This window comes from Mesorhizobium sp. SP-1A (assembly GCF_032460275.1).
GTDB lineage: Bacteria > Pseudomonadota > Alphaproteobacteria > Rhizobiales > Rhizobiaceae > Mesorhizobium.
This window is the reverse complement of record NZ_JAVXZD010000001.1, coordinates 1,519,183-1,572,936: the sequence shown is the minus strand read 5'-3', so window position 1 is coordinate 1,572,936 and position 53,754 is coordinate 1,519,183. Positions and strand designations below refer to the sequence as shown.

The 53,754-nt window shown below is 64.0% G+C and carries 60 protein-coding genes, 1 tRNA gene and 1 pseudogene (2 of these 62 cut by a window edge); 27 read left to right on the top strand and 35 right to left on the bottom strand.

What is annotated here, in order from left to right; all coding sequences use genetic code 11:
• Positions 1 to 166: the 5' portion of a helix-turn-helix transcriptional regulator gene (locus tag QU595_RS07710; protein WP_315920384.1), read on the bottom strand. The gene continues 35 nt to the left of window position 1, outside the view; only the first 166 of its 201 coding nucleotides appear in the window; the start codon lies at positions 164 to 166; its stop codon lies beyond the left edge, outside the window.
• A gap of 72 nt (positions 167 to 238) precedes the next feature.
• Here QU595_RS07710 and QU595_RS07705 point away from each other — a divergent pair, with 72 nt between their 5' ends.
• From QU595_RS07705 to QU595_RS07650, 13 genes and pseudogenes are all read left to right on the top strand, one after another.
• Entirely contained in the window at positions 239 to 922 is a 684-nt protein-coding gene (locus QU595_RS07705) for an XRE family transcriptional regulator (protein ID WP_315920382.1), read from the top strand.
• A gap of 84 nt (positions 923 to 1,006) precedes the next feature.
• Positions 1,007 to 1,267: a hypothetical protein gene (locus QU595_RS07700; RefSeq protein ID WP_315920380.1), complete on the top strand. Its 261-nt coding sequence runs from the start codon at positions 1,007 to 1,009 to the stop codon at positions 1,265 to 1,267.
• A 91-nt stretch (positions 1,268 to 1,358) separates the two neighbouring features.
• A complete protein-coding gene (locus tag QU595_RS07695; RefSeq protein WP_315920378.1) occupies positions 1,359 to 1,592 on the top strand; it encodes a hypothetical protein in 234 nt (77 codons plus the stop codon).
• A 43-nt stretch (positions 1,593 to 1,635) separates the two neighbouring features.
• Complete coding sequence (locus tag QU595_RS07690) at positions 1,636 to 2,034, top strand: hypothetical protein (protein ID WP_315920376.1); 399 nt, start codon at positions 1,636 to 1,638, stop codon at positions 2,032 to 2,034.
• A complete protein-coding gene (locus tag QU595_RS07685; protein ID WP_315920374.1) occupies positions 2,031 to 2,462 on the top strand; it encodes a hypothetical protein in 432 nt (143 codons plus the stop codon). The genes QU595_RS07690 and QU595_RS07685 overlap by 4 nt, the downstream gene beginning before the upstream one ends.
• Positions 2,459 to 2,749 carry a hypothetical protein gene (locus QU595_RS07680; RefSeq protein WP_315920372.1) on the top strand — a complete coding sequence of 97 codons (291 nt, stop codon included), beginning with the start codon at positions 2,459 to 2,461 and terminating at the stop codon, positions 2,747 to 2,749. Before QU595_RS07685 ends, QU595_RS07680 begins: the two co-directional genes overlap by 4 nt.
• A complete protein-coding gene (locus tag QU595_RS07675) occupies positions 2,750 to 3,655 on the top strand; it encodes a hypothetical protein (protein ID WP_315920370.1) in 906 nt (301 codons plus the stop codon). It abuts the gene before it with no gap.
• 52 nt (positions 3,656 to 3,707) lie between these two features.
• Positions 3,708 to 4,595 carry a hypothetical protein gene (locus tag QU595_RS07670; RefSeq protein WP_315920368.1) on the top strand — a complete coding sequence of 296 codons (888 nt, stop codon included), beginning with the start codon at positions 3,708 to 3,710 and terminating at the stop codon, positions 4,593 to 4,595.
• 38 nt (positions 4,596 to 4,633) lie between these two features.
• Complete coding sequence (gene avd / locus QU595_RS07665; protein ID WP_315920365.1) at positions 4,634 to 4,996, top strand: diversity-generating retroelement protein Avd; 363 nt, start codon at positions 4,634 to 4,636, stop codon at positions 4,994 to 4,996.
• 309 nt (positions 4,997 to 5,305) lie between these two features.
• Positions 5,306 to 6,292: a reverse transcriptase/maturase family protein gene (locus QU595_RS07660; protein WP_315920363.1), complete on the top strand. Its 987-nt coding sequence runs from the start codon at positions 5,306 to 5,308 to the stop codon at positions 6,290 to 6,292.
• A pseudogene (locus tag QU595_RS30190) lies at positions 6,234 to 6,455 on the top strand (helix-turn-helix domain-containing protein); the annotation flags it as partial. The gene QU595_RS07660 and the pseudogene QU595_RS30190, both read left to right, overlap by 59 nt.
• 14 nt (positions 6,456 to 6,469) lie before the next feature.
• Positions 6,470 to 7,552 (top strand): site-specific integrase, encoded by a 1,083-nt coding sequence (locus QU595_RS07655; RefSeq protein WP_315920361.1) that lies wholly within the window; start codon positions 6,470 to 6,472, stop codon positions 7,550 to 7,552.
• A gap of 130 nt (positions 7,553 to 7,682) precedes the next feature.
• Positions 7,683 to 7,759, top strand: a tRNA-Pro gene (locus tag QU595_RS07650).
• Between the two features lie 6 nt (positions 7,760 to 7,765).
• Here QU595_RS07650 and hdaA read toward each other — a convergent pair.
• The 3 genes from hdaA to QU595_RS07635 are packed head-to-tail and all read right to left on the bottom strand — an operon-like array spanning position 7,766 to position 10,162.
• Positions 7,766 to 8,467: a DnaA regulatory inactivator HdaA gene (hdaA, locus tag QU595_RS07645; protein WP_315920359.1), complete on the bottom strand. Its 702-nt coding sequence runs from the start codon at positions 8,465 to 8,467 to the stop codon at positions 7,766 to 7,768.
• On the bottom strand, positions 8,464 to 9,630 hold the full coding sequence (locus QU595_RS07640; RefSeq protein WP_315920357.1) for an AI-2E family transporter: 1,167 nt from the start codon (positions 9,628 to 9,630) through the stop codon (positions 8,464 to 8,466). The genes hdaA and QU595_RS07640 overlap by 4 nt, the downstream gene beginning before the upstream one ends.
• Complete coding sequence (locus QU595_RS07635) at positions 9,611 to 10,162, bottom strand: CDP-alcohol phosphatidyltransferase family protein (protein ID WP_315920354.1); 552 nt, start codon at positions 10,160 to 10,162, stop codon at positions 9,611 to 9,613. The genes QU595_RS07640 and QU595_RS07635 overlap by 20 nt, the downstream gene beginning before the upstream one ends.
• Before the next feature lie 182 nt (positions 10,163 to 10,344).
• Between QU595_RS07635 and purM the strand changes: the two genes are divergently transcribed.
• Both purM and purN read left to right on the top strand, forming a co-directional pair.
• On the top strand, positions 10,345 to 11,409 hold the full coding sequence (gene purM / locus QU595_RS07630; RefSeq protein WP_315920352.1) for a phosphoribosylformylglycinamidine cyclo-ligase: 1,065 nt from the start codon (positions 10,345 to 10,347) through the stop codon (positions 11,407 to 11,409).
• Entirely contained in the window at positions 11,406 to 12,122 is a 717-nt protein-coding gene (purN, locus tag QU595_RS07625) for a phosphoribosylglycinamide formyltransferase (RefSeq protein WP_315920350.1), read from the top strand. Before purM ends, purN begins: the two co-directional genes overlap by 4 nt.
• 2 nt (positions 12,123 to 12,124) lie before the next feature.
• On the opposite strand, the gene QU595_RS07620 is transcribed toward purN, so the two are convergent.
• The 4 genes from QU595_RS07620 to QU595_RS07605 all read right to left on the bottom strand — a co-directional run bounded on the left by QU595_RS07620 (position 12,125) and on the right by QU595_RS07605 (position 17,851).
• The gene (locus QU595_RS07620) at positions 12,125 to 14,230 is read right to left on the bottom strand and encodes a molybdopterin oxidoreductase family protein (protein WP_315920348.1); all 2,106 of its coding nucleotides are present in this window, start codon (positions 14,228 to 14,230) and stop codon (positions 12,125 to 12,127) included.
• Positions 14,231 to 14,290: 60 nt separating this feature from the next.
• Entirely contained in the window at positions 14,291 to 16,168 is a 1,878-nt protein-coding gene (locus QU595_RS07615) for an ABC-F family ATP-binding cassette domain-containing protein (RefSeq protein ID WP_315920346.1), read from the bottom strand.
• 116 nt (positions 16,169 to 16,284) lie between these two features.
• A complete protein-coding gene (locus tag QU595_RS07610) occupies positions 16,285 to 17,163 on the bottom strand; it encodes a hypothetical protein (RefSeq protein WP_315920344.1) in 879 nt (292 codons plus the stop codon).
• 175 nt (positions 17,164 to 17,338) lie between these two features.
• The gene (locus tag QU595_RS07605) at positions 17,339 to 17,851 is read right to left on the bottom strand and encodes a DinB family protein (RefSeq protein WP_315920342.1); all 513 of its coding nucleotides are present in this window, start codon (positions 17,849 to 17,851) and stop codon (positions 17,339 to 17,341) included.
• A gap of 58 nt (positions 17,852 to 17,909) precedes the next feature.
• Here QU595_RS07605 and QU595_RS07600 point away from each other — a divergent pair, with 58 nt between their 5' ends.
• On the top strand, positions 17,910 to 18,605 hold the full coding sequence (locus QU595_RS07600) for a glutathione S-transferase family protein (protein WP_315920340.1): 696 nt from the start codon (positions 17,910 to 17,912) through the stop codon (positions 18,603 to 18,605).
• A 76-nt stretch (positions 18,606 to 18,681) separates the two neighbouring features.
• On the top strand, positions 18,682 to 19,104 hold the full coding sequence (gene ndk, locus QU595_RS07595) for a nucleoside-diphosphate kinase (protein ID WP_315920338.1): 423 nt from the start codon (positions 18,682 to 18,684) through the stop codon (positions 19,102 to 19,104).
• Positions 19,105 to 19,162: 58 nt separating this feature from the next.
• Here the strand turns inward: ndk and QU595_RS07590 are convergent, their stop codons facing one another.
• The 6 genes from QU595_RS07590 to QU595_RS07565 form a co-directional block, all read right to left on the bottom strand.
• On the bottom strand, positions 19,163 to 19,582 hold the full coding sequence (locus QU595_RS07590) for a YbaY family lipoprotein (RefSeq protein WP_315920336.1): 420 nt from the start codon (positions 19,580 to 19,582) through the stop codon (positions 19,163 to 19,165).
• A gap of 93 nt (positions 19,583 to 19,675) precedes the next feature.
• Positions 19,676 to 20,146: a molybdenum cofactor biosynthesis protein MoaE gene (locus tag QU595_RS07585; protein WP_315920334.1), complete on the bottom strand. Its 471-nt coding sequence runs from the start codon at positions 20,144 to 20,146 to the stop codon at positions 19,676 to 19,678.
• A 1-nt stretch (position 20,147) separates the two neighbouring features.
• Positions 20,148 to 20,399 (bottom strand): molybdopterin converting factor subunit 1, encoded by a 252-nt coding sequence (moaD, locus tag QU595_RS07580; protein ID WP_315920332.1) that lies wholly within the window; start codon positions 20,397 to 20,399, stop codon positions 20,148 to 20,150.
• Between the two features lie 4 nt (positions 20,400 to 20,403).
• Complete coding sequence (gene pgsA / locus QU595_RS07575; protein ID WP_315920330.1) at positions 20,404 to 21,000, bottom strand: CDP-diacylglycerol--glycerol-3-phosphate 3-phosphatidyltransferase; 597 nt, start codon at positions 20,998 to 21,000, stop codon at positions 20,404 to 20,406.
• A 96-nt stretch (positions 21,001 to 21,096) separates the two neighbouring features.
• A complete protein-coding gene (uvrC, locus tag QU595_RS07570) occupies positions 21,097 to 23,142 on the bottom strand; it encodes an excinuclease ABC subunit UvrC (protein ID WP_315920329.1) in 2,046 nt (681 codons plus the stop codon).
• Positions 23,139 to 23,903: an SDR family oxidoreductase gene (locus tag QU595_RS07565; RefSeq protein WP_315920327.1), complete on the bottom strand. Its 765-nt coding sequence runs from the start codon at positions 23,901 to 23,903 to the stop codon at positions 23,139 to 23,141. The genes uvrC and QU595_RS07565 overlap by 4 nt, the downstream gene beginning before the upstream one ends.
• 388 nt (positions 23,904 to 24,291) lie before the next feature.
• Here QU595_RS07565 and QU595_RS07560 point away from each other — a divergent pair, with 388 nt between their 5' ends.
• Positions 24,292 to 24,960, top strand: coding sequence for a porin family protein (locus tag QU595_RS07560; protein WP_315920325.1), 669 nt, complete (start codon positions 24,292 to 24,294; stop codon positions 24,958 to 24,960).
• Between the two features lie 96 nt (positions 24,961 to 25,056).
• Here the strand turns inward: QU595_RS07560 and QU595_RS07555 are convergent, their stop codons facing one another.
• From QU595_RS07555 to QU595_RS07535, 5 genes are all read right to left on the bottom strand, one after another.
• A complete protein-coding gene (locus QU595_RS07555) occupies positions 25,057 to 25,653 on the bottom strand; it encodes a glutathione S-transferase (RefSeq protein WP_315920323.1) in 597 nt (198 codons plus the stop codon).
• A 72-nt stretch (positions 25,654 to 25,725) separates the two neighbouring features.
• Positions 25,726 to 26,427 (bottom strand): ribonuclease T2, encoded by a 702-nt coding sequence (locus tag QU595_RS07550; RefSeq protein WP_315920321.1) that lies wholly within the window; start codon positions 26,425 to 26,427, stop codon positions 25,726 to 25,728.
• 20 nt (positions 26,428 to 26,447) lie between these two features.
• Positions 26,448 to 26,885: a hypothetical protein gene (locus tag QU595_RS07545; protein ID WP_315920319.1), complete on the bottom strand. Its 438-nt coding sequence runs from the start codon at positions 26,883 to 26,885 to the stop codon at positions 26,448 to 26,450.
• A gap of 74 nt (positions 26,886 to 26,959) precedes the next feature.
• Complete coding sequence (locus QU595_RS07540; protein WP_315920317.1) at positions 26,960 to 27,811, bottom strand: 23S rRNA (adenine(2030)-N(6))-methyltransferase RlmJ; 852 nt, start codon at positions 27,809 to 27,811, stop codon at positions 26,960 to 26,962.
• A 26-nt stretch (positions 27,812 to 27,837) separates the two neighbouring features.
• On the bottom strand, positions 27,838 to 28,491 hold the full coding sequence (locus QU595_RS07535; RefSeq protein ID WP_315920315.1) for a TetR/AcrR family transcriptional regulator: 654 nt from the start codon (positions 28,489 to 28,491) through the stop codon (positions 27,838 to 27,840).
• Between the two features lie 95 nt (positions 28,492 to 28,586).
• Here QU595_RS07535 and QU595_RS07530 point away from each other — a divergent pair, with 95 nt between their 5' ends.
• Positions 28,587 to 29,057, top strand: coding sequence for a carboxymuconolactone decarboxylase family protein (locus QU595_RS07530; protein ID WP_315920313.1), 471 nt, complete (start codon positions 28,587 to 28,589; stop codon positions 29,055 to 29,057).
• A gap of 39 nt (positions 29,058 to 29,096) precedes the next feature.
• Here the strand turns inward: QU595_RS07530 and QU595_RS07525 are convergent, their stop codons facing one another.
• The gene (locus QU595_RS07525; RefSeq protein WP_315920311.1) at positions 29,097 to 29,546 is read right to left on the bottom strand and encodes a DNA polymerase III subunit chi; all 450 of its coding nucleotides are present in this window, start codon (positions 29,544 to 29,546) and stop codon (positions 29,097 to 29,099) included.
• A 20-nt stretch (positions 29,547 to 29,566) separates the two neighbouring features.
• Positions 29,567 to 31,060, bottom strand: a complete 1,494-nt coding sequence (locus tag QU595_RS07520; RefSeq protein ID WP_315920309.1) for a leucyl aminopeptidase — start codon at positions 31,058 to 31,060, stop codon at positions 29,567 to 29,569.
• Positions 31,061 to 31,371: 311 nt separating this feature from the next.
• Here QU595_RS07520 and lptF point away from each other — a divergent pair, with 311 nt between their 5' ends.
• The 6 genes from lptF (at position 31,372) to rsmA (ending at position 38,935) form a co-directional block, all read left to right on the top strand.
• A complete protein-coding gene (lptF, locus tag QU595_RS07515) occupies positions 31,372 to 32,571 on the top strand; it encodes an LPS export ABC transporter permease LptF (protein ID WP_315920307.1) in 1,200 nt (399 codons plus the stop codon).
• Complete coding sequence (gene lptG, locus QU595_RS07510) at positions 32,568 to 33,656, top strand: LPS export ABC transporter permease LptG (protein WP_315920763.1); 1,089 nt, start codon at positions 32,568 to 32,570, stop codon at positions 33,654 to 33,656. The genes lptF and lptG overlap by 4 nt, the downstream gene beginning before the upstream one ends.
• Positions 33,657 to 33,688: 32 nt before the next feature.
• A complete protein-coding gene (locus QU595_RS07505) occupies positions 33,689 to 36,043 on the top strand; it encodes an LPS-assembly protein LptD (RefSeq protein ID WP_315920760.1) in 2,355 nt (784 codons plus the stop codon).
• Between the two features lie 101 nt (positions 36,044 to 36,144).
• Entirely contained in the window at positions 36,145 to 37,083 is a 939-nt protein-coding gene (locus tag QU595_RS07500) for a peptidylprolyl isomerase (RefSeq protein ID WP_315920305.1), read from the top strand.
• Between the two features lie 2 nt (positions 37,084 to 37,085).
• Positions 37,086 to 38,114, top strand: a complete 1,029-nt coding sequence (pdxA, locus tag QU595_RS07495) for a 4-hydroxythreonine-4-phosphate dehydrogenase PdxA (RefSeq protein ID WP_315920303.1) — start codon at positions 37,086 to 37,088, stop codon at positions 38,112 to 38,114.
• A complete protein-coding gene (gene rsmA, locus QU595_RS07490) occupies positions 38,111 to 38,935 on the top strand; it encodes a 16S rRNA (adenine(1518)-N(6)/adenine(1519)-N(6))-dimethyltransferase RsmA (RefSeq protein ID WP_315920301.1) in 825 nt (274 codons plus the stop codon). Before pdxA ends, rsmA begins: the two co-directional genes overlap by 4 nt.
• Before the next feature lie 15 nt (positions 38,936 to 38,950).
• On the opposite strand, the gene gmk is transcribed toward rsmA, so the two are convergent.
• The 7 genes from gmk to fabD form a co-directional block, all read right to left on the bottom strand.
• The gene (gmk, locus tag QU595_RS07485; RefSeq protein WP_315920299.1) at positions 38,951 to 39,607 is read right to left on the bottom strand and encodes a guanylate kinase; all 657 of its coding nucleotides are present in this window, start codon (positions 39,605 to 39,607) and stop codon (positions 38,951 to 38,953) included.
• A gap of 3 nt (positions 39,608 to 39,610) precedes the next feature.
• Positions 39,611 to 40,501, bottom strand: a complete 891-nt coding sequence (locus QU595_RS07480) for a YicC/YloC family endoribonuclease (RefSeq protein WP_315920297.1) — start codon at positions 40,499 to 40,501, stop codon at positions 39,611 to 39,613.
• 27 nt (positions 40,502 to 40,528) lie between these two features.
• The gene (gene mltG / locus QU595_RS07475) at positions 40,529 to 41,737 is read right to left on the bottom strand and encodes an endolytic transglycosylase MltG (RefSeq protein WP_315920295.1); all 1,209 of its coding nucleotides are present in this window, start codon (positions 41,735 to 41,737) and stop codon (positions 40,529 to 40,531) included.
• Positions 41,738 to 41,829: 92 nt separating this feature from the next.
• On the bottom strand, positions 41,830 to 43,092 hold the full coding sequence (fabF, locus tag QU595_RS07470; RefSeq protein ID WP_315920293.1) for a beta-ketoacyl-ACP synthase II: 1,263 nt from the start codon (positions 43,090 to 43,092) through the stop codon (positions 41,830 to 41,832).
• Between the two features lie 28 nt (positions 43,093 to 43,120).
• Positions 43,121 to 43,357 carry an acyl carrier protein gene (locus QU595_RS07465; RefSeq protein ID WP_006203723.1) on the bottom strand — a complete coding sequence of 79 codons (237 nt, stop codon included), beginning with the start codon at positions 43,355 to 43,357 and terminating at the stop codon, positions 43,121 to 43,123.
• A 203-nt stretch (positions 43,358 to 43,560) separates the two neighbouring features.
• Positions 43,561 to 44,298 carry a 3-oxoacyl-[acyl-carrier-protein] reductase gene (gene fabG, locus QU595_RS07460; protein WP_315920231.1) on the bottom strand — a complete coding sequence of 246 codons (738 nt, stop codon included), beginning with the start codon at positions 44,296 to 44,298 and terminating at the stop codon, positions 43,561 to 43,563.
• Between the two features lie 53 nt (positions 44,299 to 44,351).
• Positions 44,352 to 45,293 (bottom strand): ACP S-malonyltransferase, encoded by a 942-nt coding sequence (gene fabD / locus QU595_RS07455; protein ID WP_315920230.1) that lies wholly within the window; start codon positions 45,291 to 45,293, stop codon positions 44,352 to 44,354.
• 270 nt (positions 45,294 to 45,563) lie between these two features.
• Between fabD and QU595_RS07450 the strand changes: the two genes are divergently transcribed.
• A complete protein-coding gene (locus QU595_RS07450; protein WP_410000481.1) occupies positions 45,564 to 47,462 on the top strand; it encodes an LTA synthase family protein in 1,899 nt (632 codons plus the stop codon).
• Between the two features lie 137 nt (positions 47,463 to 47,599).
• Positions 47,600 to 47,767 (top strand): 50S ribosomal protein L33, encoded by a 168-nt coding sequence (gene rpmG / locus QU595_RS07445; RefSeq protein ID WP_019173400.1) that lies wholly within the window; start codon positions 47,600 to 47,602, stop codon positions 47,765 to 47,767.
• 99 nt (positions 47,768 to 47,866) lie between these two features.
• On the opposite strand, the gene QU595_RS07440 is transcribed toward rpmG, so the two are convergent.
• The 7 genes from QU595_RS07440 to QU595_RS07410 form a co-directional block, all read right to left on the bottom strand.
• Positions 47,867 to 48,304, bottom strand: coding sequence for a DUF1489 family protein (locus QU595_RS07440; RefSeq protein WP_315920222.1), 438 nt, complete (start codon positions 48,302 to 48,304; stop codon positions 47,867 to 47,869).
• A 154-nt stretch (positions 48,305 to 48,458) separates the two neighbouring features.
• The gene (locus QU595_RS07435) at positions 48,459 to 49,862 is read right to left on the bottom strand and encodes an L-serine ammonia-lyase (protein WP_315920221.1); all 1,404 of its coding nucleotides are present in this window, start codon (positions 49,860 to 49,862) and stop codon (positions 48,459 to 48,461) included.
• A 128-nt stretch (positions 49,863 to 49,990) separates the two neighbouring features.
• Positions 49,991 to 50,788 (bottom strand): YdcF family protein, encoded by a 798-nt coding sequence (locus QU595_RS07430; protein ID WP_315920220.1) that lies wholly within the window; start codon positions 50,786 to 50,788, stop codon positions 49,991 to 49,993.
• Between the two features lie 32 nt (positions 50,789 to 50,820).
• A complete protein-coding gene (gatA, locus tag QU595_RS07425; protein WP_315920219.1) occupies positions 50,821 to 52,302 on the bottom strand; it encodes an Asp-tRNA(Asn)/Glu-tRNA(Gln) amidotransferase subunit GatA in 1,482 nt (493 codons plus the stop codon).
• Positions 52,303 to 52,304: 2 nt separating this feature from the next.
• Positions 52,305 to 52,769, bottom strand: coding sequence for a GNAT family N-acetyltransferase (locus tag QU595_RS07420; RefSeq protein ID WP_315920218.1), 465 nt, complete (start codon positions 52,767 to 52,769; stop codon positions 52,305 to 52,307).
• A 7-nt stretch (positions 52,770 to 52,776) separates the two neighbouring features.
• On the bottom strand, positions 52,777 to 53,064 hold the full coding sequence (gene gatC, locus QU595_RS07415) for an Asp-tRNA(Asn)/Glu-tRNA(Gln) amidotransferase subunit GatC (RefSeq protein ID WP_315920217.1): 288 nt from the start codon (positions 53,062 to 53,064) through the stop codon (positions 52,777 to 52,779).
• A 105-nt stretch (positions 53,065 to 53,169) separates the two neighbouring features.
• Positions 53,170 to 53,754, bottom strand: the 3' portion of a protein-coding gene (locus QU595_RS07410) for a metal-dependent hydrolase (protein ID WP_315920216.1). Its footprint extends 123 nt past the window's final position; 585 of the gene's 708 nt are visible here — the last part of the coding sequence; its start codon lies beyond the right edge, outside the window; it ends in the stop codon at positions 53,170 to 53,172.

Genomic DNA, 53,754 nt, shown 5'->3' with positions numbered 1-53,754 from the left:
GCTGCTGCAATTGGCGCAAAAGAACCCTTGCCGGCCCTTTCGACGGCGGGTCTTTCTCCCACTTCGACACAGTCGATCGATCCGTGCCGCAGAAGTCAGCGAGTTGCTGTTGGGTCCAGCCCAACCGTTCGCGCAAGGCGGCTATGTCGATCAAATCGTCGCTCATGCATTAAGTGTGAGAAACTCACATCAATCTGTCAAGCAGAAACTCACACCGAAAATGTGAATAACTCACGCTATGGATATTGAACGAATAGACGAACAAGCTGCCCGCTTACGCAAGGTGAGGGAGCTTCGCGGTTTCAAGACCGCAAAGGACGCGGCTGCGCGCTTCCATTTCAATTACACGACGTATTCCCAGCATGAGCGAGGCCAGACAGCGATAACGCGCGCAGCCAAGAACTACGCCCGCGCTTTCAAGGTTAGCGAAGCTTGGTTGATCACAGGCGAAGGACCGGGGCCAAATGATCCTGGCGGACGCGATGTGCCCATAATGGGATATGTGGGCGCAGGGGCGGAGGTCCAACCTGACTTCGAACAGGTCCCGCCGGAAGGGTTAGCGCACGTAGAAGTCCCGTTCGAGTTGCCAGACGACATGATCGCCTTCCTTGTGCGAGGCGATTCGATGCTTCCCGTATTCAAGGACGGCGCGATCATCGTCGTCTACCGCGAGCAAAAGCGTCCGCTCGAAGCGTTCTACGGTGAGGAAGCCGCAGTGCGAACACGTGACGGACGCCGTTTCATCAAAACGATTATGAGAGGGCCGGACGGCGTTAACCTATTCTCGTGGAATGCCCCTCCCATCGAGAACGTCTCACTCGAGTGGATCGGAGAGATTTTTGCAATCATTCCACCTCTTGCGATGAAAAAGGTGCACAAGCAAGGCGGTCTCCAAGGCCATCTGCGCCTTAAAACGGCATAATGTGAGTTTTTCACATTTTCCATTGACAGATTTGTGTGAGTAAATCACACTGCCTCCATCGCAATCCCGCGATGGAGAATGACCATGCTGCAATTCGTCGCCCGCCCCGAGACGGTCGCCGCCGCTCACGCCGCCATCCGCGCAGAGCGTGACAAGAAGCTCTCCCGTCGCCGCCCGCTTTCCGAACGGCTGGCCGACGCCATGCTGGAAATCACCGGCGCCGGCCAGATCGTCGATCGCAACGCACTTGCCCTTCGCGGCTTCCTGCGCTCCGAACTGACCGACGACAAACTGGCCGAGGCGCGTGACCTGGCCAACGCCCGCGCCATCCGCAACGTGGCCTGACTGCCATGGGCGATTTCCTGCGCGATCTGATTTCAGGGATTGCCATGGCGGCATTCTTCGCCGCCGCGGTGATCTGGCTGCCGGTGCTGGCATGAGCACCGACCTCCCGACCTTCCACTGTCCGCTCTGGCCGCGATGCGAGTGCCCGGACGGCTCCATGCGGGTCGATTGCCCCGGCTTGAGCGCCATGGCGGCGCCGGCCGACACGGCAAAGAAGATCGGCTGCCCGAACGCGCCGAATGCCAGTGCGACGACGATTGCACATGGGGCATGGCCGGTGCCCGTCCGCTCGGCGAATACCTCGCATACACGGCCTTTCTGGTGATCGGCGTTGCTGCCTGCGTTGGCGTCTGGCTGGGGGCTTGGTGATGGCTGATCGACCTCAAAAACCCCGTTCCCTCTCGTCCCTGCTCCAGCCGGGCTTTGCCTCAGGCTACGACCAGTTCGCGGAATTCGTCGAGTTTACCGGCAAGTTGGACGATGTGCCGGCCGACCAGCGCGCATTCGCCCGGATATTCGAGCTCGCATCGGTCGCGGCCATCGAGGGCCTGAACGAGGTCGAAGATAGGTTCGACATCGAGCCGGGCATGGGCACCCTGCTTGCGTGGAAGGCCGCCGGTTGCGTCATGGCGACGATCAACGCGCAGGCGTTCTCGGCCGAGGGTCGCCTGCAGGTCCGCCGCGAAATGCTCTACCAGTTCAAGGAAGGCTACGACGAGACGCTGAAATTGCTGCTGGACGCACCTTCGGAGGAGCCATTCCGATGAGCGAGGCCAATCCGACCGTCAACCGCTACCTCGCAGACAAGGCCATGGATCGGATCGACCATGCCCTGGGTCGCCCGATCTGGCCGCTGCGCGAGACTTATCGCAACCACTATGCGACCGATGCGACCGGCACTCTGGCGATTGATTTCGCTTCTTCCCCTCTCTGGGAGCGCGTCGGCCGGTCCGGCGACATGGCCTTCTTCGCAGTTACGAATGCCGGCAGGACGGCGCTGGCGCGATATCTCGAAAGTCTCGATGTGGGCGAGCGCCACCGAGCCTACATCGTCACCTATGAAGGTCATGATAGGATCGTACCGGCCAAGAGCGCCGGCAACGCCCGCTACTCCGAATTTCTCACCATCAGAGACTGCTTCTCCGAACTGACGTTTGCAGAATTCGTCCGTGCATCGCGCGTGAGGGTCGCATGATCGAGCGCCTCGACAGCCTCAACCAGGTGTGCTGCGACACCTGCCCGGCATCATATCCCAATACCTACGCCGACGAAGACTTCGCCGTGATGATTTCCGACGCGAAGACGGCCGGCTGGCTTGTGCGCCCTGGCCGGCCCGATCCGTTCGTAAAGGACACCTCCGGCCTATTCGGCGCAGCGCCGCGCGTTGCCGGCGGCGCCAAGCCCCAGCGCTTCACCCACACCTGCCCGTCCTGCGCCAGACCGGCGCAGGACGGCGAAACCCTTTTCAACAGGAGCCACTAGATGTCCATTTCCGACACGAAACCAGCATCCATCACGATCCGCCGTAACTACCCGGACAGGTCGATCTTCAGTGTCCGGGGCACCGACAGCATCATCATCCGCGACGGAACTTCGGTTTCCGGCGGCAACTTGGCGGCGGAATTCAAGCAGGACACCGCCGTCGCAGTTCCGGAACTAACTGCGGGAACCGACTATTACATCCGGCTTAACGCGATGAACGAGCCGGTTGCGACTCCCGCGACGGAGCTTCCTGGCGACGATGTGATCGGCGGTTTCCACTTTGCGCCGGGCGGCAATGCTCCAGCGCGTGCCGGCGGTGACACGACGCCGGCGATCAATCCCTACTCCTGCTGGGACGCCGGCTTCCGCCCCGCATGTCCGGACCCGCGCGGCATGGCGCTGGTCGAGCGCGACGGTCTGCGCTTCTGGTGCGACATCTATTTTCTTGGCGTCGACCACATCGCCAAGGGGACATCGCGTTTCGGCGAGGAGATCGCGGACGGCCGCGCATTGCCGGCAGCCATCGCCGGCAACGGCAAGTTCAATGCCTGCGATTTCCCGACCGTGCAGGCGATATATGCGCATCACGGCAAGGGCTTGCTCACCTACGACGAGTTTCGCGCCGCCGCTTATGGCGTGACCGAGCGCAGCTCGGCCGACAAGGATCCGAAATCGACTGGCATCGACGCGCAGCGCTCCAGCCGTTTCGGCATCATGCAGGCCACCGGCAACATGTGGGCGTGGGGAACGGACGGCGATCCGGACGATCCTCGTCCCTCCCTCTTCGGCGGGTCGTGGATCCTCGGCGGCGACTCGGGCTCGCGCTGCGCGGACCTCGGCCCCTGGCCGGGCGTCTCCGCCGGCAGCATCTCCGCGCGGGGCCGCAGTGACCACCTTGCATCCTGAATAGCCGGCGCGGAAGCGCCGGCTGCCAACCTCTCCAACTAGGAAAGCAGCCATGAATGTTACCACACCGGTCAAGCCGGTCAGCATCACGCGACCCATCGCAACAGCTTCGATCTTCGTGGCCACCGGCCGGGAGACGATATCCATTCGCGGCGGCACCGAAATCGGCACCGTCAAGTTTCTTGAGGATACGCCGATCCTGCCGCCGCTGCTTGAGCCTGGCACCGACTATGCCGTCCGCATCGAGGACGGCAATCCCATGGTCTATGCCTGCGGCGGCGGTCTTCCGGACGGCGCCATCGGCGGGTTCCACTTCGCACCAGGCGGCAATGCGGACGAGGGCAAGGGCGGCGACGCCCAGCCCGCGATCAACCCGGCCTCATGCTGGGATGTCGGCTTCCGGCCGGCCTGCCCGGATCCTCGCGGCATGGCGCTGGTGGAGCGCGACGGCCTGCGCTTCTGGTGCGACATCTACTTGCTGGGCGTCGATCACGTTTCGAAAGGCACGTCGCGTTTCGGTGACGAAATCGCCGATGGTCGCTCGCTGCCGGCCTCACAAGACGGCAAGGGCAAGGTGAAAAAACTCGACTATGCCACGGCCGTGGCCATCTACGTCCATCACGGCAAGCAACTGCTGGGCGCGGAGGAATTCTTCGCCGCGGCCTATGGAGTTCGCGAGCGCAGCTCGGCGAAGGATGACCCTGAGCGCACCAATCTTGACGCGGAGCGCACCAGTTGCGCCGGGATCATGCAGGCGACCGGCAACATGTGGATCTGGGGCACGGACGGACATCCAGTTGATCCTCGTCCCTCCCTCTTCGGCGGGTCGTGGCTCCACGGCGGCCACTCGGGCTCGCGCTACGCGCTCCTCGTCTACTGGCCGGACTACTCCGGCGGCAGCGTCTCCGCGCGGGGCCGCAGTGACCACCTTGCAGCCTGACTAGCCGGCGCGGAAGCGCCGGCACGGAAACGGCCGATATGATCACCGACAATCCATCCAGCAGAACCGGGCTTGCCATCGTTGAGCGTTACGAGGCGGCGGTTGCGTATATCTACCCGATCGTGCAGCGCTGTCCGCGCCGGCACGGCAAGCTTCGGGATGCCCTGCTGGATGTGATGGTCGATCAGGTCGGCTTGTTCTACCAGGCCGCGAAATCCCGTCAGGCCTCGCGGCTCCACGCAGCGGACGCAAATCTTGCGACGTTGCGTTTCTGGCTTCGCTTTGCCGCCGATCCGTCCGTCAAAATCATCACGCCCAACCAGCATCGGACAGCCTTGAAGCTGCTCGCCGAGGTCGGAGCGATGCTCGGCGCATGGATCGCAGGCTTGCGCAACGGGTGAACGGGGAAACGATGTCAGGTCCCTCCATCTTCGGCGGGTCGTGGATCAACGGCGACAACTCGGGCTCGCGCTACGCGAACCTCGACAACTGGCCGGACAACTCCGACGACAACATCTCCGCGCGGGGCCGCAGTGACCACGCATTACCGGCTCGGCGGCGGCTACGGCCACGCCGGCTCACTTCCCGCGAGCGTGCGCGCTCGCATGGGTGGTCAGCCCGGACATCCGGCTTCGGCGAACACATTGCAGGGTCCGGCATAGCGGGGAGTAGCGGCGTCGCCGTCGAAACCCGCGGCCGGCAACGCCGCCATGGCTAGGAAGCACCGCAACCTCATTGGCCGCATCACGGCCGACACGAACATGCTGGCGGCCTACCGGCGCACTGCGCGCGGCCGGCGCCTAGCCGCCGGGCATCTGGAGTTCAAGGAATTCTCCGCGCTCAATCTGGAGCGCCTGGCGCGCCAGATGCGCGATGGAAGCTATCGACAGGGCGAACCGCGCAAGTTCGAGATCTTCGACCCGAAGCGCAGGCAGATCTCGGCACTGCCGTTCCGCGACCGAGTGGCGCAGCATGCGCTTTGCGTAGTGATCGAACCAATCTTCGACGCCACCTTGCTGCCGCGCTCCTACGCGTGCCGCAAAGGCAAGGGAACGCATTCCGGCGCCGTAGCGGTGCAGGCCGAACTGCGGCGGCTCACGCGCCACGGCGCCCAGGTTTACGTGCTGAAGACGGATTTCAGTCGCTACTTCGCCTCGATCGAGCGCGGCACGCTCTGGCGCATGATCGAGGCCAAGATCAGTTGCCGCGCCACCCTGCGGCTGATCGAGGAGATGATCCCGGTGACAGGCATCGGCCTGCCGATCGGCAGTCTCGTCTCGCAGATATTTGCCAATGTCTATGCCGGCGCGCTTGACCGCCACCTTCAGCAGGATCTCGGCGAGCGGCATTGGCATCGCTACATGGACGATCTGGTCGTGCTCGGGCCTTCGATCGAGCATCTGCGGCTCGTGCGCGACGACATCGAGGCGTTCTCGGCCGAACATCTCGGCTTGCGGTTTTCGAAATGGTCGGTCCAGCCGGTCAGCCGCGGCGTGAACTTCCTCGGCTATCGAATCTGGCCGCGCCACAAGTTGCTGCGCCAGGACAGCGTAAAGCGGGCGCGCCGCAAGATCGCACGGTTCCGGGCCGCCGGCGACATGGACCGATTGGACAAGTTTCTTGCTTCGTGGACCGGCCATGCGAGCTGGGCCGATACGCGAAATCTCCTCACTGCGCTTGGAGTGCAAAATGGCTGAGCACGCTCCCCTTCTCTCCCCCGCGCAGGCGGCCGAGCAGCTTTCCATTTCAGAGCGGCAATTGCGGGCCCTGACAATGTCGGGACAGATCCGCTACATCAACATCGGTCTGGGTTCCAAACGCGAAACGCGCCGCTATGATCCTGCCGATCTCGCAGCGTTTCGGGAGGCACGCAAATGTCAGTCTATCGGCGCCCAGGTCAGGCGGAATATTCCTATGACTTCCGTTATCGACGCCAGCGATTTTCAGGCTCGACTGGATGCACGTCGAAGCGTGAGGCTGAAAAGTTCGAGGAAGCCGAGCGCAACCGTGTAAAGGCCCTTCAGTTCGATGCGCGCAAGCCGCTGACCTTCAAGGCCGCAGCAGCCGAATACTGGAATCAGGTCGGGAAGCATCATCGCCGCAGCGAAGAAACGCTGCGCGATCTCGGCTGGCTCCAGGAAAAGATCGGCCCTTCGACAATGATCGCCGACATTTCCGATGCGACCGTAGCGCGCCTCATTGCCAAGCGGCGTGGTGAGGATGTTTCCAATGCCACCGTCAACCGCACCGTCACGCAGCCGCTGCGCGCGTTGCTGCGACGCGCGCGGCGCACCTGGAAGCAATCGGTGCAGGATATCGAGTGGAAGGATCACTTCCTGAAGGAGCCGCAGGAGCGCATCCGCGAAGCCTCGGCCGAGGAGGAAGCGAAACTCATGGCCTCGATTCGCGGTGACTATGCTCCGGCGCTGCGCTTCGCGCTTCTGACAGGCTGTCGCCGCGCCGAGATCGTCGGTCTGCAATGGAAGGACGTGGATTTCTTCAATCGCGAATTCCGGGTTCGCGGCAAGGGCGAGCGCGATCGAACCATACCCATGACAGAGGCCATCTTCGCGCTGCTGTGGGCGCTGAAGGACCATCACAAGACCGCGGTGTTCACCTATTTGGTGAAGCGCCCCCGGCCAGGGGCGAAGCGGGGCACGCGCGAGCCGATTACGACGCAGGGTTTCAAGACCGAATGGCGGCGGACCCGCAACCGCGCCAAGATCGAGAACTATCGCTTTCATGACACGCGCCACACAGCCGCGACGCGCCTGGTGCGCGCCACGGGCAACCTGAAGCTGGCACAAAAGCTCCTCGGCCACTCTGAGATCGCCACCACGTCGCGCTATGCCCATGTGACGAAGGATGATCTGCGGGCGGGCATGGAGGCGAGTGGCGCGCAGGCTACAAGTCCTTCCGGCACCGCGCCGGACAAGACAGCAAGCGGAGCGGAATGAATGCGGAACAGCCGTGGCACTTTCCGTGGGACTTTTGGTGCCGCAAAGCGCCACGCGGTGCCTTTTGTTCCGTTTTTCTTCTGGAGGGGGTTGTGCCGGAAAGCCTTGAACACTATACGCCGCAAGGCCTCGGAGTGTAGCGCAGCCTGGTAGCGCACCTGATTTGGGATCAGGGGGTCGCAGGTTCGAATCCTGCCACTCCGACCATCTTTCCTAAAGATCGAATTCCGCCTGCCCCCGGTCCATGGCGCTGACCGCGTCGGCCGCCAGCGCGCGGGTTATGCGGCTTTTCTGCTCCAGGGCGGTCCTGTCCAGCCTCTCCACCACGCGCATGGCCGTCGCCAGCGAGCGCTCCATGCGCCGCACCAGGTAATGCACGACATGCGGTTCGACCTCCACCTGGCGGTCGGCGAACAGCTTGGTGATGACGCCCGACAGCAGGAGGTCGTCCGGCTCGTGGATCTCGACCGTCGCGGCAGCCTTGAGGCGCGACGCAAGGTCCGGCAGGGTCACGCCCCATGCGGAAGGAAAGCGCCGCGCGGTCAGCAAAAGCTGCGAATTGGCGCTGCGTACGGCATTGACGAGGTGAAACAGTCCGTTTTGATCGATGCTGGCCGCATCCACGTCATCGATCAGGATCGGCCGGCTCGCCGCCTCGGCGACGGCGTCGGCGAGACGGTCGGGCATGATCGCCAGCGCATTCGCCGCTTCCCGCCAGATCGAAGCCAGATGCGTCTTGCCGGATCCGGCGGGGCCGGCCAGCACGACCACGGGCGCGGGCCAGTTCGGCCAGCGGTCGACGAGCGCCACGGCCTCGGCATTGGCAGCCGAAACGATGAGCTCGTCACGGGAATAGCCCGTGCCGTGTCCAAGATCGAGCGGAAGCTGCCGCGGCCGTTCGGTGCGGGCGTTCATTTGCCCGCCCGTTCAGCCTTGGTCCTGCGCGCCGGCGAGGGCTTGGACTCTGCGGCGGCCCGTCCCTTGTAGAGCGGCGATTCGAGATAGCGCGCGATGGCGAAGCGCACGAGCACCGCTATGGCCGCCGCCGCCGGCACTGCGATCAGCAGCCCGACGAAGCCGAACAGCGCGCCGAAGGCGAAGAGCGCGAACATCAGCCACACAGGGTGCAGGCCGACGCTTTTTCCCACCAGCTTGGGCGAGAGGATGTTGCCTTCGATGAACTGGCCGACGAAGAACACGCAGGCCACGGCCACGACCATGATCCAGTCCGGCCAGAACTGCACGAAGGCGACGCCGACCGCCAGCACAAGGCCCGTCAGCGAGCCGACATAGGGGATGAAGCTGATGAGGCCGGCAAACAGGCCGATGAGCACGCCGAAATTCAGTCCCGTCAGCGTCAGGCCGATGGCATACATGCACCCCAGGACGAGGCAGAGCGTGCCCTGGCCCCGCACGAAACCGGCCGCCGCCGTGTTGATGTCGGTGGCGATCTGGCGGACCGTCTGCACATGGTCGCGCGGCACCCAGCCATCCACCGTCGCCACCATGCGGTCCCAGTCGAGCAGCATGTAGAAAGCCACAACCGGGGTCACCACGAACAGGCTGACCACGGAAACCAGCGCCATGCCGGAACTCCAGATGGACTTGAACACCGTGGTCAACAGGCCGAAACCGGATGTGAGCACCGAGTTCAGCCCCTCCTTGAGACCGGCCGCGTTCACCCCGAAGCGCTGTTCGAGCCACTGAGGATCGAAATTGGTCACAAGGCCCTGAAGCCTGGTCAGATATTCGGGCAGCTTGCCGGCAAATTCCCGCATCTGCGAAGCGAGAACCGGAACGAGCACGACGAATGCGAGCACCAGCACGACGATGAAGGCGAACAATATCACCACCGTCGCCATGGTGCGCGACAGGCCGAAACGCTCCAGCCGGTCCGCGACCGGATCGAGGAAATAGGCCAGCACCATCCCGGCCACGAAAGGCAGCAGGATATCGCTGAAAACATAGAGAAAAACCGCGAGCAGAACCGCGGCGCCCAGCCAGAAGGCCAACTGACGCCGGAACGCGATGGACGTGGTGTCCCCATAAGGGGCTTCGTCAGGTGCTGCCTTCGCCATAACGGTTCATGTGTCTTAGCCAGGCCACGAGATAGGCTGCGGTCGAAGCCACGGTCAAGAGGCCGGATATCATTATCAAGGCGGGCCGCACCGGCCCGAGCGACAGGCCGTAGCCCAATTCCGCGAGCGCCACGGCAGCCAATACGATCTGCATGACGGTGTTCGCCTTCGATACCATCAGCGGCTGCATTTCCACCGGCTGGCCCATGACGGAGGACAGGATGACGGCGCACACGATGAGGACGTCGCGGGAGACGGCGACGACGACGAGCCATAGCGGCAATTCCCCGACGAAGCCCAGCACCACGAAGACGGAAACCAGCAGGATCTTGTCCGCCATCGGATCGAGATAAGCGCCGAGCCGGGAGCGCTGGTCGAACCTGCGGGCTATGAAGCCGTCCACGCCGTCGGAAATGCCGGCGACGACGAAGCCGGTGAAGGCCCATCCCCAGCGCGCCTCCAGCATCGCGAAAACAATGGCGGGCACCAGCAGGAAGCGCAGGATCGTGATCAGGTTGGGGATAGTCGCCAAAAAGGATTTGCCCTCGCCCGGCAGATGGTTCGCTCCACGATAGTTGGGCAAGATCGCGGCCGGCGGCAAGGGCAAAGCCGGAATTCGACGCTTTTGCCGTGACTGCATGCGCGCATCGGCGCATGCTCCTTGCGGGTCGGCGCCGTTCATGGCAAGAGCGCCCGACAAGCAGGGAAATGGCGATGAGCGAGCGGAAGAACGGGCTCACCTATGCCGATGCGGGCGTCGATATCGATGCCGGCAATCTGATGGTGGAAAAGATCAAGCCGCTCGTGCGCTCGACGCGCCGGCCGGGAGCCGATGGCGAGATCGGCGGCTTCGGCGGATTGTTCGACCTCAAGGCCGCCGGCTTTTCCGATCCCGTGCTGGTAGCCGCCAACGACGGTGTCGGCACCAAGCTGAAGATCGCCATAGAGGCCGGCAAGCACGACACGATCGGCGTCGACCTTGTGGCGATGTGCGTCAACGATCTCGTCGTGCAGGGCGCCGAGCCGCTGTTCTTCCTGGATTATTTCGCCACCGGCAAGCTCGATCCGGAACAGGGCGTGGCGATCGTCGGCGGTATCGCGGAGGGGTGCCGGCAGGCCGGCTGCGCGCTGATCGGCGGCGAGACGGCCGAGATGCCGGGCATGTACAGCGAGAAGGACTACGATCTCGCCGGCTTCGCCGTCGGCGCGGCCGAACGCGGCCAGCTCCTGCCGACCGACGATATCGTCGAGGGCGACGTGTTGCTCGGGCTCGCGTCGTCGGGCGTGCATTCCAACGGCTTTTCGCTGGTGCGGCGCATCGTTTCGGCCAGCGGGCTGGATTGGGATGCGCCCGCGCCCTTCGCCGCCGACGCCACGCTTGCCGAGGCGCTGCTGGAGCCGACTCGCATCTATGTGAAATCGGTGCTCAAGGCGATCCGCAACACGCACGGCATCAAGGCCTTGGCCCATATCACCGGCGGCGGCTTCCCCGACAACATTCCGCGCGTGCTGCCGAAGGATTTCTCCGCCGAGCTCGATCTCGACGCCATAGACGTGCCGCCGGTGTTCTCATGGCTGGCCAAGACGGGCGGCGTGGCGCCGGAAGAGATGATGCGCACGTTCAATTGCGGCATCGGCATGATCGTCGTGGTTGCCTCCGGGCAGGCCGCGCAGGTCGCCGCAGTGCTTCAGGAAGCCGGCGAGACTGTCGCGTCCATCGGCCGGATCGTGCCTCGCCGTGACGCCGGCGTGATTTACCGGGGAACGATCGGCCTATGAGCACAGTGTCCAAAAAGCGCGTCGCGATCCTGATTTCGGGACGCGGATCGAATATGGGCGCGCTCCTCGATGCGGCGGTCGATCCAGCCTACCCCATCGAGATCGCAGGCGTGATTTCCGATACGCCGGGCGCCGCAGGACTGGGCATCGCGGCCGCACGCGGCGTGCCGGTACAGGTGATCGCGCGCGCGGACCACGCCAGCAAGGACGCGCATGACGGCGCGATCGATGCCGCGATCGCGGAACTGAACGCCGAGATCGTGGCGCTTGCCGGCTATATGCGCCTTTTGACCACGCCTTTCGTGGAAAAATGGCAGGGCCGCATGATCAACATCCACCCTGCCCTGCTGCCGTCCTTCAAGGGACTGGATACCCACCGCCGCGCGCTGGAAGCCGGAACGCGCCTTCATGGCTGCACGGTTCATTTCGTCACGCCGCAAATGGACGATGGGCCCATCATCGCGCAGGCGGCCGTGCCGGTGATGATCGGCGACGATGCCGACACGCTCGCCGCGCGCGTGCTGAAGGCGGAACACGGGCTCTACCCGATGGCGCTGAAGCTGGTGGCCGAAGGCAAGGCGCGCATGCAGGGCGGCCGCACCGTCTTCTCCGGCCTTGCGGAAGATACGGCGAATGGCGATGCGTCGCTCTCCGCTCCCGGCCCTCTGCGCGAGGAAATCGACCTGGAGCAACTGGCGCGCATCACGCCGTAAGGTCAGGCCGGCCGCACCCACACCTTGTTGTCGTGGACGGGGGCGCCGCCATAGGGCGCGGGCGCATCAGAACCCGTCAGCACGTTGATGCCCTCGCCGCGTTCGTGGGCGCTGTTCGGCCAGATGCCTTCCGCGATGACGATACCACGCTGAATGCCGGCGAAAAGCGTTGCATGGAGCACGACCTCGCCGCGCTGGTTGCCGATCTCGACACGGTCGCCGTCGCTAAGGCCGAGCGAGGCGGCGTCCTCGGGATGGATCAGCAGTTGCGGCCGCCCCTCCCTGGCCTGCGAAACAGGCGTTTCCGCAAAGCTTGAATTGAGGAAGTTGCGCGCCGGCGAGGTTGCCAGCCTGAAGGGATGCGCATCGTCGGCCACCTCGATCAGATCGACGTGGTCCGGGAATTCCGGAAGCCGGTCGAAAGGTCCGAATATGCCCATGCTTTTCGGCGGCCGGTTGGGCGCGGCCTGTCCGGTCCAGTCGGGCCGGAAGCGGAACTTGCCGTCGCGGTGACCGAAACCATTGAGGAAATGCGCATCCTCGAAGGCGGGCTGGAGATCGGCCCAGCGCTCTTCCCGGAACGTATCGAAGGTGCCGAGCCCCTTCTTGGAAAGCATGATGTCGATATGCTCGCGCTCGGTCAGGCCGAAACCCGGCCTGTCCGCCACGCCAAGCCTTTGCGCCAGTTCCTCGATGACGAAGTGGTTGGTGCGCGGCCCCTGCGGAGGATCGATCAGTTTCGGGCCGAGTATGACGTGCTGGTTGCCGCCGGCCTTGTAGATGTCGTCATGCTCCAGGAACATGGTGGCCGGCAGCACGACGTCGGCCAGCCTTGCCGTGTCGGTCATGAACTGCTCGTGCACGCAGGTGAACAGGTCGTCGCGCAGGAAACCCTGCTTCACCAGCCGCTGCTCGGGCGCGACATTGGCCGGATTGGTGTTCTGGATCAGCAGCGCCGTGACGGGCGGGCCGCCATAGAGCGCGTCCTGGCGGCCGACCAGCACCGGCCCGATGCGCGAATGGTCGAGATAACGGATGTTCGGATCGCGCAGGCGCGTGCCTTCCAGCGTCTCGGTGTTGAACTTGAGAACGCCGGAATTGGAGTGGAAGGCGCCGCCGCCTTCATACTGCCAGCAGCCGGTCACGGCTGCGACGCTGAGCGCCGCATGCATGTTCACCGAGCCGTTACGCTGGCGCGAGAACCCGTAGCCGAGCCGGAAGAAGGTGCGCTTGGTCGTGCCCACCAGCCGTGCGAAGGCCTCGATCTCCCCGACCGAAAGCCCGGTGATCGCGGCCGCCCATTCCGGCGTGCGGGTGGCGAGATGCGCCTCCAGCCCCTTCGGGTCGTCGGTGTATTTTTCGAGATAGGCCCGGTCGGCCATGCCTTCGCGGAACAGCACGTGCATGACCGCGCAGGCCAGCGCGCCGTCCGTGCCGGGCCTCAGCACCAGCCCCATGTCGGCCTGCTTGACGGTGGCGTTCTCGTAGATGTCGATGACGACGATCTTGGCGCCGCGCTCCTTGCGCGCACGGATGGCGTGCGTCATCACATTGACCTGGGTGACCACGGCGTTGGTGCCCCAGATGACGACGCAGTCGGATTTCGCCATCTCGCGAGGGTCCGCGCCGCGCAGCGCGCCCGTGCCCATCACCCAGCCGGTCCAGGCGAGATTGGTGCAGATCGAGCCGAAAAAGCCGGAATATTTCTTGGCGTGGCGCAGCCGTTCGATGCCGTCGCGCTGCACCAGACCCATGGTACCGGCGTAGAAATAGGGCCAGACCGTCTCCGAACCGTATTTCGCTTCGGCTGCCTCGAACTTTTCGGCCACGAGGTCTAGCGCCGCTTCCCAACTCGCCGCTTTCCACCTGCCGTCGCCCTTGGCGCCGGCCCGCACCAGCGGCTTCAGCAGCCGGTCGGGATGATGCACGCGGTCGGCATAGCGGGCGACCTTGGCGCAGACGACGCCGGCCGTGTAGCTGTTGGCCTTGGCGCCATGGATGCGGCCGATACGATCCGGCGCCAGCAGTTCCACGTCCAGCGCACAGGTCGACGGGCAATCATGCGGGCAGGCGGAATGCCCGATCTTGAGCTTGGCGAGCTGGTTCATGCCACTTTCTAGCGGTTTGCGGGGCCGCCGGATAGGGCCAAGCCGAGCCCCTCGCCCGGCCTATTCGGCGATGCCTTCCTCATATTCGGTCGACATTTCCAGCCATTTTTCCTCGTTTCGGGTCAATTGCCCCGACAGTTCGGAACGCTCCTTGGCCAGCCGTGTCGCCTTGATCGGGTCCTTCTCGTAGAGCGCGGGATTGGCAAGCTCGTCCTCGATCGTGTCGATGCGTTTGCGCAGGCGCTCCATCAGCCCTTCCGTAGCGCGGATCTCCTTGGCCAGCGGCTCGAGCGCCGCGCGCCGCGCCGCGGCCTCGCGGCGCCGGTCGGCCTTGGACGCCTTGTCCGCCTCACGCTTTTCGCGGCGGTCCATGGAAACGCCGGTCACCAGCGTCTTGTAGTCGTCCAGATCGCCGTCATAGGGCTTGACCGTTCCGTCCTTGACCAGCCAGAGGCGGTCGGCCGTCGCCTCCAGGAGATGGCGGTCGTGCGAAATCAGGATCACCGCGCCCGGGAAATCGTTGAGCGCATAGACCAGCGCCTCGCGCGAATCGATGTCGAGATGGTTGGTCGGCTCGTCGAGGATGAACAGGTTCGGCCCGTCGAAGGCTGCCAGCCCCATCAACAGCCGCGCCTTCTCGCCACCGGACAGGTCCTTGGCCGGCGTGTTCATCTTCTCCGTCGAAAGGCCGAACTGCGCGACGCGGGCCCGCACCTTGGATTCAGGCGCGTCGGGCATCATCCGCCGCACATGTTCGTAGGCATTTTCCTCGGGACGGAGATCGTCCATCTGGTGCTGCGCGAAGATCGCCACCTTCAGACCGGGCGCAACCGTCATCGTCCCGGTTTCGCCCTTCAGCCGGCCGGCGAGCAGCTTGGCGAAGGTGGACTTGCCGTTGCCGTTGGCGCCGAGCAGCGCGATGCGGTCGTCATTGTCGATACGCAGGTCGAGCTTCTTCAGGATCGGCTTTTCCGCTTCGTAGCCGACATTGATCCCGTTCAGGGCCACGATCGGCGAGGCCACCGTCTTGACCGGCTCGGGGAAGGAGAACGGCCTGACCGTGTCGTCCACCAGCGCGGCGATGGGCTTCATCTTCTCCAGCGCCTTGATGCGCGACTGCGCCTGCCTGGCCTTGGAAGCCTTGGCGCGGAAGCGGTCCACGAAGGATTGCAGGTGCTTGCGCTGCGCCTCCTGCTTGACGCGGCTCTTTTCCTGCAATTCCTTCTGCTCGGCCAACTGCCGCTCGAACTGGTCGTAGCCGCCGCGCCAGAAGGTCATCTTCTTCTGGTCGAGATGCACGATGGAGTTGACCGCGCGGTTGAGCAGGTCGCGATCGTGGCTGATGAGCAGAACCGTGTGCGGATATTTCGCGACGTAGTTCTCCAGCCAGAGCGTGCCTTCGAGGTCGAGATAGTTGGTCGGCTCGTCCAAAAGCAGCAGGTCGGGTTCGGAAAACAGCACCGCTGCGAGCGCGACGCGCATGCGCCAGCCGCCGGAGAAGGACGAGGCCGGCCGCTTCTGCGCCTCCTCGTCGAAGCCCAGGCCGGACAGGATGGTGGCCGCCCGCGATTCGGCGGAATGGGCGTCGATGTCGGCAAGCCGGATGTGGATTTCGGCGATGCGGTGCGGATCGGTCGCCGTCTTTTCCTCTTCCAGCAGCGCTGCCCGCTCCTTGTCGGCCTTGAGCACGATATCGATCAGCGGCTCTTCGGTGCCCGGAGCTTCCTGCGCGACCTGGCCGATGCGCGTGTTCTTCGGCAGGGAGATCGAGCCGGTTTCCGCCGGAAAATCGCCGGTGATGGCGCGGAAAAGCGTGGTCTTGCCGGTGCCGTTGCGGCCGACGAGCCCCGCCTTGGTGCCGGCCGGCAAGGTCAGCGAGGCATGGTCGAGAAGCAGGCGCCCGGCGATGCGAAGCGAAAGATCGTTGATGATAAGCATGGCCGCCTTTTGCACGGCAAAGGCCCGGCCGACAAGTGCGGGACATGAAACGGAGTTCGGCCGATGCAAAAGGCCCGCCGGTCGAGGCGGGCCTTCCGATCAAATTGCGGCGCCGTTCAGCGGAGCTTGGCCAGGATCATGCAGAGTTCGCGCAGGTCGCGGTCATACTGGCCGGAATTGCCCAGCACATCGGCGCAGCGCTTCTTCAGCTTGATCATCTGGTAGCCCGACATGCTGCCGATCACACCCGACAGGCCCGGGTTCTTGCCCGGCGCAACCGAGCCGCCACCATCGCCGCCGTTGCCCGGCCCGGTTGATCCGCCGGAATTGCCGCCGCCGCCCGGAGCCGTCGAACCGCCGCCGATGCCGATCCCCACGCCGACGCTTGCCAGACTCCCTCCGCCGATCTTGGCACCGACGCCGGCCTTCAGGCCGCTGTTTCCGCCCAGGGAGGCGGCGGTGTTGGAATTCAGAACGCCGGTCCTGCCCAGAACGGACGTGCGGCTCTTGGCGTTCAGGCCATTCTTGCCGCCGACAGAGGCGTCCAGGCCGACATTGGCTAGCCCCTTGCTCGTGCCGAGCCCGGCTCCGACATCGGCATTGACGCCCCTGCTGCCGCCGAGGCCGACGCTGACACCGAGCGGACCGTTGCTGCTGCCGCCCAGGCTCACGCCGCGGGCGCCTCCGATACTCACGCCGCCCGCACCGTTGCGCCCGGCCCCGGCCGCACCGACTCCCGCGCTGGCGGAGCCGCCGCTGCTGCCACCGGCCTGTCCGCCGCTCTTGGAGTTGGTGCCGGCTGCTCCGCCAAGCGCTCCAGCCACACCGCCGACGGCATTGCCCACTCCACCGACAACGCCACCGACGGCCCCGCCGAGACCGCCAATCGCACCGCCCAGTCCGCTGCGGCCCGTACCTTCCGCCAATCCGGGCGAGCACATCGCCAAAACAAGAACGCTACTTAGAAAAGTCTTGGTAAAACGAGATGTTGCCATGACAAATTCCTCCTATCAGATGTCATGCAATGAGCTGAAATCCCAGCTACATCAGCAATGATAGGAGTAAGAATATGCGCAACAATGGAACTAATTACCCCGCCACGACTCGTTAATTCCGAGGCGGACAATTTACTATAATTGAAAATATCCGGTTGTTATTCAGCCACGACGCTTACGCAAACTGGCGCCCTTCCTCGGTGCGCTGAAAATAGACCAGGTCGAGCGTCAGCGAGGGGCGCCCAAGCACCGTCAGGATCATGTGCGCCTGGCCCCGATGATGGGTCTGGTGGTTGAAAAAATGATCCAGCGCCGGCGACAGCCGCTGCGAGACGGTGCGCACGTCGGTCACGGTTATGTAGGTGAACCGGCCGGCCAGTTCTTCGGGGCTGAGGTTCCCCACCCAGTCCACGATGCGCCTGTCTTCGGCCTCACGGGCAGCGCGAAGCGCGGGCAACGTCTTGTGGATGAGGGTGTCCAGCGCCGCCGGCGCATCCCCTTCCCCAGTGAAGCGTTTCATCCAGATGCGGTCCGCCGCAAGCAGATGGTTCAGCGTGCCCGACATGGACCCGAAGAAGGCGCCGACGTTGCGGCCGAACTCCTCGTCGGACAGATCCCCGGCGGCATCGTATATGCGCGCGTTGGCCCATTGATTGTAGGCCGCAAACATCATGAAATGACGCTTCATTCATTTTCTCCCGCCGCTTCGACGGCCCCGGTCTAACGCCGGCACGCAGGAAAAGCCAATGACCATTCTGCTCTACGATCTTGTCGGCGTCGACGAATCCCGGCCCTACAGCCCGCATTGCTGGAAAGTGCGGATGGCGCTCGCGCACAAGGGGCTCGATTTCTGCACCATACCGACGCGTTTCATCGAGGTTCCCGCCGTCGAAAACGGAGTGTCGAAGACGATACCGGTCATACGCGACGGAGATCGCGTCATAGCCGATTCCTTCGACATCGCGCTTTATCTGGAGGAAGCCTATCCGGACCGTCCGAGCCTGTTCGGCGGCGAAGGCGGCAAAGCCGTCGCGCGCTTCGTCGAGCGCTGGTTGCAAACCCGGTTGCACCCGTTCCTGGGCTCCGCAGCGCTGATGGAACTGCTCCGGGCGCAGGACGCCGAAAACAGGATCTATTTCCGCCAAAGCCGTGAAGCGCGCTACGGCAAGACGCTGGAGGGGGCCACGGCCGAGCGCGACGCGCATCTGCCCGCGTTCCGCAAGAGACTGGAGCCGCTGCGCAGCATGCTGGAGTTCCAGCCGTTCATCGGCGGGCAATCGCCGCTGTTTGCCGATTATATCGTGTTCGGCGCGATGCAGTGGGTGCGCGTGATATCGTCCTACGCCTTCCTGGATCGTGACGACACGCTTGTCAGGAACTGGTTCGAGCGCTGCCTCGACCTGCATGGCGGGGTCGGCCGGGCGGTGCCGGCCGCCGCCTGACCTGCCCCTTGGCAATGCGCCGGGCGGCCTGTATAGAGCCCGCCACACAGCAATCCCCGTACCAGAAGGACGACCCATGGCGCTCGAACGCACCTTTTCCATGATCAAGCCGGATGCCACCCGCCGCAACCTGACCGGCGCCATCACCAAGATGCTGGAAGACGCCGGCCTGCGCGTCGTGGCTTCCAAGCGCGTGTGGATGAGCCGCCGAGAGGCCGAGGGCTTCTACGCCGTCCACAAGGGCCGCCCCTTCTTCGAAGAACTGGTCGAGTTCATGTCGTCGGGCCCGACCATCGTCCAGGTGCTCGAGGGCGAGAACGCCATCGCCAAGAACCGCGAAGTGATGGGCGCGACCAATCCGGCGAACGCCGACGAAGGCACCATCCGCAAGGTGCATGCCCTGTCGATCGGCGAGAATTCGGTGCACGGCTCGGATGCTCCCGAAACCGCCGCGCAGGAAATCCGCTACTGGTTCTCCGACACCGAGATCGTCGGCTGAGCCGCCGCGATCTTTCCACTGGAAGAAGCCGAGAAAGCCGGGCCCCTGCCCGGCTTTTTCATTTCGCGGATGTTTTCGCGAGCAGCACGATCCGCTCGGAATCGGTCAAGGGGTCGACCTCACGCAGGAACTGGTCGACCAGCAGCATCTCGTTGCCGGCGCTCACATGCGCCCGTAAGCCGTAGCCGATCCTGGGCTTGATGGCCGACTGCCGGAACCTGAGCGCGAATCGGATCGGCGGCTCCCCGTCTATACCGATCTGCTGTTCGGCGATGACCGCATCCGGCCGATCGCCTGACGACAGGTCCCTCAACTGCACGGTCAGGATCGCGTTCGCGGGCAGCTTGACATGATCCGGGTACCAGACCTTGCCCTTCAGCACGTGCTCGGAAGCCGGGTGGACCTCGGGCGCCGTCAGTATGCCCGCCATGAGCGGCGCGAAGCCGAAAATGAAGAATTCAGCGATCCGGTCCAGCATGTCGCGCCCTCCTGCGGAGGGAAAAATGGCGTCCGGATTGCGGACAAAGCGTGGCGGCCGAAAGGTATTATTCGGATAAATTATTAAGCAAAATTAAGACTTCCAGCGCTCCGCGGCGCGATCGTCGGCTTCCTTGGCCTCCACCCAGTCGCCTTCGGTGCCGTCGGCATGATGCTCCTTCTTCCAGAAGGGCGCGCGCGATTTCAGATAGTCCATCAGGAAATTCGCGGCTTCGAACGCAGCCTGCCGGTGGCTGGACGCGGCGACCACCAGGACGATGTTGCGGCCCGGCGCGATGCGTCCGAAGCGGTGAATGACGGTCAGCCCCTGCAACGGCCAGCGCTGGGCGGCTTCGGCAGCGATGCGCCCGATCTCGGCTTCGGCCATACCGGGATAATGCTCGAGTTCCAGCGCCGCCAGGCGTCCGTCTTCGTCACGGCACAGACCGGTGAAGGTGACCACGGCGCCAACATCGGCACGGCCCCCGCTCAACGCTGCGATTTCGGCCGCCACGTCGAAATCCCCGGCCTGTATGCGCACGACGGGAACTATGGCGCCGGGCATCTCAACCGCCGGTCATGGGTGGGAACAGCGCGATTTCCCGCGCACCGGCCAGGCGCTCGCCATGCGCGACATGCTCGTGGTCTATGGCGACACGGATGACCTGCGGGTGCTGCAGGGCCTGTTCGTAGCCGTCGCCGCGGGCCTTCAGCCAGTGCAGCAAATCGGCAACCGTCTCGATGCCGACCGGCAGTTCGACGTCTTCCTCCGACTTGCCGATCCGCTCGCGCACCCAGGCGAAATAAATCAGTTTCATCGCTTCACTCGTCGACGATATGCTTCAGGCCGGCGCGGAAATAATCATAGCCCGTATATAGCGTGACGACCGCCGCAACCCACAGCAGCACCATTCCCAGTTGCGTGGTCAGCGGGAAGATCTTGTCGCCCGCCGGCCCCGCAAGCAGGAAGGCTATGGCGACCATCTGGATCGTCGTCTTCCATTTTGCGAGCTTGGTAACCGGCACCGACACTTTCAGCGCCGCCAGGTATTCGCGCAAGCCGGAGACCAGAATCTCGCGACACAGGATAATGATGGCCGCCCACAGCGACCAGCCGGCGATGCCCGCATGCCGGTCCGTGTCGGCGGCCAGAAGCAGCAGGCAGGTGGCGACGAGCAACTTGTCGGCGATCGGGTCAAGCATCTTGCCGATGTTCGACGTCTGTTGCCAGGCGCGCGCGAAATAGCCGTCGAAATAGTCGGTGATGCTGGCAAGAAGGAAAATGGCCAGCGCCGACCAGCGCGCGAAGTCGCTCGACTTCAAATGCCCTTCCAGAAAAAAGCACAGCACGACCAGCGGCACCGCAAGGATACGGGCGTAAGTCAGGATGTTGGGCAGGTTGAACGCGCGCTTCGCCATGATCTACCGACTCTGGATGGACATATCTCAAACCAGATGCGGGTGCATGGTTCAACACAAGAAAATCGAATGGCCGGTCAAAAGTCCGGCAAAGCCTCATTTCTCATGGAAATGATTGTAGACCAGCCGCGCGACGGACTCTGAAATACCGTCCACATTCATCAGATCCTCCATGGCGGCGCGGCTGACGGCCTTTGCGGTGCCGAAATGCAGCAGAAGAGCGCGCTTGCGCGTCGGGCCGATACCCGCGATCTCGTCGAGCGGGCTCTTGACCATCTCCTTGCGGCGGCGGGCGCGGTGCGAGCCGATGGCGAAACGATGCGCCTCGTCGCGCAGCCGCTGCACGAAATAGAGCACGGGATCGCGAACCGGCAGCGAAAAGGAGTCCCGCCCCCGCACGAAGAAGCGCTCGCGGCCGGCGTCGCGATCCTGCCCCTTGGCGACGCCGATCGCGGCGACACGGTCCTCGATGCCGAGATCGGTCAGCATCTGCCGCACGACCGACATCTGGCCCTGCCCGCCGTCGATCAGGATGACGTCGGGCCAAGCCGGGAAGCCGTTGGCCTCCTCGTCGGCCGCGTCGGCGGCGTCAGCCTCGCCGTGCTCCTTCAGAAGCCGGGAAAACCGCCGTCCCATCACCTCCCGCATCATGCCGAAATCGTCGCCGGGGGTGATATCGGTGGAGCGGATGTTGAACTTGCGGTACTGGTTTTTGACGAACCCCTCGGGACCGGCGACGATCATCGCGCCGACCGCATTGGTGCCCATGATGTGGGAGTTGTCGTAGACCTCGATGCGGGTCGGCACCTTTTCCAGACCGAACGTCTCGGCCAGACCCGCCAACAGCCGTGCCTGCGTGGAGGTTTCGGCCAGCCTGCGGCCGAGCGCCTCACGCGCATTCTGCAGGGCATGATCCGTCAGGTCCTTCTTCTCGCCGCGCTGCGGCACGGTGATTGACACCTTGCGGCCGGCGCGGGTGGACAGCGCCTCGGTCAGCAGTTCCTGCTCCTCGACCGCATGCGACAGCAGGATCGTGCGCGGCACCGGCTTGTCGTCATAGAACTGCGCCAGGAAGGAACCCAGCACCTCGGACGCCTCCAGGGCCGGGTCGGCCTTCGGAAAATAGGCGCGATTGCCCCAGTTCTGGCCGGTGCGGAAAAAGAACACCTGGATGCAGACCTGCCCGCCTTCCTGATGAATGGCGAAGACATCCGCCTCGTCCACCGATTGCGGATTGATGCCCTGGTGGCTTTGCACATGGGACAGTGCCGCGAGCCTGTCGCGAAAGATCGCCGCGCGCTCGAAATCGAGCGCCTCGGCAGCCTCCTGCATGGCGGCCGAAATTTCCGTCTTCACCTTCTGGCTGCGCCCGGAGAGAAAGTCCTTGGCCTCATGCACGAGCTCGGCGTAACCCGCATGCGATATCTCGCCGGTACAAGGCGCGGCGCAGCGCTTGATCTGGAACAGCAGGCAGGGACGCGTGCGGTTTTCATAGAACGAATCCGTGCAACTGCGCAGCAGAAAGGCGCGCTGCAGCGAATTGATGGTGCGGCCGACCGCTTGCGCCGAGGCGAAGGGGCCGAAATAGTCGCCTTTGCGCGAGCGCGCGCCGCGGTGCTTGTAGATGCCTGGCGACGGGTGGTCCGCGGTCAGGAGAATATAGGGAAAGGACTTGTCGTCCCGTAGAAGGACATTAAACCGGGGACGCAACCTCTTGATAAGGTTAGCCTCCAGAAGCAGAGCTTCGATCTCGGTACGGGTAACGACGAATTCCATCGTCGCCGTCTCGCGTACCATCCGGCCGATGCGGTTGGTATGGAACCGCCCCTGCGCATATTGCGTGACGCGCTTCTTCAGGCTGCGCGCCTTGCCGACATAGAGCACGTCGCCGGCGGCGTTCATCATGCGATAGACGCCGGGCTGGTTGGGCAGGCGCTTGACCAGCGCCTGGATCACCTCGGCACCGACCTTGCCGCTTTCCTCGTCGCGCTGTGCGGTCCAGTCGACGGCGGTGAACGCGACGTCCGGGCCGGCAGGCGCGTCACCCTGCCCGACGTCCTCGTCGTCGAGTTCGACGTCCGGCGGAACATCGCCGTCCGCGGCGATGCCGCGCGCCTTGCGCTTGGAATCCATGGAAGTCATTCCGCAATGCCTGTCACATCCGGGGTCTGCCACGCAAGATGCTGCCCCCCGTCGAGCGCTATCATCTGGCCGGTGACTGACTCCGCCTGCCAAAGATAGCGTATCGTCGCGCCGAATTCCGTCAGTTGCGGTCCATGTCCCAACACGAGTCCGTCGAGCTGCGCCTGGAAGTCGGCGTCGCTCTGGCGCGCGCTCTTCAATGTCGGCCCGGGACCGATGCCATTGACCCGGATGCGCGGCGCCAACGCCAGCGCCATGGACTGCGTGGCGGCCCAAAGCGCCGATTTCGACAACGCATAGGAGAAATAGCGCGGCGTCGGCCGCCACACACGCTGGTCGATGATGTTGACGATCAGCCCCTTCATGTCCTGCGGCAGCGCCTCGGCGAAAGCGCGCGCCAGCACCGCGGGCGCCTTGACGTGGACAGCGAAATGCCTGTCCCAGCCGCGCTCGGTGAAATCCAGCACCGAATCTTCCTCGAACACCGAGGCGTTGTTGACAAGCAACGAGACGGGACCCAGCGCCTTTTCCGCCTCGGGAACAAGGCGGCTGGCGGCTGCCATGTCGGTAAGGTCCGCTTCCACGACGGCGGCGCGCCCGCCCGAAGCGACGATCGAGCGGGCCAGACTGTCCGCTTCAGCGCGGGATCCGTTGGTGTGGATGGCGACGCCGAAGCGGTGGGCTGCGAGGTCTTCCACGATCGCCCGGCCGATTCGCCTGGCGCCGCCGGTCACCAGCACCGTTCCTGCAACTTCATTCATGGCTCGCCCCCGGGAGGCGATCCGGGAAATGTGGAGCGGCTTCGTAAAATTCCATTTGTTCCTGCGGCGAGATTGTGGCGAAAGCGCTTGCTTCGCGCCCGGTTTTGCGCTTTTTGTCGACGGTGCGTTTCCGATATAGGATTCGCAATCCCTTGAGCCAAGGGCGCTACAGCGCAGGCAGGCGTTCTTCCCGGATTTCGTTGTTGCACAGATGCAACGACATATTTCTGCCTCATTTCTGCCTGCTAAACTCCTCAATTCAGGTTCGCTTCGGCCGCATTTCATCACCAGATTCCGGAACCGATGAGCGACGAACTCGTTTCCTCCCCACGGCGGGCTCGGTCGTTCATGCGAGAAAGCCAGTTTCTGTGGCTCAAGGAGTAGAACAATGCAGACCACTTTCAAATTCGCTCGGCCGGCCGCAGCGGCGCTCGGGCTCCTCGCCCTGGTGGGCACCATCCCCGCCTATGCCGCCGACGTTGTCCAGGAAGAGCCGCCGGCACCCGCTCCGGTTGCTGAGCTTCCCGTCGCTTCCTGGGCCGGTCCCTATGCCGGTCTGAGCGTCGGCTACGGCTTCGCCGGCCGCACCAAGCTGCCGGATGTGGGCACCAACATCCACACCGATGGCTTCATCGGCGGCGCCTTTGCCGGCTACAACTGGCAGCAGGACAACTTCGTGTACGGTGTCGAAGGCGATCTGGGCTACAACGGCAGCAAGGGCTCGGCTGACGACTGGAAGTCGAAGTCCGGCTTCGAGGGCTCGATCCGTGCCCGTCTCGGCTACTCCGTCAGCCCGGACATCCTGCTCTACGGTACGGCCGGTGGCGCTGGCGAGAGCCTGAAGATCACCGACCAGCTCAGCGGCGACAGCCAGAGCAAGGGCATGTTCGGCTGGACGGCCGGCGCCGGCGCCGACATCAAGTTCACCGACAACGTCTTCGGTCGCGTCGAGTATCGCTACACCGATTACGGCTCCAAGACCTTTGACGTCGGCAACGTCGGCAAGGTCAAGGACCACGACAACCGCATCACCTTCGGCGTCGGTATGAAGTTCTAATCTCGGCTTCAAGCCAAGATGGAAAAGCCGGGCGAAAGCCCGGCTTTTTTCTTTGCGCAATGCATTTGCGGCAAACTGCCGCCCGTTCCGCGGCCGTCAGGAAGGTACGGCAGCCTTGAGCTCGGGAAACTTCTCGTCGAAGCGGGCGGCCCAGCGCACCAGCCTGCCGCGCCCCTTCTCCCATTTTCCGGCGAATCGCAGCGCCAGATAGCCCAGCGCGGCGCGCAACGCGATCTGGCCGACGGTGATCTTCTTCGGCAGCTTGGGCGGGTTGGCGTTGAGCAGGTCCAGGGCGCGTGTCACCTTCCCCCATTGCCCGTCGATCCAGGCCTGCGAGACCTTGTCCTCGTCGCGGTAGCGGCGCTCATAGACGATCAGCAGCGCGCTGTCGCAAATGCCGTCTGCCAGCGCCTCCAGAACCTCGGCTTCGGTGCGCTTGTCCGGATTGCGCGGAAAAAGCGCGTTCTTCGAAAGGCGGTTCAGATATTGCGTGATGACGCGGCTGTCGAAGACCGAACCGCCGTCATCCAGCACCAGCGCGGGAATCTTGCCCAACGGATTTGCCGCAAGGAGCGGCGCGGGCGCCTCATCGGTCTTGGTCGGAACCAGTTCGATGGCGATCCCAGCATAGGCAGCGGCCATGCGCACCTTGGCGCTGTACGGCGAGGCTGAGGCATAAAGCAGCTTTGGCATGTTTCATTCCCGGTTGAAGTCGCGGCACTCTAGCGAGCGCCCCATGCGAGGCAACTGCCAGCGCTTCAAAAACTATCCGCCACGGACCGGCGGCATCACCGCTTTCGGCAACCGGCACGATTGCCTGGCCACCGCCGGGCATGAGCGGAATTTCAGGTCCTTGCTCATGCAGATGCGAATTTCGCGCAAATAGCGCCTGTCGCAGGTGACAGCCATGTCGTCGGCCGACAGGCCCGGATTGGCGCGAAGGAAGGCGTTCTCCACGTCGTCGGGCGCCACCATGCGATAGCCATCCAGCCGGTCGTATTCGGCGGGGATCGCCACCTTCATCCATGCCGTGCGCACGAGACCGAAATAATCATCCTGCAACAGGCCGCTGCATGTGCCGTGCTGCTGCCATTCGTGTCGGATCAGCCCGGGCGACGGCATGATGTCGAGCACGGATTGCAGCGTCCGCCCCGAGACTTTCGGCCGGTCGGTCGCGCATCGGCTCGGATAGCCGCGCTCGAACTGGGGCCACAGCCCGTGGACGACGAAGGCGTAAGGCCGCCCGCCATCGCATTGCTGCCGGTTTGCGCCGGAACCTTCGGCCTCGCAATAGCTCGGCGACCAGGACAGCGACAGCACATAGAATTCGAAGCTGTCCTGGACCTGGCCGGACTCTTGTTGACGGAAGCCTTTCCTGTCGCGGGCAAAGGACGGGCTGACGACCGAAATCGCCAGGACCGCAGCCGTCAGCGCGACAGCAGCCGATTTCCATCTTGCGGCCGCCATGGGTCCGGCGCTTGGTCAGGTCAGCGCAGGATACGGCACTTGCCGTCATAGACCATCCAGCGGTCGAAGCCGGCGACGCAGAATTCCACGTTGTCGCCGATCGAGGCGAAGCCCTGCCCTTCCTCGATCAGATACCAGACGGGGCGCTCCTCCCCACTCGAAAGCGCGGCCGTGGCACGGCAATAGTGGCGGCCGATGGGCCAACGCTCGCTGGCCGGCTCATAGCGGCGCTCCTGGATGCGCCGAAAATCGACGATGTCGACAAGCGGCAGGTTCGGCACATGCGTCACCTGATGGCGAAAGCGGTGGGTGATCTTGCTCAGCACCCATGGCTGGCTGCACACGCCGTTGTCTTCGTAATAGGTGCCTTGCAGGTCCGCCGCGCGCACTGCCGGCGCGGCCAAGGAAACATTGAGCCCCGTCAGGGCGGCAAGCAGGAACTTGGCAAAGCGAGTCATGTAGGGCCTCTCCGGATATCGGGGCATACTGTGAGGTTTCACCGTGTTCCGGTCAAGAAGGACCATGTCCGATCCTATTCCTCGCCGGCCAGCCAATCGAGCGACCATCGGGCACTCTTGTCCAACGCAAGCCGCTCGAGCAAGGCCGGCAGCACGGTGCGCAGTTCCTCTTCCAGCGTGTAGGGCGGGTTCGCCACCACCATGCCGCTGCCGTCCAACCGGGGCTCGCGGCCGGGGCCTCTTATCTCGAAGGCGATGTCGAGCAGTTTCGGGATGCCCGATCCTGCGAGCTCGCTGCGGAATGCCCTCACCGCCTCGCGGTCCTTGATCGGATACCACAAGGCGTAGATGCCGCCCGGCCAGCGCCTGTAAGCCTTGCACAATCCGTCGGCCAGCCGGCCGAATTCTCCCTCGCGCTCGAAGGGCGGATCGACCAGAACCAGTCCCCGCTTTTCCTTCGGCGGCAGATGCGCACCGAGCGCCAGCCAGCCGTCCAGCTCCGTCACACGCGTCTGGAAATCGCCTTCGAAAACGGATTTCAGGCGCGCGGCGTCCTCGGGATGGAGCTCCATTGCCGAAAGGCGGTCCTGCCGCCGCAGCAGGTGACGCACGATCATGGGCGAGCCCGGATAGGCCTTCACCGCGCCGTCCGGATTGACCGCCCGCACGGCTGCGAGATAAGGCGCGACAAGATCTGCCGCTTTCGGATCGAGCCCAGCGTCCAGCAGCCGGCCGATGCCGTCGCGCCATTCGCCGGTCCGCACGGCCTGCTCCGACGACAGGTCGTAGAGCCCGATTCCGGCGTGGGTGTCGACAACGCGGAACGGCTTGTCCTTGCGTTTCAGATATTCGACCAGCCGTGCAAGCACCACGTGCTTGACCACATCGGCGAAATTCCCGGCATGATAGGCGTGACGGTAGTTCATGGGACAAATCGCTCTGCTGGTGGGGATTATGGAGCGGCCTGGCGTAGCCGCTCCATATCGTCCAGTATCATTTCCATGCCGAGATTGAAGGTGGTGTCGAATTCGGCGGGACCGAAAAAGCGGCCTGCGAGATGGACATTCGGAAAGTCCCGCGCCAACTGGTCGTCGCTCGCGGTCGTTACCGCCGAAGGGCCGCTGGCATAGCCGGCCGTCTCGTCGAGTATCGCGCCCATGAGATAATAGCCGGTTGTCCGGAACAGCCGCGCCGCGGTCTCGCGGTCGAACCCGGCATCGAGGAAAAGCCCGATGACGCCGTTCAGCCAGGCCAGGCAGACGGGCGAGTTCATCCTGTAGGTGACGAGGAAAGGCGCAAAGGCCGGATGATCGCGGCCGATGCGGCGGAAGTCGAGCATGGCCCTGCGCATCCGTTCCCGCCACGGCAGATCGGATGGCGGTATCTCCAGCGATCCGACCAGCCGGTCCACGAGCGCTTCGAAGAGATGCGCCACGGAGGGGAAATGGTGGTAGATGCTCATCGCCTCGCAACCCAGGGCGGCCGCGAGCTTGCGCGTCGAAAATCCCTGGAGCCCTTCCCGCTCGATCACCTCGAAAGCCACGTCGATGATGATGTCGGGCGAAAGACGCCCACGCGCTCCCTTTTTCTTGATCGGTTGCTCCATTGCCGTCTCCAGCTTCCGCTTGACAACTTACGCCGTAAGGTTCAGCTTCTTCTTACCTTACATAGTAAGGTTATCAGAAGCCAGAGGAGAGTACCATGTCGCATTTCATGCTCCGCATTCATGCCGTGTCCTCAGCCGTTCTCGCTTCCCTGCCGGCGGCCGCCTGCGCCTCGCTGCTGGTCGCAACCTGCGCAGCTCGTGCCGACGACTACGATGCCGCGGTCAAGGACATCCAGGCCACGATGGGCGGCGTGCCTTCCTTCGTGAAGCAGTTTCCCAAGGCAGGCCTGCCCGGTGCCTGGGCCGAGATCAAGGCAATCCAGTTCAACGACAAAACGGCTTTGTCGCCAAAAACGAAATCGCTGATTTCGCTGGCGGTCGCGGCACAGATTCCCTGCAGCTACTGCATCTGGTCCGACACGCAGGACGCCAAGCGCTATGGCGCGACGGACGAAGAAATCCAGGAGGCGGTGGCCGTTTCCGCGCTGACCCGGCACTGGAGCACCGTGTTCAACGGCATGCAGGTCGATTTCGACAGCTTCAAGAAGGAAATGGCCGGCCAGTGACCCTCGACCGGCCCGGACAAGAGGCTGAAAGCTTCCGGCCTATGCCTTGCGTTCCCAGCGTCGATCCGGCGTCTGCTGCCAGTAGGTGACCGCGTGCCCCGCGGCCTTCATCGTTTTCCAATGGCCGCGCGCCGCTTCGACCTGGGGGGCATCATGGCCGTCGAACAGGAAAACGGCACGGTCGTAACCGCCGAGGTCCGGCGGAACCGCCCCGTCGACCAGGAACCGGATCCTCGCCCCGTTCGGATTTTCGGCCCCCGTCGTCAAAAGAACCGGATGCTCGGTCGGGTGCGGCTCGCGGTCGGTGGCGTGGGCGAGGAAGGAATCGTCGCGGAAAGTCCACAGATGCTGGTCCAGCGCGTCCCGCCGCTCCTCCGTTCCCGTCTGCACCACCGCCCGCCAGCCGCGGTCGAGGCTGCGCTCCAGCAATCCCGGCAGCGCGTCCTCCAGGGTCGATTCGGTCAGGTGGTAGAACAAGATCTCGGCCACGTTTCGAGCTTTCCCGGGCTTCACCCCTCGTAATGGTTGCGGACCAGCCGGTCGAGCAGCCTGACGCCGAAGCCGGAGGCCCACGACTGGTTGATCTCGTTGCCGGGCGCTCCCATCGCGGTGCCGGCGATATCCAGATGCGCCCAGGGCGTATCCTTGACGAAACGCTGGAGGAACTGCGCCGCGGTGATGGCGCCGCCGTAACGCCCGCCGATGTTCTTCATGTCGGCATTCTTGGAATCGAGCAGCTTGTCGTAGTCCGGCCCGAGCGGCATTCGCCACACCCGCTCCTGCGTCTGCCGGCCGGCTTCGGAGAGCCGCTCGGCAAGCTCGTCATTGTTGGAGAAGAGCCCCGCGTGCAGTTGCCCCAGCGCCACCATGATGGCGCCGGTGAGCGTCGCGAGATCGATCATGAATTTCGGCTGGAAGCGGTCGTTGCAATACCAGAGCGCATCCGCCAGCACGAGGCGGCCTTCGGCATCGGTGTTCAGCACCTCGATGGTCTGGCCGGACATCGACGTGACGATGTCGCCGGGCCGCTGGGCGTTGGCATCGACGGCATTCTCCACGAGGCCGATGATGCCGACCACATTGGCCTTGGCCTTGCGCGCGGCCAGGGCGTGCATAAGCCCGACCACGGCGGCGGCTCCGCCCATGTCGCCCTTCATGTCCTCCATGCCCGAGGCGGGCTTCATCGAATTGCCGCCCGTGTCGAAGGTGACGCCCTTGCCCACGAACGCAATCGGCTTGTCCTTCGCCTTGCCCCCGTTCCACTGCATCACCGCCAGCCGCGCGCCGCGCGACGACCCTTGCGCCACGCCGAGCAGCGAGCCCATGCCGAGCTTCTTCATCTCCTTTTCGGTGAGGATTTCGACCTTGACGCCGAGCGCGGCCAACTCGCCTGCACGGGCGGCGAACTCCACCGGTCCCAGCACATTGGCGGGCTCGTTGACCAGATCGCGCGCCAGGAGCGCGCCATCCACCACGGCCTGCATGTCGGCAAACGCCTTTTTCGCTCCGGCCGGATCAGCGGTCTGGACCGTGATCTTCGCCGGCTTTTTCGCTTCGGCCTTGCCGTTGTCGTCCTTCCTGGTCTTGTATTTGTCGAAGACGTAGCTGCGCAGCAGGATGCCGCAAGCGAGTTCGGCCGCCTCCCGGCCGCGCGTGGCCGCACCGGGCACATCGAGCAGCACTGTCACCTCGCCGGCATTGCGCAATGTCGTGGCGATCACGCCGCCCAGCTTCACCCATGCATGCTCATCGAGCGCGGAAACCTTGCCGACGCCGATCGCAACCAGCCGGTCCAGATTGGTTTCCTGCGGCGCGAGCAATTCGACGGTAGAGCCGAACTTGCCCTTGAACTCTGCCACGGCCGTTGCCCGCTCCAGCACTTTCGCGGGGTCGAGAGCCGCCGCGGTCTCCGCCAGTTCCGCCCCCTCGGCCGACAACAGGAGCACGGTGCCCTTTTTCGGAACAGCGAATCTGACGAAGGAGATGGAGGGAAGTTGGGACATGAAATCTCTGCTTTTTCGGAAAGTGCTGGAGGGAAGCCGACATTTCGCGGTTTTGCACCGTTTGGCAAGACATGCGCCCAAATGACCCTGTGGGTTGCCTATGGATCGGCAGCACCGCCCTTGAACCGCCGCAACGGACGATTAACCATGCCTTTTCGTCGTTTCTTATCCATTCGGCCACAGACTGGCGGCGACCGGAAGCACCGTTGCCAGACAAGGAGCCAGATCGAGCCGGTTGTGCCTGTGTTGCCGGATATATATTGTCCGGCGACTTGAACTCGCTTGAACGCAATCGGGAAGAACCTGCCTGAATGAAGATCGTTGAACGCTATATCATGCGTCGCGCTCTCCTGCTCTTCCTGGGAGCCCTCGCATGGACGCTGACGATCGTCTGGACGACGCAGGTGCTCGCCCGGATCGATCTGGTTACCGACAGCGGTCAGTCGGCGCTGACCTTCTTCGAGGTCGCCTCGCTCATCATTCCCTCGATCATCCCCATCGTCGTGCCTTTCGCGCTGGTGGTCGGGATCGCCCAGACGCTGAGCGTGATGAACACCGATTCCGAACTGGTGGTCGTGGCCGCTTCCGGCGCCTCCCGCATGACCGTGATCCGGCCGATCCTGATCCTGGCCCTGTGCGCCGGCCTGTTCTCGCTGATCGTCGACAATGGCGTCGACCCTTACGCACGCCAGCGGAACCGGGATCTGGTGGCGACCGCCCGGGCCGACTTCCTCTCGCTGATCATCCAGGAAGGCACGTTCCGCAAGGTCGAGAACGGTTTGTTCGTGCAGATCGGCGAGCGGTCTCCGGACAACCGGCTCGGCCAGATCTTCGTCGTGGATTCACGCCAGGAGGGTCTCGACCTCGTCTACTACGCAAAGACCGGCGCAGTCATCGACAAGGGGCCCGTGAAGGTTCTGCTGATGAACGACGGCGTGGTGAACCGCAAGACGCCGGACGGCGAGGTTTCCATCATCCATTTCGCCTCCTATGCCTTCGACCTTTCCGCTTTCGCCTCGGCCAACAATCAGGTCACCCTTCTGCCGAAGGACCAGACCACGCCCTATCTTATGCATCCCGATCCCAACGACCGGATCTACCAGCAATCGCCGAATTCATACCGGGCCGAACTGGCGCAGCGGTTCTCCGACTGGTTCTATTCCATAACCTTCGCCCTCATCGCCTTGGCGGTGGCCGGGGACGCGCGCTCCCACCGCGAGGCCCGCGTGCATCCGCTCATCACCGCGATCTCCATCTCGCTGTTCGTGCGCTGGCTTGGTTTCTTCGCGGCCGGCAAGGCCGACAGCAGCGCGGCCTTCAGCTACATGATCTATTGCGTGCCCGTGCTGGGCGCGGCCGTCGCTGGCTGGTTCATCTACACGAATCGCCGCATGGAACTGCCGCTGAGCTGGACCGACCGGCTCGCCAACATGGTCTCCAGGCTCATGGAGAGACTGACCTATCTGCGGCTGCGCCTTTCCGGTGCGGCGTGGCGCGAGGGAGGCTCCTGATGGGCTGGACGCTGCGCCGTTATTTTTTCCTGCGCTATATCGGGATCACGATCTGGATTTTCCTCGGCCTGTTCGCCCTGGTGTTCCTGATCGACTTCACCGAACTGACCGGGCGCGTGGCCGGCCTTCCGGGCTTCACCTACCAGATCGGCCTCGCCATTTCCGCGCTGCGCGTGCCGATGATCATGCTGCAGACGATACCCTTCGTCGGCCTGTTTTCCGCCATGGCGACGCTGATCTCGCTCAACCGCCGCTACGAACTGGTCATCGCGCGTTCCGCCGGCATCTCGGCCTGGCAGTTCCTGCTGCCCCTGTGCGTCGGCGCGCTGCTGTTCGGCGTCGTTGCGGTCGGTGTCCTCAATCCGCTGGCCGCACATGGCTTTTCCCGCTCCGAGCAGATCGAGAGCGAGTTGCGATCAGGAAAATCGAACAAGGTCGCGGACGACATCGTGCCCTGGATACGGCAGAAGACGGCGTCGGGAGACACGATCATCGGCGCCCGCGCGATCCTGAACCAGGGCCTGGAAATGGCCGATGCTTCCTTCTTCGTGCTGGACGCGCAAGGGGACATCAAGGAGCGCAAGGACGCCCGGCACGCCTATCTGCGTGACGGCTATTGGGAGTTGAGCGACGTCAAGGTCATCGATGCAAGCGGTGCGTCGACCACCCGGCCCAGCGACCGCGTGCCGACCGATCTGAAGCCGGAATTCGTGCAGGAACGGCTGGCCCGGCCGGAAACGATTCCCTTCTACGAGCTGCCGCAGAAGATCGATGTTGCCCGTTCCTTCGGGCTCAGGGCAAATGCCTTTGCCATGCAGTTCGATTCGCTTGTGGCGATGCCGTTCCTGCTGGTCGCCATGACGCTGATCGCAGCTACGGTGTCGATGCGATTTGCGCGAATGGGGCAGTCGGCTACAATGATTCTGGGTGGCGTCGTGGCCGGCTTTCTGCTTTATGTCGTTTCGGTTTTGGTCAAGGCGTTCGGAGTTGCAGGATTCGTGCCGACGGCCGTGGCAGCGTGGTTCCCTGTCGTTGTAGCCACGTTCTTTGGAGTCACGTTCCTGCTGTACAAGGAAGACGGTTAGTGAGGGGGACGGTTTTGCAACGCCGTAGGCCGATGCGGGCGGCGCTCCTGTGCGGGGTGAGCGCCTTGGCGTGCCTGCTCGCCGGCAGCCTGGCCGCGCCCGCGCTCGCGCAGGACGTGCAAGGCCTTTCGGCCGGCAGCGTGCCGAAGGGCACGCAGATGCTGGTGGAGGCGGACACCCTCGTCTATGACAACGACAAGCAGACCGTAACGGCGGTCGGCGGCGTGCAGATCGATTACGGCGGCAACAAGCTGGTCGCCCAGCGGGTGGAGTACGACCGCAAGACCAAACGCCTGGTCGCCAGCGGCAACGCGCAGCTGGTGCAGAGCGACGGCACCAAGATCAATTCCGAACATATCGACATCACCGACGACTTCGCCGACGGCTTCGTCAATGCGCTGCGCGTCGAGACGGTCGACAAGACCTATTTCGGCGCCGAGAGCGCCGAGCGCATGGGCGGCGTGCTGACCACGTTCCACAACGGCGTGTACACGGCGTGCGAGCCTTGCGAGGACAAGCCGAACAAGGCGCCGATCTGGCGCCTCAAGGCGCGCAAGATCATCTGGAACGGCGAGAAGAAGACCGTGCGTTTCCAGGACTCGAACTTCGAGTTCTTCGGTTTCCCGATCGCCTATCTGCCGGCCTTCGAGATCGCCGACCCGACGGTGAAGCGCAAGAGCGGCTTCCTGATGCCGGGGATCACCTACAAGTCCCATCTCGGCGCCGGCTTCAGCGTACCGTACTTCCTCGTCGTCTCGCCGACCTCCGACCTGACGGCGCGGGGTACCTACTACACCAAGCAGGGCTTTTTGGGCGAAGCCGAATGGCGCCAGCGCTTCGACAATGGCGAATACAGCCTGAAGATCGCCGGCATCAGCCAGAGAGATCCGAACGCGTTTCCTTTCAACACCATAGACCGCGGCCCTGTGGGCGATCCCACGAAGCTGCGCGGCATGATGGGAACGAAGGGTCAGTTCGCAATCAACGAGCGCTGGAATTTCGGCTGGGACGTCCTGGCTCAGACAGACAAGAACTTTTCCTATACTTACGCCATCAACGACTACGATTCCTATTATCGTCGTTCCGAGGTCTATTTGAGGGGCCTCAATGACAGGAACTATTTCGACCTGCGCGCGATGAAGTTCCAGGTGCAGGACAACACGGCGGCGGGAAGCAGCGGGGCCAGGAACGAAACCCAGCCCTGGGTCCTGCCTTCGCTCGACTATGCCTATATTCCGGACACGCCCCTGGCCGGCGGCCAATTGTCCATAAACGTGAATACCCGCGTCATCAGCCGAGACACGATGGACCAACTGCTCGGCGTCAACAGGCGCATTCCAGGCATTGCCGGCCAGTCCGGCCGCCTGACCGCCGAGGCCGAGTGGAAGAGGAACTTCATCACCGACAGCGGTCTGGTGATTACTCCGCTTCTGGCCTTCCAGGCTGACGGCGACTACCTCAACGCGTCTTCCGAATCCCTGCAGGCCATTAATGCGATGGCAGCCAATCGGGGCATTCAGGATGACATGCGCTCGTCCTTCGCGCGCTTCATGGCGACGGCCGGTCTGGAACTGCGCTGGCCGGTCCTGTTCACGAGCGTCGGCTCATCGCATATCGTCGAACCGATGGCGCAGCTCTTCGCGCGCCCCAACGAGCCTTTCGTCGGCGGCCTCGCCGTACCGAACGAGGACGCGCAAAGCCTGGTGTTCGATGCGACGACTCTGTTCGAGCGGGACAAGTTCTCCGGCTACGACCGGATCGAGGGCGGAACGCGCGCCAATGTCGGCCTGCGCTACACCGGCAGCTACGACAATGGCTGGACCACGAATGCGCTGTTCGGCCAATCGTATCAGGTGGCAGGACAGAACTCCTTCGCCGAGCCAGATCTGGTCAATGCCGGCGCCTATTCCGGCCTGGAGTCGGCCCGGTCGGATTATGTGGGTCTCGCCGGCTTCACCGCGCCGTTCGGATTGTCGGCTTCGGTCAGCGGACGTTTCGACGAGCAGACTCTCGAGGCAAGGCGGACCGAAGTCCGTGCCGCCTATAGCGGCGCGTCTCCGATTTCGCTCTTCGCTCGATATGCCTTCATCCAGGGCCAGCCTCTTTATGGCCTCGATGAGGATCGGCGGGAATTCACGGTCGGCAGTTCGGCCAAGCTGAACCAGAACTGGCGCGTATTCGGCTCCGGCACTTACGACATGGAAAAGAGCCTGTTCACCAATGACGGTCTCGGCTTCGCCTATAACGACGAATGCTTCAGCTACACGATGACGCTTTCGCAAAGCCGCAACCGCAACACCAGGGAATTGACCCAGAGCGTCGGGTTCAACATTTCCTTCCGCACGTTGGGCGATTTCGGCTCGACCACCAGCAACTTCGTGCAGTGAGTGATGCGTTTTTTGAGACATGCTTTCGCCGCATAGGCCAGGCATGGACGTTCCTTATTCTTTCAAAACCTCGCGCCTGGAATCTGGTTGGACTGTCTGCGATGAAAAAATACCTGCTTTCGGCAAGCTTGGCGTTGCTGGTCGCCACGACATCCGTCTCGCTGACCTTGACGACCCCGCCGGCGATCGCCGCGACGATAAAGTACATCGTCAACGACGTGCCGATCACCACGGTCGACATCCAGCATCGCGCGGCATTCCTCAGGCTGCAGCACCGCAAGGGCGACGCGTCCCAGGAGATGATCGACCAGACCCTGAAACTTGCCGAAGCGCAACGGCTCGGCATCCGCATCTCGGATACCCAGGTGAACGACGCCTATGCGCGCTTTGCGTCGTCGAACAAGATGCCGCTCCAGAAACTGGACGCCATCATGGCGCAATCCGGCGTCACCAAGGAACACTTCAAGGAGTTCATCCGCGGACAGATGGCCTGGAACCAAGCCGTCGGCGCCCGATACCGTTCCGAGCAGGGCGGCGGCGGCCGCATGAGCGAGCAGGATGCGGTGCGGCGCATGCTGGACAATGGCGGCAACAAGCCCACCGCCATGGAGTACATGCTCCAGCAGATCATTTTCGTCGTGCCTGCCTCCGAGCGCGGCTCCATCGGCAAGCGCAAGCGTGAAGCGGAGGCCCTGCGGACGCGTTTCAACGGGTGCAACACCACCCGTGATTTCGCCAAGGGCCTGCTCGACGTGACCGTGAAGGATCTCGGCCGCTATCTCGCGCCGCAGCTTCCTTCCGACTGGGCCGACCAGATCAAGAAGACCAAGGTGGGTTCCGCAACCGCGGTCCGCGAAACCGAACGCGGCGTGGAATTCATCGGCGTCTGCTCCGCCCGCGAGGTTTCCGACGACAAGGTCGCGCAACTGGTTTTCCAGAATCAGGAAGCCGGCGGTGGCGGGCAGGACGCCCAGGCCGAGGCACTCGCCAAGAAATATCTTGAAGAGCTCAGGAAAAGAGCCCGTATCGTAAAGCGCTGACCTTGCAACGCGCCGATACGGTCCTGGCACTGAGCGTGGGCGATCCTTCGGGCATCGGCCCCGAAATCGCCATCGCCGCCTGGCGGCTGCGGAAACGGGCACAGGTTCCGCCTTTCTACCTGCTTGCCGATCCTGCCCTGATCGCCGCGCGTGCGGATGCGCTCGGCGTACAAGTGGCGCTCGCCGACGCAACCCCGGAAGATGCCGCGGCCCGTTTTGCAGACGCCTTGCCCGTCGTCGGGCTGGATGCCCGCTTTGTCGATACGCCCGGCACGCCCGCCACAGCCAATGCGGCAGGCGTCATCGAGGCAATCGACCGCGCGGTCGCCGATTGCTTTGACGGGCGGGCGGCGGCCGTGGTCACATGCCCCATCGCGAAGAAACCGCTCTACGAGGCCGGCTTCGGCTTTCCGGGCCACACCGAATATCTGGCGCATCTGGCATCGCGGCGTACGGGTAGCGAAATCATGCCGGTGATGATGCTGGCGGGCCCCGAACTGCGTACGGTTCCAGTCACCATCCACATAGCCCTGACGGCTGTGCCGGCGACATTGACCACCGAACTGATTGTCGAAACTGCGCGGATAACCGCCCACGACCTGAAGACACGGTTCGGCATTGAAAAGCCCCGCCTCGCCATCGCCGGCCTCAATCCCCATGCGGGCGAAGGCGGCTCCATGGGGCTGGAGGACCGGGACATCGTGCTTCCGGCCGTCGAAGCCCTGAAGGCACAGGGCATTGACGCTTTTGGGCCGCTGCCTGCCGACACAATGTTTCATCCGCGCGCCCGTGCCGGATATGACGCTGCACTGTGCATGTACCACGACCAGGCGTTGATCCCGGCCAAGGCGCTGGCTTTCGACGAAGCGGTCAATGTGACGCTCGGCCTGCCCTTCATCCGCACCTCGCCCGACCATGGCACTGCTTTCGATATCGCCGGCAAGGGCATCGCGCGGCCCGACAGTCTCATCGCTGCCTTGAAGCTCGCCCGGAAACTCGCGGATACCGACAGCAGGAATGCCCAGGCATGAGCGCAGACGGCCTGCCGCCGCTCAGACAGGTGATCGAGCATCATGGCCTCCAGGCCAAAAAGGCTCTCGGCCAGAATTTCCTGCTCGACCTCAATCTGACCGGCAAGGTCGCCCGCACCGCAGGCGATCTCTCGCAGGCGACCGTGATCGAAGTCGGCCCCGGCCCGGGCGGATTGACCCGCGCGCTGCTCATGCACGACGCCCATCGCGTGGTTGCGATCGAGCGAGACGAACGCTGCCTCCCGGCACTGGCCGAGATCGCGGATCGCTATCCCGGACGGCTGGAGGTTGTTTCCGGCGATGCGCTGAAAACCGATTTCGCGGCCCTGGCAGCCGGCGGTCCGGTCAAGATCGTCGCCAACCTGCCCTACAATATCGGCACGGAACTGCTGGTACGCTGGCTGACGGCCGAAGCGTGGCCGCCCTTCTATGCGTCGATGACCCTGATGTTCCAGCGCGAGGTGGCCGAACGCATCGTCGCCCGCCCCGGCGAGGATGCCTACGGGCGCCTCGGCGTGCTGGCCGGGTGGCGGACCGATGCACGGATCGCCTTCGACATTCCGCGCCAGGCCTTCACGCCGCCGCCAAAGATCACTTCATCCGTGGTGCATCTGGTGCCGAGGGAAAAGCCGCTGCCTGCCGACGTCAGGAAGCTCGGGCGAGTCACCGAGGCGGCGTTCGGGCAACGGCGCAAGATGCTCCGGCAGAGCCTGAAGGCCCTCGGCGGCGAGGAGCTGCTGCTCAAGGTCGATATCGACCCGACGCGGCGCGCGGAGACGCTGAGCGTCGAGGAATTCGTGCGGCTGGCGAACGCGATCTGACCCCGACCCTGCCGGCTAGCTCAAATCCTCGTTGAGCAGGCCGGAAACGAAGTCGAACAGGCCCGGCCGCCGGTCGCGCCGCAAGCGCTCGGCGGCGACCACCGCACGGACTTCCGAGAACGCCCGATCCAGATCGTCGTTGACGATGACGAAGTCGTACTCGGTCCAGTGTTCGATCTCGTCGCGCGCGTTCTTCAGACGCGTCTCGATCACCGCTTCCTGGTCCTCGGCACGCCGCTTCAGCCGCGCCTTTAATTCCTTCATGGACGGCGGCAGGATGAAGATCGAGACGATGTCGCCCCGCATCTTCTCCTTGAGCTGCTTGGCGCCCTGCCAGTCGATGTCGAACAGCATGTCGCGGCCCTCGGCCATCGCCCGCTCGGCCGGCTCGCGCGGGGTCGCATAGAAATTTCCGTGCACCTCCGCCCATTCCAGCAGTTCGTCGTTGTCGCGGAGCATCTCGAACTCGCGCCGCGTACGAAAATGATAGTGGATGCCGTCGATCTCGCTGCCCCGGCGCGGACGCGTGGTCACGCTCACGGACAGTTCGAAGCCCTGGTCGCTTTCGATCAGATTGCGGGCGATCGTCGACTTGCCGGCGCCCGACGGCGACGACAGAACAAGCATCAGGCCCCGGCGGCGGATGCGGGAACCGGTGTCCTTCGGCACCATGGGCTACTCCAGATTCTGGACCTGTTCGCGGAACTGGTCGACCACTGCCTTCAATTCCAGCCCAATGGCGGTGACGGAGGCCGCGTTCGACTTCGAACACAGAGTATTCGATTCGCGATTAAATTCCTGCGCCAGAAAATCGAGCTTGCGGCCTATCGATCCGCCGGCCGCCAACAGCGACCGGCCGGAAGCCACATGCGTCTTGAGCCGGTCGATCTCCTCGCGGATATCGGCCTTGGTGGCAAGGAAGGCTGCTTCCTGATGAAGGCGAGCCTCGTCGAGACCGGCCGAGGCGTCCAGCAGCAGGCGAACCTGCTCGGCCAGCCGTTCGCGGATCGCCGCCGGCTCGCGGGAAGGATCGGCCTCGGCGCGCAAGGTCAGCGCTTCGATGGCATCGAGATGTCCCGAAAGCAGCGCACGCAGCGCCTCGCCTTCCGTCCGCCGCGCCTGCTCCAGCCCGGCAAGGGCCTTGCCGAGCGTCACCTCGATGGCGCTGTCGAGCGCGGCGCGCTCCTCGTCGGTCTCAATGAGTTCGGGTATCTCCAGCACGCCGCGCAATGCCAGCAGGCCATCGGCCGTGGCGGGCGTGGTGGCGAACTGCTCCTGCAGCCGCTGCGCCAAGCCAGCGAGGTCCTTCAGAAACGCCTCGTTCACGACCGGCTGCGGCTGGGTGCTGGTCATGCGGCTGATAGTCAGTGCCGCCTGGAAATTGCCTCGTGAGAAGCGCTTCTGTATCGCCTGCCGTACCGATGGTTCCAGCCGGTCAAAGCCGGGCGGCAGGCGCAGCCGGACCTCGGCGCTCTTGCCATTGACCGACTTAACCTCCCAGGCGATGGCCGTGCCGTCGTGGTCGGTCGCCGCGCGGGCAAAGCCGGTCATGCTTTGAAGGTTCATCGATTTGCCCCCTGCCCAAAGGCTGCCTTATTGCGATGTGCCCGGCTGGGAGTCGGACGGTTGTGCATCGCCGTCGTCCGCCGGTTGCTGCTCGGCGTTTCTGGCAGCTTCTTCCGCCTGCTTCTTCTGGACCGTGCGATAGCGGGCGACATTGGCGTTGTGCTCTTCCAGCGTCGCGGCGAACACATGGCCGCCGTTGCCGTCGGCGACGAAATAGAGATCCTTGGTCTTGGACGGATTGGCCACCGCCTCCAGTGCCGCGCGGCCGGGATTGGCGATCGGCGTCGGCGGCAGGCCATTGATCAGATAGGTATTATAGGGCGTCTGCTTGTCGATGTCGGACTGGTAGATGGGCCGATCCGCCGGTTTGCCCTTGCCGCCGAACAGGCCATAGATGATGGTCGGGTCGGATTGCAGCCGCATGCCCTTGGCCAGCCGGTTGAGGAAGACGGCAGCTACCCGCGAACGCTCGTCGCCGCGGCCGGTTTCCTTCTCTACGATGGACGCCAGGATCACGAAATCGTTGACATTGGCGATGGGCAGGTCGGGCGCACGCCTTGCCCAGACCTCGTTGACCAGCTTCTGCTGGTCTGCCAGCAGCTTGTCGATCATCTGCTGGCGCGTGGCGCCGCGGGTGAAGCGAAGCGTGTCCGTGGCGATGCTGCCCTCCGGCGGCAGGGCGGCCGGCATGTCGCCCGCCAGTTCCTGCTGCGAGGCTATGCGGTCGAATGCCTGCGCGACCGTCAAGCCCTCGGGAATGGTCAGCGAATACATCACCGACTTGCCGCTCTTCATCAGATCCATGATGTCGCGCATGGAAGCATGCGGCTTGATCGCATATTCGCCCGCCTTCAGCGCGGAATCGTTGCCATAGGCGCGCACGCCGAGGCGGAATATGCGCGAATCACTTATGAGGCCGCGCCGCTCCAGCTGGTCCGCAATCTCGGCGACGCGCATGCTGGGCTTGACCAGGATGGTATCGCCGCTAGCGGACGGACCCGGCTCGTTGAACGCCTGGCGACCGAAATAGAGGCCAGCGCCCACCGCCAGCACCACCAGCATGACGCAGGACAGAAAGAAGTTCAGGAACACGACCACCTGGCTGCGCGAGGCGCGGGACCGCTTGGGCGGCGGCGGCGTTCCGGCTTCCGGACGCAATGCCTCGCTGGCGGTCTTGGGCACGAATGGCGTGTTGCGCTGTCCGGATTCCTCGTTGTTCGCAGGACTGGAAGTCATGGCGCCTACCGTCTGATCTTTGGTCGATTCCCTCCGGCGGCAGCCTAGAAGGGAATATGGCAAAATTTTCGGCAGGAATCCCGATGTGCGGATCAGCCGTTGTAGCGCTGGAAGATCAGCGACGCGTTGGTGCCGCCGAAGCCGAACGAGTTCGACAGTGCGACATCGATCTGCCGTTTACGCGGTGTGTTCGGCACAAGATCGATGGCCGTCTCACGCTCGGGATTGTCGAGGTTGATCGTGGCCGGCGCGATATTGTCGCGGATCGCCAGGATCGAGAAGATCGCCTCGGCCGCGCCGGCTGCGCCCAGCAGATGCCCGATGGAGGACTTGGTGGACGACATCGAGATCTTCGACGCAGCGTCACCGACCAGACGCTCGACGGCGCCGAGCTCGATCGTGTCGGCCATGGTCGAGGTGCCGTGCGCGTTGATGTAGTCGATGTCGGCAGGCTTGAGGTTCGCGCGTTTCAGGGCCGCGGTCATGCAGCGGAAGGCGCCGTCGCCATCCTCCGCCGGAGCGGTGATGTGATAGGCGTCGCCGGTCAGGCCGTAGCCCGTGATCTCGGCATAGATCTTCGCGCCGCGCGCCTTGGCGTGTTCCAGTTCCTCGAGGACAACGACGCCGGCGCCCTCGCCCATGACGAAACCGTCGCGGTCGCGGTCATAAGGCCGGGAGGCCTTCTCGGGCGTGTGGTTGCGCTCCGTGGAAAGTGCCCGACAGGCGGCGAAGCCCGCCAGAGAAAGACGTGTCACCGGGGCCTCGGCACCGCCGGCCACCATCACGTCGGCATCGCCGAACTGGATCAGCCGGGCCGCATCGCCGATGGCGTGCGCGCCCGTGGAACAGGCGGTGACGACCGCGTGGTTCGGACCCTTGAGCCCGTGCCGGATCGACACCTGGCCGGACACCAGGTTGATGATGTTGCCTGGAATGAAGAACGGGCTGATGCGGCGCGGGCCGCGCTCCTTGAGGATCAGCGCGTTTTCGGCGATGCCCTCGATGCCGCCGATGCCGGAGCCGATCATGACGCCGGTGGCGCATTGCTCCTCGTGCGTCTTCGGCTGCCAGCCGGAATCCTTCATCGCTTCGTCGGCGGCCGCGATCCCGTAAAGGATGAAGTCGCCGATCTTGCGAAGCTCCTTGGCCTCCAGCACCGATTCAGGGTTGAAGGTGGCGTTGGAGCCGTCGCCGCGCGGAATGACATGCGCGATCCTGCAGGCAAGATCGTCAACCTCGAATCCCGTGACGCGGCTCGCAGCGCTGCGGCCGGTCAGGAGTTCCCGCCACCCGTGCTCGACCCCTACGCCAAATGGCGAGAGCAGGCCGAGACCCGTAATGACAACGCGTCTCATCGCATGCATTCTTCGACGACGATGGAAATCAGGCCGAAGCCTTGTCGATATACTTCACGGCGTCGCCGACCGTGAGAATGGTCTCGGCCGCGTCGTCCGGAATCTCGACGCCGAATTCTTCTTCGAAGGCCATGACAAGTTCGACCGTGTCGAGGCTGTCCGCGCCCAGATCATCGATGAAGCTGGCCTGCTCCGTCACCTTATCGGCGTCAACGCCAAGATGTTCGATGACAATCTTTTTGACGCGTTCTGCGGTGTCACTCATATGGGCATCCTCGTGTCTTCAAGTTTGTTTGTCTTCGTTAGCGGGCACGATGCCGCTAATCAAGCTGAAAAGATGTGCCTGACGGAAACGCACAGGCGGGCCGATTTGGGCCCGAAACCGCCAGGTTGCGGGCCGCATTACACGAAAACGCCGCTGCGTCCAAGGCTGGGCCGGGCTTTTTCCCGTGTCGCGCGCCGGTCGGCTCAGATCATCGCCATGCCGCCGTTCACATGAAGGGTCTGGCCGGTCATGTAGGCGGCCTCGTCCGACGCCAGATAGGCGACGGCGGAAGCGACTTCGCCGCCCGTTCCCATCCGCTTCGCCGGAATGGCGGCCATGATGGCTTCCTTCTGCTTGTCGTTCAGCTTGTCGGTCATGGCCGATTCGATGAAGCCCGGCGCCACGCAGTTCACCGTCACGCCGCGGGTGGCGATCTCCTGCGCCAGCGACTTGGAAAAGCCGATCATGCCGGCCTTGGAAGCGCAATAATTGGCCTGCCCCGGGTTGCCGGTGACCGCCACCACAGAGGTGATGTTGATGATGCGGCCATGCCGGCGGCGCATCATCGGATGGGTGAGTTCCCGTGTCAGGCGGAACGTCGCCGTCAGATTGACCTCGAGCACGGAATCCCAATCGGCGTCGGACATGCGCACCAAAAGCCCGTCCTTGGTGATGCCCGCATTGTTGACCAGAATGTCGACGCCTTCCAACTCGGCCTCCGCCTTCTGGCCGAGCGCCTTCACCTCGTCCCGATCGGAGAGATTGGCGGGAAACAGCTTCACCCGCTCGCCCAGTTCGGACGCCAGCGCCTCCAGCTTTTCCACGCGCGTGCCATGAAGGCCGACGGTAGCGCCCTGCCCATGCAGGGTGCGGGCAATGGCCTCGCCGATGCCACCCGTCGCACCGGTGACGAGCGCCTTGCGGCCAGTCAGATCGAACATGTTCGCCTCCTTGCGGGCACGCCCTTCACACGGGCGGGGTCGAATTCAAATGGTCAGCCAAGCGCCGCCAGAGCGGCTTCCACGTCGCCGGGCGCGCCTATGGAAGCGACGGCAATGTCGCGGTCGATGCGCCGCGCCAGCCCCGAGAGCACCTTTCCGGCCCCGACTTCATAAAGAGTGGTCACGCCCTTGGCGCCGAACCATTCCACCGTCTCGCGCCAGCGCACACGTCCGGTCACCTGTTCGACCAGCCGGGCGGCGATGGCTTCGGGATCGCTCGTCGGCGTGACGGAAACATTCGACACCACGGGCATGACGGGCGCACTTTTCTTCACTCCGGCCAGCGCTTCCCGCATGGCGTCGGCCGCCGGCGCCATCAGCGCCGAATGGAAAGGTGCCGACACCTGAAGCATCAGCGCACGCTTCGCGCCCTTTTCAGTGCACAGCTTTGCGGCAAGCTCGACGGCAGCCTTGGCCCCCGAAATGACGAGTTGGCCGCCGCCATTGTCGTTCGCGACCTGGCAGACCGAGCCTTTCGCCGCCTCCGCGCAGGCGGCTTCAACGTCGGCCTGGTCGAGCCCGATTATGGCGGCCATGGCGCCCTCGCCCACCGGCACGGCCGACTGCATGGCGTTGCCGCGGATGCGCAGCAGCCGCGCGGCATCCGCCACAGACGCGAAACCAGCAGCGGCCAGCGCCGAATATTCGCCGAGCGAATGGCCGGCGACGTAAGCCACCTTATCCTTCAAGGAGAAGCCGCGCGCTTCCAGCGCTCGCACCGCCGCCAGCGACACGGCCATCAGCGCCGGCTGCGCGTTCGCGGTCAGGGTTAGGGTCTCTTCGGGCCCTTCCCAGATCAGCCTCGAGAGATTTTCGCCCAGCGCCTCGTCGACTTCCTCGAAAACGCGGCGCGCGTCGGGAAAGGCATCAGCAAGATCCTTGCCCATGCCGACGGCCTGGCTGCCCTGCCCCGGAAAGGTGAATGCGATAGCCATTTGCTGAACCCGTTTTCCTTATCTCGGTTGCGTGTGGCGCAAGGCGGGGCGCCAAGTCAAGCCCGGCCTGCATGCACGCCGGCGGTCAAGCTGCCGTGGAAACAGGGTTTTTCGGATCACGCATGATTAAAATGGAAAACGATAATTTTGCCGGCTTTTCCCACTTTCGCCGCAACCACCCTGTTTGCGTGACGGTTTCATGACGGTTAAATGACGGACTTTGTGCGTCTTGGGGGCTGCGTGCAGGCAATGGTTGGTTCAGGCGTGGATATGACCGCATTGGAACGGAAACACGGAACGGGCGAAACGCCGCGAAGCATCGGACCGAAATGGCCCGCGATGCGCTACGGCCTGCTTTCGCTTGCGACCGCCACGGCGCTGGTGTTTTCGATCGAGCTGATATTCCGCGGTGATTTTTCCGCCACGCTCGGCTTCTTCCTGCAACCGTTCAAGCCCGGCTGGACGACGATCATCCTGTTCACGCTGATCATGATCACTCTGGATGCGCTGCTCGGGCGCATTTACCAGAGCCTCGTCATCGTGGCGCCGCTGACATTGGCGCTGGCCTTCATCGGCCACCAGAAGTCGCTCTATCTCGGCGATCCGCTCTATCCGACCGATATCCTGTTCGCCCGCCAGATCGTCGATCTGATGCCGCTGCTGGTACGCGAGCGCCCGTTGACCGGGCTGGCCATGCTGATCGGCATAGTGGGGGCGCTGGCCTTGTTCGTGTTCGCCTGGCGCCAGTGGCGGCGGCGCATCCGGGTCATGACCTACAAGGGCCGCTTCGCGCGGCTGGCGATCTGCCTGCCGCTGCTGGCGTTTTTCGTCTCGATCATGGACTATGCGAGCTTCTCCTGGACGCGCGATCGTCTGCAGATCATCCCGATGATGTGGGACCAGAAGGAAAACTACAATTCCAACGGTTTCGCCCTCGCCTTCGCGCTCAACGTGCCCATGGCGCATGTCTCGGCGCCCGCGGGCTATTCGGACAAGGCCATCTCCACCATCGCCAAGCCGCAGGTGGCGGCCTCGGTGCCGGCCGAGAAGCCCGACATCATCCTGGTCATGAGCGAATCCTTCTGGGATCCGACGCAATTGCCGGGCGTGACGATCAAGCCCGACCCGATCCCCACAGTGCGGTCGTTGCGGGCCGGTTCTGTGTTCTCGCCGGAATTCGGCGGCATGACCGCCAATGTGGAGTTCGAGGCGCTGACCGGCTTTTCGAACGCCTTCCTGCCGGCGGGCAGCATCCCCTACCAGCAATATGTGCGGGCGCCGATCCCGTCCCTCGCCACCTTCCTCAAGAGCGAAGGCTACGAGGCCCGCGCCATACATCCCGGCACGAACTGGTTCTGGAACCGCACCAACGTCTACAAGGATTTCGGCTTCGACGACTTCAAGTCGGAGGAAAACCTGCCGCCGATGCAGAAGCGCGGACCGCTGGCCTCGGATGCGTCGATGACCGACGAGATCATCCGCGAGGGCGAGGAAACCGATCAGCCGTTCTTCTTCTTCGCCGTCAGCCTGCAGAACCATGGACCCTATGAGCCGAACCGCTATCCGGACCCCACCCATGCCGTTCAGGCATCGACCAGCCAATGGTCGCGCGATTCGCTCCGCAGCTATACGGAAGGCGCGGCGGACGCCGATCGCAGCCTGCAGCGCCTGATCGACTGGGCCAAGAACAGGGACCGGCCGACCGTCATCGCATTCTTCGGCGATCACCTGCCTCCGCTCGGCCCGGTCTATGTCGAAACGGGCTTCCTGAAGGACAACGTCGCCCCCCGCAAGGAGCCGGCCGACAAGATGCTGCTGCATCACGACACGCCGCTGGTGGTGTGGTCGAACAAGTCGGGACCCGTGCAGGACCTGGGCTCGATCAGCCCCGCCTTCCTGCCCTATTACCTGATGAAGACGGCTGGCATCACCCACCCCTACTACACGGGCTTCCTCGGCGACCTGAAAGAGCGCTACCGCATCGTCGACCGCAACGTGCTGTTCGACGCGAACGGCAACGCCACGCCCGACTGGGCGCGCCAGAAGGAGATTGATCCGGCCATCCGCGATTTCCGCTACATCCAGTACGACATGATGTTCGGCAAGCGGCGCGCAGGGCCCGACTTCTTCCCGGAGACCCTCAACAAGCTCGTCGCGCATACAAGCTGAGCCGGCGGGACACACGACGGCGGACGCGGACTTGACTTTCCGGGCACATTCTTTATGTGTCGCGCCAAGTTTCCCGCGCCCGGGCGCCTCGCCTGTGCTCCTGCGGCTCGAACTCCAGACATCAACGGATTGACATCATGGCCAAAGCCGCGAACATCAAGATCAAGCTTCTTTCGACCGCCGACACCGGCTTCTTCTACGTGACGAGCAAGAACAGCCGCACCAAGACCGAGAAGCTGTCGTTCCGCAAGTACGACCCGGTCGCCAAGAAGCACGTCGAGTTCAAGGAAACCAAGATCAAGTAATTTTCGGTTTCCGGACCTTTGCAGAACGCCGCCCATCGGGCGGCGTTTTTGTTTGCAGAAAAGAAATCTCCGTCGCCCTACCAGGCAGGGAAAGACGAATCAAAGCAGTCCGAGCTCGGCGAGTTCCTGCCTGAGCTTCGGCGGCATTTGCGCGAGCCCGGCCCTGCCCTTGCCGAGATCGGCCGGAGCGTCGGCCGGCTTCAGATAGCGCCAGCCCTGGAACGCGCGCCGGGGCTGCCATTCGGTGCGGACGACCTTCGGATCGAGCACCAGATGGCAGCGTCCGATGCCCTCGGAATCGGTGAAGGGGCGGATTTCGGTGATCAACTGGCGACATTGCACCGATCCCTTGACGACCCAGTAGAGCGAACCGCCATCCACGATCTCGGCGGCGCGGGTCGGGACCATGCGCGTGGTGTGATACTGCTCGACCGGCTGGCCGGCACGCCGGCGCTCATCGAGCTTGAGGGCGATCCATTCCTCAAGGTCCTCGACGCTTTCGCAGCCGACGCACAATTTTATCAGGTTGAGAGCCATGGGATCACGTTAGTCCGTCGCCGACATTCGTCAACGGCCTGAACCTTTTCTCCACAATGCCAGCCGTTAGGGCCAACCCGGTAGGGCCCAACCCGTTAAGGGCCAGGCCGTTTGGCAAGGCCGTTTTGCCCAGATCGCCTCACGCCTTGGACGTTCAGCACTCGACCACGTTGACGGCGAGGCCGCCAAGGCTGGTCTCCTTGTATTTCTCGCTCATGTCGATGCCGGTCTGGCGCATGGTCTCGATGGCCGCGTCGAGCGGCACGAAATGCTTTCCGTCGCCCTTGATCGCCAGCGAAGCCGCCGTCACCGCCTTCACAGCGCCCAGCGCGTTGCGCTCGATGCACGGCACCTGCACCAGTCCGGCCACGGGATCGCAGGTCATGCCGAGGTGGTGCTCCAGCGCGATTTCCGCCGCGTTCTCCACCTGCTCCGGGGTTCCGCCCATGACGGCGCACAGCCCGGCCGCGGCCATCGCCGAAGCCGAGCCGACCTCGCCCTGGCAGCCGACTTCGGCGCCGGAGATGGACGCGTTCGACTTGATGATGCCGCCCACGGCAGCGGCCGTGAGCAGGAAATCGCGAATGCTCGCCTGGTCGGCCTCGGGATGGAAGTGCAGCCAGTAGCGCATCACCGCCGGCACGACCCCGGCCGCGCCGTTGGTCGGAGCCGTCACGACGCGGCCGCCCGCGGCATTCTCCTCGTTGACCGCCATGGCGTAGATCGACAGCCAATCGTTGGCGAGCAGCGGGTTGGGCCTGTTCTGCTGCCACTGTTCCTGAAGCTTGTCGTGGAGCTGACGCGCACGGCGGCGCACTTTCAGACCGCCCGGCATGATGCCTTCCTGGTTCAGCCCGCGCTCGATGCAGCCGCGCATGGCGTCCCAGATCGCATCCAATCCCTTGTCGAGTTCCTCGCGGGACGTGTGCGTTTCTTCGTTGGCGCGCTTCATGTCCGCGATGGAAAGCCCGCTCCTGGCCGCCATGGCGAGCATCTCGGCAGCCGACTTGAAGGGATATGGCACCTTCCTGCCCTCGGTCGTCACCGAACCGCGCGCCTTCATGCGCTGCAATTCCTCGTCCGAGACGACGAAGCCGCCGCCGATGGAATAGTAGATGCGCTTGAGCAAAAGCCTGTCGCCGGCGTCGTAAGCGTAAAACGTCATGCCGTTGGCATGGCCCGGAAGCGGCGTTTTCTTGTCGAGGACCAGATCGGCCGACGGGTCGAAGCGGTAGCTTGGGTGGCCGGGCGGCGAAACGCGCTTCTCGGCTGCGACGCGCGCCAGAATCGCGTCCGCCTCGTCCGGATCGACCGTTTGCGGCGTCTGGCCGGTCAGGCCGAGCACCACGGCGCGATCGCTGCCATGACCCACGCCGGTATAGGCAAGCGAGCCGTGCAGGCTTGCGCCGACCCGGTCCACCTTCACGCCGGCCGGCCGTGGCCAGTCATCCGAAAGCACTTCGTTGAGGAACCGGACGGCAGCCGTCATCGGCCCCATCGTATGCGAGCTGGACGGCCCGATGCCGATCTTGAACAGGTCGAAAACCGAAAGGAACACGCGCGGGCCTCCAAACCATGCGACGGCTTACATATAGGAATTCGGCGGCCTCGCACGACAAATATTCGCGTCACAAACAGGCCGTTTTGCGCAATTGCGTACTATTGAGCCGACGCGACAGCAGTCGATCAGGCGGCCGGCCCGGGAAAGGGCGAATCGATCTTGCCAGTCAGCCAATAGGCCAGCAGCCCGATCCACTCGCGAATCGCGAGCGAAGTGGTCTGCAGCGAATCCGACGGATTGTCGGCAACGAGGCTGACGCCTTCCTGCCCCGTCGTGCGGTAGTCGACGGGCCAGGGAACCGTCGCAAAGCCGGCCTTGTCGAACAGGGCTTTCGACCTCGGCATATGAAAAGCAGACGTCACCAGCAGCCAGGTTTCGCCCGGTTTCGGCGAAACGAGCCGCTTGGTGAACATCGCATTCTCGTAGGTGTTGCGCGATTCGGTTTCGAGCGTCAGCCGTTCCGGCGCCACGCCGAGCGCGGCGAGAAGGCGCGGCGCGGTCGTCGCATCCCCCTCGCCGTCGAGGACGATCGAGCCGATGCCGCCCGAAACGACGATCCGTGCACCGGGGTACCGCCTGGCCAGGACGGCCGTTTCCACGAAGCGGTCGCCGGCGCTGTTCATTTCGTAGCCGCCGCGCACCTTGTTGATGGCTCCTTCGAGACCGCCTCCCAGCACGACGACGCCATCGACCTTCTCAGGCAATGGCTGTCGGGGAAAACGGTCCTCCAGAGGAGATATCATCAACTGCCCGAGGGACGTCCAGGCCGAAAGCGCCAGAACGAGGAACGCCAGCGCCGTGGACCAGCGAAACAGGCGCCTCAAGCCGAAGAAACTTGCGATCAGCCCCGCACCGAGCAGGATGATCGACAGATTGAGCGGTTGGGCGAACAGCCAGAAGATCTTCGACAGGTAGAAGAACATTTCGTCGCCGCCGCAGCCCTATCTACGCCAGCTTACCACCAGGGCTTTGCGTGGAACGTGCCGGCCGCCTGCTCGATGACATGGGCGGTCTGGAACAGCGTCTCCTCGTCGAACGGGCGGCCGATCAGCTGCAACCCGAGAGGAAGCCCCTTGCCGTCCAGGCCCGCCGGAACCGCTATGCCGGGCAGGCCCGCCATGTTGACCGTCACCGTGAAGATATCGTTGAGGTACATCTTCACCGGATCGGCGTTCATCTCCTCGTCGGCGATGCCGAAGGCGGCGGAAGGCGTGGCAGGCGTGAGGATCACATCCACGCCGGCGGCGAAGGCGTCCTCGAAATCCTTCTTGATCAGGGTCCGGACCTTCTGCGCCTGGAGGTAATAGGCGTCGTAATAGCCGGCGGACAGCACGTAGGTGCCGATCATGATGCGGCGCTTGACCTCGCGGCCGAAGCCTGCGGCGCGGGTGTTCTCGTACATCTCCACGATGTCCTTGCCCGGCACGCGCAGGCCGTAGCGGACGCCGTCATAGCGGGCGAGGTTGGACGACGCCTCGGCCGGCGCGACGATGTAGTAGGCAGGCAGGGCATATTTGGTGTGCGGCAGGGAGATATCGACGATCTCGGCGCCGGCATCCTTCAGCCATTCGATGCCTTTCTTCCACAGCGCCTCGATATCGGCCGGCATGCCGTCCACGCGGTATTCTTTCGGGATACCGACCTTCATGCCCTTGACCGGACGGCCGATGGCCGCCTCGTAGTCCGGCACGGGGCGGTCCACCGAAGTGGTGTCCTTTGCATCCACCGAAGCCATGGATTTCAGCAGGATCGCGGCGTCGCGCACGTCGCGCGCGATCGGGCCGGCCTGATCGAGAGAGGAGGCGAAGGCGACGATGCCCCAGCGCGAGCAGCGGCCGTAGGTCGGCTTGATGCCGACGGTGCCGGTGAAGGCGGCCGGCTGGCGGATCGAGCCGCCCGTGTCGGTGGCGGTGGCGCCGGCGCACAGGAAAGCCGACACCGCCGCGGCCGAACCGCCAGACGAGCCGCCCGGCACGAGCTGCTTGTTCGAACCTTCGGCACGCCAGGGATTGATCACCGGTCCGTAATAGGAGCTCTCGTTGGACGAGCCCATGGCGAACTCGTCCATGTTGAGCTTGCCCAGCATGACTGCGCCATCGGCCCAGAGATTGGTGGTGACGGTCGATTCGTAGCGCGGCTTGAAGCCGTCGAGCACGTGGCTGCAGGCCTGCGTGTGGACATCCTCGGTGGCGAACAGGTCCTTGATGCCCAGCGGAATGCCTTCCAGCGCCCCGCCCTCGCCCCTGGCCAGCCTGGCGTCCGAGGCCTTCGCCATTTCGCGCGCCTTGTCGTGGGTGACGGTGACATAGGCATTGAGCGCCGGATTGGCGCGGTCGATGGCCGACAGGTACGCTTCGGTGATCTCGCTTGCCGTGATCTCCTTGGCGCGAAGCTTCGAACGGGCCTCGGCAATCGTCAGTCGGGTCAGGTCACTCATCGTCATCCAGCCTGCAAATTCTTCTCGTAAAAGACCGACCATTCCGAATCCGGATAGTCGAGCACCGGGCCGCATCTGGTGAAGCCAGCCCGTTCATAGACGGCCCACGCAGCCGGATGACGGTCCCCCGTTTCCAGCACCAGCCGCGAAATGCCCTCTTGCCGCGCCAATGCCTCGATCCGGTCCACGATCCCGGCACCGATCCGCAATCCGCGATGCGAGGGGCGCGTGTACATGCGTTTTACTTCGCCGAGCCCGCCGTCGTGGCGCTTCAACGCTCCGCAGGCGATTGCCGCGCCCTGGTCGCGGGCGATGAACACGGTGGTGTCGGGTCCGGCCATCTGTTCCGCCGTCATGTGGTAGCAGAATTCCGGCGGCGTCAGTTCGAGCAGGGCCGCATTGAGCTCGGCGATCAGGCCGCGCACATCGTCCTGCAGCGGGCTTTCGGGCGCGATCTCGATGGCCACGCGGCGACTACTCCACCACCTTCGGCACCAGGAAGAAGTTTTCCTCCGTGGCGGGCGCGTTGGCGACGATGTCCGCCGCCCTGTCGCCGTCGGTGACCACATCCTCGCGCTTCTTCATGGCCATGGGCGTCACCGAGGTCATCGGCTCGACGCCGGCGACATCCACCTGGTTGAGCTGCTCGACGAAGCCAAGGATGGCGTTCAGTTCGCCGGTCATGCGTTCGGCATCCTCCTCGCTCACCGCGATGCGGGCGAGGCGCGCCACGCGCTTCACTGTCTCTCGATCTACGGACATGTCATTGCCTCGGGAAAACCTGCCCGCGCTATAGCGGCCCGGCGCAGCCGGCGCAACATGCAAGGCCTGCGAACGGCGGGCCGCCCACGCTGGAAGCCATCCATCCTACAGAGCGAACGCCTCGCCGATCTTCGGCAGCGCGACCGTCGTGCTCGACCCCTCCAAGCCCGCCACGAACTTGTCGGCGGTCTGGTCGATGATCGGGAAAGTGCCGAAATGGCAGGGAATCGCCGTCTCGAAGTTGAAGAAGCGGCGGCAGGCTAGTGCGGCCACCGCGCCGCCCATGGTGAAGCGGTCGCCGACCGGGACGATGCCGATCTTCGGCTCGTGAAGCTCGTTGATCAGCGCCATGTCCGAAAAGATATCGGTATCGCCCATGTGATAAAGCGTCTTGTCGTCGGGAAAATGCAGCACCAGCCCGCCGGGGTTGCCGAGATAGGTGTTCGAGCCGCCCTCGCCCGCGAAGGAGGAGGAATGCAGCGCCTGCACGAACGTGGTGGTGAAGCCGCCGCAATCGACTGTGCCGCCGATATTGCCGGGATTGATCTTCTTGTCGGAAACGCCCTGCCCGACGAGATACATGCAGATCTCGAAATTCGCGACCAACATGGCGTCGGACTTCTTCAGCACCTCCAGCGCGCCGCTGACATGGTCGTTGTGCCCGTGGGTCAGCAGCACGTGGGTAACGCC

What these genes read in the sequence shown, in the direction of transcription:
- gmk (WP_315920299.1), bottom strand. Translation starts at nt 39,607, where the DNA reads ATGGTGCCGAAGGACACCGGTTCCCGCATCCGCCGCCGGGGCCTGATG.
- QU595_RS07555 (WP_315920323.1), bottom strand. Translation starts at nt 25,653, where the DNA reads ATGCCAAAGCTGCTTTATGCCTCAGCCTCGCCGTACAGCGCCAAGGTG.
- QU595_RS07430 (WP_315920220.1), bottom strand. Translation starts at nt 50,788, where the DNA reads ATGTTCTTCTACCTGTCGAAGATCTTCTGGCTGTTCGCCCAACCGCTC.
- QU595_RS07640 (WP_315920357.1), bottom strand. Translation starts at nt 9,630, where the DNA reads ATGGCGAAGGCAGCACCTGACGAAGCCCCTTATGGGGACACCACGTCC.
- purM (WP_315920352.1), top strand. Translation starts at nt 10,345, where the DNA reads ATGAGCGAGCGGAAGAACGGGCTCACCTATGCCGATGCGGGCGTCGAT.
- QU595_RS07660 (WP_315920363.1), top strand. Translation starts at nt 5,306, where the DNA reads ATGGCTAGGAAGCACCGCAACCTCATTGGCCGCATCACGGCCGACACG.
- QU595_RS07505 (WP_315920760.1), top strand. Translation starts at nt 33,689, where the DNA reads ATGCGGGCGGCGCTCCTGTGCGGGGTGAGCGCCTTGGCGTGCCTGCTC.
- lptF (WP_315920307.1), top strand. Translation starts at nt 31,372, where the DNA reads ATGAAGATCGTTGAACGCTATATCATGCGTCGCGCTCTCCTGCTCTTC.
- moaD (WP_315920332.1), bottom strand. Translation starts at nt 20,399, where the DNA reads ATGAAACTGATTTATTTCGCCTGGGTGCGCGAGCGGATCGGCAAGTCG.
- QU595_RS07620 (WP_315920348.1), bottom strand. Translation starts at nt 14,230, where the DNA reads ATGAACCAGCTCGCCAAGCTCAAGATCGGGCATTCCGCCTGCCCGCAT.
- QU595_RS07655 (WP_315920361.1), top strand. Translation starts at nt 6,470, where the DNA reads ATGTCAGTCTATCGGCGCCCAGGTCAGGCGGAATATTCCTATGACTTC.
- QU595_RS07480 (WP_315920297.1), bottom strand. Translation starts at nt 40,501, where the DNA reads ATGAACCTTCAAAGCATGACCGGCTTTGCCCGCGCGGCGACCGACCAC.
- QU595_RS07440 (WP_315920222.1), bottom strand. Translation starts at nt 48,304, where the DNA reads ATGGCTCTCAACCTGATAAAATTGTGCGTCGGCTGCGAAAGCGTCGAG.
- fabF (WP_315920293.1), bottom strand. Translation starts at nt 43,092, where the DNA reads ATGAGACGCGTTGTCATTACGGGTCTCGGCCTGCTCTCGCCATTTGGC.
- rpmG (WP_019173400.1), top strand. Translation starts at nt 47,600, where the DNA reads ATGGCCAAAGCCGCGAACATCAAGATCAAGCTTCTTTCGACCGCCGAC.
- QU595_RS07600 (WP_315920340.1), top strand. Translation starts at nt 17,910, where the DNA reads ATGACCATTCTGCTCTACGATCTTGTCGGCGTCGACGAATCCCGGCCC.
- QU595_RS07605 (WP_315920342.1), bottom strand. Translation starts at nt 17,851, where the DNA reads ATGAAGCGTCATTTCATGATGTTTGCGGCCTACAATCAATGGGCCAAC.
- QU595_RS07670 (WP_315920368.1), top strand. Translation starts at nt 3,708, where the DNA reads ATGAATGTTACCACACCGGTCAAGCCGGTCAGCATCACGCGACCCATC.
- QU595_RS07520 (WP_315920309.1), bottom strand. Translation starts at nt 31,060, where the DNA reads ATGTCCCAACTTCCCTCCATCTCCTTCGTCAGATTCGCTGTTCCGAAA.
- QU595_RS07675 (WP_315920370.1), top strand. Translation starts at nt 2,750, where the DNA reads ATGTCCATTTCCGACACGAAACCAGCATCCATCACGATCCGCCGTAAC.
- avd (WP_315920365.1), top strand. Translation starts at nt 4,634, where the DNA reads ATGATCACCGACAATCCATCCAGCAGAACCGGGCTTGCCATCGTTGAG.
- mltG (WP_315920295.1), bottom strand. Translation starts at nt 41,737, where the DNA reads ATGACTTCCAGTCCTGCGAACAACGAGGAATCCGGACAGCGCAACACG.
- hdaA (WP_315920359.1), bottom strand. Translation starts at nt 8,467, where the DNA reads ATGAACGCCCGCACCGAACGGCCGCGGCAGCTTCCGCTCGATCTTGGA.
- QU595_RS07560 (WP_315920325.1), top strand. Translation starts at nt 24,292, where the DNA reads ATGCAGACCACTTTCAAATTCGCTCGGCCGGCCGCAGCGGCGCTCGGG.
- pgsA (WP_315920330.1), bottom strand. Translation starts at nt 21,000, where the DNA reads ATGGCGAAGCGCGCGTTCAACCTGCCCAACATCCTGACTTACGCCCGT.
- fabD (WP_315920230.1), bottom strand. Translation starts at nt 45,293, where the DNA reads ATGGCTATCGCATTCACCTTTCCGGGGCAGGGCAGCCAGGCCGTCGGC.
- QU595_RS07530 (WP_315920313.1), top strand. Translation starts at nt 28,587, where the DNA reads ATGTCGCATTTCATGCTCCGCATTCATGCCGTGTCCTCAGCCGTTCTC.
- QU595_RS07535 (WP_315920315.1), bottom strand. Translation starts at nt 28,491, where the DNA reads ATGGAGCAACCGATCAAGAAAAAGGGAGCGCGTGGGCGTCTTTCGCCC.
- QU595_RS07550 (WP_315920321.1), bottom strand. Translation starts at nt 26,427, where the DNA reads ATGGCGGCCGCAAGATGGAAATCGGCTGCTGTCGCGCTGACGGCTGCG.
- purN (WP_315920350.1), top strand. Translation starts at nt 11,406, where the DNA reads ATGAGCACAGTGTCCAAAAAGCGCGTCGCGATCCTGATTTCGGGACGC.
- QU595_RS07705 (WP_315920382.1), top strand. Translation starts at nt 239, where the DNA reads ATGGATATTGAACGAATAGACGAACAAGCTGCCCGCTTACGCAAGGTG.
- QU595_RS07615 (WP_315920346.1), bottom strand. Translation starts at nt 16,168, where the DNA reads ATGCTTATCATCAACGATCTTTCGCTTCGCATCGCCGGGCGCCTGCTT.
- QU595_RS07590 (WP_315920336.1), bottom strand. Translation starts at nt 19,582, where the DNA reads ATGCTGGACCGGATCGCTGAATTCTTCATTTTCGGCTTCGCGCCGCTC.
- rsmA (WP_315920301.1), top strand. Translation starts at nt 38,111, where the DNA reads ATGAGCGCAGACGGCCTGCCGCCGCTCAGACAGGTGATCGAGCATCAT.
- gatA (WP_315920219.1), bottom strand. Translation starts at nt 52,302, where the DNA reads ATGAGTGACCTGACCCGACTGACGATTGCCGAGGCCCGTTCGAAGCTT.
- QU595_RS07565 (WP_315920327.1), bottom strand. Translation starts at nt 23,903, where the DNA reads ATGAATGAAGTTGCAGGAACGGTGCTGGTGACCGGCGGCGCCAGGCGA.
- QU595_RS07680 (WP_315920372.1), top strand. Translation starts at nt 2,459, where the DNA reads ATGATCGAGCGCCTCGACAGCCTCAACCAGGTGTGCTGCGACACCTGC.
- QU595_RS07545 (WP_315920319.1), bottom strand. Translation starts at nt 26,885, where the DNA reads ATGACTCGCTTTGCCAAGTTCCTGCTTGCCGCCCTGACGGGGCTCAAT.
- uvrC (WP_315920329.1), bottom strand. Translation starts at nt 23,142, where the DNA reads ATGACTTCCATGGATTCCAAGCGCAAGGCGCGCGGCATCGCCGCGGAC.
- QU595_RS07540 (WP_315920317.1), bottom strand. Translation starts at nt 27,811, where the DNA reads ATGAACTACCGTCACGCCTATCATGCCGGGAATTTCGCCGATGTGGTC.
- QU595_RS07610 (WP_315920344.1), bottom strand. Translation starts at nt 17,163, where the DNA reads ATGGCAACATCTCGTTTTACCAAGACTTTTCTAAGTAGCGTTCTTGTT.
- QU595_RS07500 (WP_315920305.1), top strand. Translation starts at nt 36,145, where the DNA reads ATGAAAAAATACCTGCTTTCGGCAAGCTTGGCGTTGCTGGTCGCCACG.
- QU595_RS07695 (WP_315920378.1), top strand. Translation starts at nt 1,359, where the DNA reads ATGAGCACCGACCTCCCGACCTTCCACTGTCCGCTCTGGCCGCGATGC.
- QU595_RS07690 (WP_315920376.1), top strand. Translation starts at nt 1,636, where the DNA reads ATGGCTGATCGACCTCAAAAACCCCGTTCCCTCTCGTCCCTGCTCCAG.
- QU595_RS07685 (WP_315920374.1), top strand. Translation starts at nt 2,031, where the DNA reads ATGAGCGAGGCCAATCCGACCGTCAACCGCTACCTCGCAGACAAGGCC.
- ndk (WP_315920338.1), top strand. Translation starts at nt 18,682, where the DNA reads ATGGCGCTCGAACGCACCTTTTCCATGATCAAGCCGGATGCCACCCGC.
- QU595_RS07465 (WP_006203723.1), bottom strand. Translation starts at nt 43,357, where the DNA reads ATGAGTGACACCGCAGAACGCGTCAAAAAGATTGTCATCGAACATCTT.
- QU595_RS07585 (WP_315920334.1), bottom strand. Translation starts at nt 20,146, where the DNA reads ATGCCCGGCGCCATAGTTCCCGTCGTGCGCATACAGGCCGGGGATTTC.
- gatC (WP_315920217.1), bottom strand. Translation starts at nt 53,064, where the DNA reads ATGTCCGTAGATCGAGAGACAGTGAAGCGCGTGGCGCGCCTCGCCCGC.
- QU595_RS07450 (WP_410000481.1), top strand. Translation starts at nt 45,564, where the DNA reads ATGACCGCATTGGAACGGAAACACGGAACGGGCGAAACGCCGCGAAGC.
- fabG (WP_315920231.1), bottom strand. Translation starts at nt 44,298, where the DNA reads ATGTTCGATCTGACTGGCCGCAAGGCGCTCGTCACCGGTGCGACGGGT.
- QU595_RS07700 (WP_315920380.1), top strand. Translation starts at nt 1,007, where the DNA reads ATGCTGCAATTCGTCGCCCGCCCCGAGACGGTCGCCGCCGCTCACGCC.